Raw genomic sequence first — 56,225 nt, 5'->3', positions numbered from 1 at the left:
ATGAAGACGCCGCCAAAAAATGGATTGGCAGCGAGTTCAAACCGTCCACCCTCACGCCAGAGCAGCAGCTCGCGGAGTTGAAGTGGTTCATCAAGGCCGCCGAGCCGTTTCGCGGGATGAACATCAAGGTGGTCTCGGAAACCATCGCCACCCACGAATATGAATCCAAGGTACTGGCCAAGGCCTTTACCGAGATCACCGGGATCAAGCTGACCCACGACCTGCTTCAGGAAGGCGACGTGGTGGAAAAGCTGCAGACCCAGATGCAATCGGACAAGAACATCTATGACGGCTGGGTCAACGACTCGGACCTGATCGGCACGCACTTTCGCTACGGCAAGACCGAATCGATCACCGACCTGATGGCCAACGAAGGCAAGAACTACACCTCGCCGACCCTGGACATCAAGGACTTCATCGGCATTTCCTTCACCACCGCACCGGACGGCAAGATCTATCAGCTCCCCGACCAGCAATTCGCCAACCTCTACTGGTTCCGCGCCGACTGGTTCGAGCGGGCGGACCTGAAGGCGAAATTCAAGGAAAAGTACGGCTACGAATTGGGTGTACCGGTGAACTGGTCGGCCTATGAAGACATCGCCAAATTCTTCAGCGAGGACGTCAAGGAAATCGACGGCAAACGCATCTACGGGCACATGGACTATGGCAAGAAAGACCCGTCCCTGGGCTGGCGTTTCACCGATGCCTGGTTCTCCATGGCCGGCGCTGGCGACAAGGGCATCCCCAACGGCTTGCCGGTGGACGAGTGGGGCATCCGCGTCGAGGACTGTCATCCGGTCGGCTCCAGCATTACCCGGGGCGGCGACACCAACGGCCCGGCGGCGGTCTATGCCACCACCAAATACGTCGACTGGCTGAAGAAATATGCCCCGCCGGAAGCGGCGGGCATGACCTTCTCCGAGTCCGGCCCGGTGCCCTCCCAGGGCAACATCGCCCAACAGATCTTCTGGTACACCGCGTTTACCGCCGACATGACCAAACCGGGCCTGCCGGTGATGAACACCGACGGCACGCCGAAGTGGCGCATGGCTCCATCGCCGAAAGGTCCGTATTGGGAAGAGGGCATGAAACTCGGTTATCAGGACGCCGGTTCCTGGACCTTCCTCAAGTCCACGCCCGAGAAGCAACGACTGGCGGCCTGGCTGTACGCGCAGTTCGTGACCTCGAAAACCGTCTCGCTGAAGAAAACCATCGTCGGCCTGACCCCGATCCGCGAATCGGACATCAACTCCCAGGCCATGACCGACCTGGCACCGAAACTCGGCGGCCTGGTCGAGTTCTACCGCAGCCCGGCCCGCGTGCAATGGACCCCGACCGGAACCAACGTGCCGGACTATCCGCGGCTGGCGCAACTGTGGTGGAGCCACATCGCCGAAGCCGCCAGTGGCGAGAAGACCCCGCAACAGGCGCTGGATGGCCTGGCCAAGGATCAGGACGCGATCATGACCCGTCTGGAACGTTCGAAGGCACAAGCGACCTGCGCACCGAAAATGAATCCTGAGCGGGATGCGCAGTACTGGTTCGATCAGCCAGGCGCACCGAAGCCGAAACTGGCGAACGAGAAGCCTAAAGGGGAAACCGTGAGTTATGCCGAACTGCTGAAATCGTGGGAGGCGGCGCGTAAGTAACCGGCTGGACCTTGAAATACGAACGGCACCGGAAGGTGCCGTTTTTGTTTGTGCCTGTGCCACCGCTTTCGCCAGCAAGCCGGCTCCTACAGGTTTTGCGTCTGTCACACTGGGTGCGAACACCACAGATCCCTGTGGGAGCTGGCTTGCCAGCGAAGAGGCCATCCCGGACAACAAAGCTCTCCAGCCTGAAACACTCACGATGACGACAGACCACCTGCGCCTGCTCCACCGCCATCGCGGGCAAGCCCGCTCCCACAAGTTTTGATCGACTGTGCGTTGGGTACTTGAGGAAAGGATGCTCTTCAGGCTTGAGGCTTATTAAGCCGACCATCCAGGCCAAAAGGCTCTTGCATCACCAGCTCGTACAAGCCATTAGCCTTTTGCGGGTTCATCAGCAAATTCCAGCTATGCGGCGACACGCTGGAAGGCACCAATACAAAGGGATGCCGGTTCAGCAGGTCAGCACCGAACTGCTGCTGGCTGCGGCTAGGCGTGCCGGGTACCAACCAATGAGGGTTTGCAATACCGTCGGGCTGCACCACGTAAATCCTCGACGGGTCCAGCACACGGGCCTGCGTCAGGCGATGGGGCTTGCAATCCAGCGCATCGAAATCCTTGTGTACGGCCACCTCAAGAATGGCCGTGGAGGCATCCAGGCTGGCATAAACCGTGGCCATGCCTTTAGGGTTCCAGCGTCCACCCACCTTTTCTGCTCCCACACCCAAATGCCAGGTGGGGGCATACTCAGCAGCGTCAAGGCGCCAGAAGTGAATCTCACTGCCTAAAGGGTCTTTAGCCATCAATAGACCCCGTACTCGATGCGCGTCAGAAAGTCAGTCACCAGCTCATAACCCACCGAGTTGGAAATCAAATCAATGGGCATCTCACCATCCAGGCCGCGAGCAGGTTTGACCATCCATTGCTCGGCCAGCTCACGCGAGCCCAACACATCGGTGGCCTTCTCCAACACCTCGGCATAATAGAGTGCGCGCGTGCTTTGCTCGCAGGTCAAGACTTCTTCCGGGGATTTCAACCGTCGGGCCAGGGTGCGATCAGAAGCGCCCACGATCCTCGACAGCACGCCATACCGTTTGTAAACGTCACTGTGTTCAATCATGTCAATCACCGACTGAAGCGGGAAACCGTTTCTTACGGCCCTGTAAATCTCCATACGATCATCACTCACGTCGCCGTGGAGCAATATCGCAACCATGTGTGTGGCGCGAGGTGTATCAGTCCATGCCACCGCAGGCTGGTTGTTTTTCAAAAGCGCCAAGGCCGCTTCAGCGTTGCGCGATTTAGCTGTACCGACCCGATCAACCCTTACGTGGGCTCCATCGGTTGGTTCTATTTTCTTCTTGGCACTCATGGTAGCCTCCGGCGCTAAGACATCTGGCATTGACTATAATGCCAAATGGCAGAGAGCACCTAGCACTTCATTGCAAGCATTGAGAACCCCAATGCCTTGCCAATGAAGTGCTACAACAAATACTGAACAAAGTTTTGCGTCGTCACCATGGGTGCGAACACCACTGATCCCTGTAGGAGCTGGCTTGCCAGCGAAGAGGCCATCCCGGACAACAAAGCTCTCCAGCCCTTGGCACTGACTAGTCCGCCAATGGAGCGCTGCGACCGACAGTCAGCCGAAGCCACTGCGGCCGGGACTATTCAATCGGGTCAAGCCGATCCAGCGCCCGGTTCACCGCCAGCTCACCCAGCATGATGACTTGCGCGATGCCTAATAGGGTATTGCGCCTGGGCCCATCCGTGTGGTCCGCCAAATCCATCGTCATGACATTGGCCGAGGCCAGCGACTCGCAAGCATGGGCCAGCAGGGTTTCGGTATCGAGTTCCGGGTTGACGATGAACATGGTGCCGGGAGTGCGCGGTTTTTCCATGATGGGGACGTCCGGCTTTAGGTGATAGTCGACGGTGCGCTCGGCGGTGTCGTGAGGTTTTTTTGATTCGAGGGTTTCGTACGGGGATGCCGGATCGCTGTCCGGCGGATTGGGTGTGACCTTGAACATAGATGGAACTCCGATGCTATTTAAAAGGAATCACATCCTCGCTACCAAACGAAGGCGGTGACCATACGAAGGTTGGTAGACCGGGCATCGTAACCGGCGCCCCCGAAGGAGCCCTGCGCATGGCCACCATAAAAACACCGCCCAAACATTGGACAGTAAAGGGTGACGCTATGCGTCGATGCTACGGGTCTACCAAACCCGATCACTGTTTTTCAGTGACCGGCAAACGATAGAACCCATACCCAAGACACACAAGCCGGCGGATTCTGTCTTACCTGTAGGTAACGCCGCAAGGTGTTGTGGCTTTTCACGAAGTAATTTTCGAAGCGATTAAACATGAGTGTTTAAATTTCTTTGAGCGCCGCTCAGGTCAGTAGGGTTTTCACACAGTCCAGGAAGATGTCGTTGTTTAGTCTATCCATCGGGCTGCGCTCGCTCGTGAAAGAAACAACACAGACACCGCGCTTACATTTTAAAGAAAAGTTACATTTTGAAACTTCCGCTGTAGGAAATTGGTTGTTTGTTATTACGAAAATTCCTATTCGTTCATTTGACTATGCCATTGGATTGCTTTCAGCACGCATTCCACCGTCTTATTCGTCGTCGCGCAATATTCTCAATCTACGGTCGAAACCACCGTGGGCTAAGTCGCATGAAAATGGAGAAGTACATCAATGAAAGAAGGTTATTTCATTGGCTTGAATGACAAGACCACCTGCGGTGGCAAAGTCCTGGATGGCGATACCAGAGTCATGATGTATGGCCTGGCTCATGCTCGCGAAGGCGATCGAGTCACCTGTGGAGAGGACGGCGAGACTTATCGAATCGTCGGTGGCGTTTCGCACATAATCAGTCATGGCAAGCACGTGGCTGGCACGCTGGACAGCTACAGCAGTGAGCTTGGTGGTAAGGGGGGCGAATTTGCAGGTGAGAAAATTTATGAAGTTCAACTGCCATGACCAGTATCGATACCTGGTCTCATTGGGTCGCAATCATTGTTACTGGCGGCCCAATCTTACTGGCCTGTGTAAGCATTGTATTCAATCTTTATCTGAGCCGCCGTCATCTTGATGCCATGATGGAAGCCATGAAAAACAGTCGCTACACGTATATTTGGGGGGCCGCATGGCGAAGGCAAGGCTGGTTTGGAGGCTTCGTATTGATCAATAAAATTGCGGGGATGGTGTTGTGGCCAAAGGCGTACATCCGTTATGGTGAGGTGACACATATGGATATCGAAAACTTTCCGCCTCGCCTAAAACGTCTTCTGACAGTTTATATAGTGATCTTGTTTGGTTCTCTATCTTGGATGGCGATCGTAGCCATGCTGTTAAAGTTTAGGTGACTCGATGCGCGCCGATTCTCCCGGCATTTCCAGTCGAAGCCTGGTGCACCACTAGGACAAAGTGGGTGGGCCGGGTCAGATACTGGGCTATCACCCCCTGTATTGTGCCGTCCAAGTACATACAGGCACGTTGTTACATCGGGATTGGTATTTCTCCTTTTTTCAAAACTCCTACCTGATAGGTGGTTGCTCGCTCAGCTAACGATCACTAAAGTCGCTAACCAATCGGACAATTTTCATGGATAAGAGGCATGGCACAGATGCCGAGGGATTCATTAAAACCATGCCAGCTGTCAATCTCCAACCAGAGTTTGAGAGTGTTGTCGGAGATGTCTGCTTGACCTTGGTCGAGGCGCTCGGGACGGCAGTAGATAGCATCTACCTGTATGGCAGCGTTGCCTACGGACAAGCGAAACCAGGTGAGTCAGACCTGGATGTGACACTGCTGATCAATGGTCAACTTGAACTCTATAACAGCCAGCTAGCGCGTATAAAGGATGAGTTACAGGAACGACATCCAGAAGTCACCAAGATTGATTTCGATGTAGGAACTCGCACTGAAGCTCTGGCTCCTGAGAACCATTTTAGCTGGGGCTACTGGCTAAAACATCATTGCCGATGTGTTTGGGGGAATGACCTTAGCAGCGAATTTCAACGTTTTAAGCCCTCACGCGAGATCGCAATGGCAGTCAATGGAGATTTCGCTCTGGCGCTAGGGAAGTACGCCACGTCGATTGAGTGTACGACTGATACCGAGCAACTACGTCGCTTGCAGCGCGAGGCGTCGCGAAAACTCATCAGGTCGACGAACATCCTGCGTCTGGATCAGGAGCAATCGTGGCCTCTGACATTTGAGGATTATGTAGAACTCTTTTTACGAGTCGCTCCGAAAATGAGACATGAAATTGATTATTTTCTGAGGCAGGCGAGGGTGCCGGACTCCACAGCAGATACGTTTTCGGCAGCCCTCAGATCTTTTACGGACTGGATGCTCGAACAGCAAGTACGTCGCGGTATCCTACCTAAAGGGTGAGCAAGGCGGTAAGCTGCGGACGGCGCCGTTTTCCTCGGTGTCTGTGCGGACGTCTTCGCGGCCAAACCCGCCACACAGTGATTTGTGGTGCACACACCCATTGCGACCGCCGCAACCTGCGGGCTTGCCCGCGAAGAGATCATCCCTCACGACAGAGATCCCCCGCCTGAAACCTCAGTGCATCGCACCCTCAATCGCAGGAAACCCCAGCCGAAACTCCTTCATCGTCCCCGGGGGACATTGTTGCAATCTGCGGATAACGCCAAGGTGATGGGATAATTACAATTTCGTCATGTGCGTGTGGTGCAGCCTCTACCAATCAGGTCAGGGCGGCGAGCTGTTCGATGGTTTGTGGAAAGCGTTCAACCAGGCGGATCAGTGTCGTGGCTTGGGCATTTGGCGTTGCCCGTCCCTGTTCCCAGTTTTCGAGGGTTCGGGTGTTGGTACGCAGATACATGGCGAACACCGACCGGGAAAGGTTGAGTTGTAGGCGGATGGCTACCACTTCCTCGGCAGTGATGGGTACCAGTTTTGGCAGCTGAACCTTGTGGGTCCGCAGCGTAATCTTGCCTTGGCGCTCGTCGGCCAAGGCTTCGAGGCCTTCCATCAGTTCGGAAAAAATGTCACGTTTCATTGTGGGTTCTCGTGTTGATTTCTCTATTCAGCGTTTGGTCTCCAAGGTAGTACCAAGTGCTTGATTCTGGCTGTAGGACGAAACGGACAATTCGGCGAGAGCTTTCGGGGATTGCAGAAGGAGGGCAGGGCAGCGGTAACAAATCCTACAAACGCAAAAACGGCACCCGAAGGTGCCGTTTCTATTTACTACCGAGTTCCGCCTAAACGATCAACCCGCCAACCCCGCCTGCTGAACCAGGTTCAGCAACGGCTGTGGATAGAGCCCAAGGAAGAACGCCAGTGCGGCGATAGCCAGCAACATCACGCCGCCCGCACGTTGCTCCCAATGCAGTTGCGCATCGTGACGACGCAGGTTCGGTTCGATCAGGTACAAAGTGACCATCACACGCAGGTAGTAGAACACGCCGATGGCGCTGCCCAGTACCAGGGAGCCGACCAGCCACCATTGGTGGGACTCGACGCCGGTGGCGATGATGTAGAACTTGCCGATGAAACCCGCAGTCAGCGGGATGCCGGCCAGGGACAGCATCATCACAGTCAGCACGGCGGTCAGGTACGGACGGCGCCAGAACAGGCCGCGGTATTCGTACAGGGCATCGGCGTCACGGCCGTTGTACGGCGAGGACATCAGGGTGATCACGCCGAAGGCGCCGAGGCTGGTGATCACGTAGGTGACCAGGTACACGCCGATGGCTTCCACGGCCAGGCCTTTGCTCGCCACCAGGGCGATCAGCAGGTAACCGAAGTGGGCGATGGACGAGTAACCCAGCAGACGCTTGAGATTGCTCTGGGTCAGCGCCAGCAGGTTACCGAACAGGATCGACGCGATGGCGATGATGGTCAGCACGTCGCTCAGCACACCGCTGCTCGCCGCCGGCGAGATCTGGAACAGACGCACCATCACCGCGAACACCGCGACTTTCGACGCAGTAGCCAGGAACGCGGCCACCGGTGCCGGAGCACCTTCGTAGACGTCCGGGGTCCAGAGGTGGAACGGCACCAGCGACAGTTTGAACGCCAGGCCGATCAGCATCATGCCCAGGCCCAGTTGCGCCAGCGAGCTTGGCAGGCCGGTGGCCGCCAGGGCCTGACCGATGCCGTTGAAGCTCAGGCTGCCGGAGTCGGCATACAGCAGCGCCATACCGAACAACAGGAACGCGGAACCGGCGGCCGACAGCACCATGTACTTGATACCAGCTTCCAGCGAACGCTTGTTGAAGAAGGCATAGGCCACCAGACCGTAGACCGGTACCGACAGCAGTTCCAGACCGATGAACAACCCGGCCAGGTGCTGCGCGCTGACCAGCACCAGGCCGCCGGCGGCGGCCATCAGGATCAGCAGGTACAGTTCTTCGCGGTTGCCCGGGTAGCCCGAACCGCCATCGCCGAGGTAGGCGTGGGCGAGGGTCACACAAGCGAGGGTGGCGACCAGGATCAGCGCCATGTACAGACACGCGAAGCTATCGATTTGCAGCAGTGGGGTCACGGCCAGAGGCGCGACTTTCAAGGCTGGCAGGATCGACAGCAGCGCCAGGTTCAGACCTGCCACGGAAATCAGGAAGGTCTGCGAGTGGTTGCGGCGCCAGGCAATCGCCAGCATCACCACGATGATCGTGGCGCTGGTGATCAACAACGGCGCTAGCGCGATAAAGTGTTGAGTCGTGAATTCCATAGCGCTCTTACCGGGCCGAAGCGAGTTGAGTGAAGGCGGTACCGAGCCATTGCTGCACGCCATGCATCGTCGCGGCAGAGGTATCGAGGAACGGTTGCGGGTACACGCCGATGTAGATCAGCAGCGCCGCAAGCCCGACCACCATGATCATTTCGCGACCGTCCATGCCATGCAGTACCGCGTCCGATTTGGCCGGGCCGAAGTACGCGCGGTGGATCATGATCAGCGAGTAGACCGAACCGAACACCAGGCCCGACGTCGCGATGATGGTAACCACAGGCGCCGAGGGGAAGGTGCCGAGCAGGATCAGGAACTCACCGACGAAGTTACCGGTACCCGGCAAGCCCAGGGACGCCGCGGCAAAGAACAGGCTGAGGGCCGGCAGGTAGGCGATCTTCGACCACAGGCCACCCATCTCACGCATGTCGCGGGTGTGGGTGCGCTCGTACAACTGGCCACTGAGGATAAAGAGTGCCGCGGCCGACAGACCGTGCGCCAGCATCTGCATGACCGCGCCCTGCAGCGCCAGTTGGCTGCCGGAGTAGATGCCGATCAGTACGAAGCCCATGTGGGAAACGGACGAGAAGGCGATCAGACGCTTGATGTCGGTTTGCGCGAAGGCCAGGAACGCACCGTAGAAGATCCCGATCAGACCGAGGGTCATGGCGATCGGCGCAAACTCCGCCGAAGCGTTCGGGAACAGCGGCAGGGCGAAACGCAGCAGACCATAGGCCGCTGTCTTCAACAAGATACCGGCCAGGTCGACCGAACCCGCGGTCGGTGCCTGGGCGTGAGCGTCAGGCAACCAGGAGTGGAACGGCACGACGGGCAGCTTCACCGCGAAGGCGATGAAGAAGCCGAGCATCAGGATGTACTCGGTGCTCAGCGACATCTTGGTTTTCAACAGGTCGGCGTAGTTGAAGGTAATCACGCCGGTGTCGTTGAAGTTGACCAGAACCAGACCGAGGATCGCCACCAGCATGATCAGGCCGGAAGCCTGAGTGAAGATGAAGAACTTGGTCGCCGCGTAGATCCGGGTTTTCTTGCCGTCCGAAGAACTGTGACCCCAGAGCGCGATGAGGAAGTACATCGGCACCAGCATCATTTCCCAGAAGAAGAAGAACATGAACAGGTCGAGGGCGAGGAACACGCCGACGACACCGCCCAGGATCCACATCAGGTTCAGGTGGAAGAAGCCAACGTGACGCTGGATTTCTTTCCACGAGCAGAGCACCGAGAGCACGCCCAGCAGACCGGTCAGCATGATCATCAGCAGCGACAGGCCGTCGAGGGCCAGGTGCACGCTGATGCCGAAGCGCTCGATCCAGATGTGCTTGAACTCAAGCGCCCAGGTCGGGTCGGCGCCAGGCGCCGGAGCAAATGAATAGTCACCGGTGGCCCACAGCCAGAGGCCGAGGCAGAGCAACAGGGACATGGTGATCAGCGCAATCCAGCGGGGGAGGGTGGCGCCGAAGCGCTCACCCATCCAGCACAGCAGGCCGCCGATGAAGGGGATCAGGATTAGCCAAGGCAGAATCATGACGGGCTCAATTCCTTTCGCAAGTTCGCAAGGTTCATATTCAGACCGCTACCAGCACGATGGCGCCGATGACCAGCACGGAGCCGGCTGCCATCGATGCCGCGTACCAACGCAGTTGACCGGTTTCGGTACGGCTCAGGGCGGTGTGACCGCCCTTGGCCATACGCGGGATCAGACCGATGGTCTGGTCGAGCGGGTCTTTGCGCAGTACGTGGCTGATCGCCAGGTATGGCTTGACGAACAGTTTGTCGTAGATCCAGTCGAAGCCCCAGGCAGCGAACCACCAGGCCGAAAGGAAGCGGCCGATGCCGCTGTTGGCGATTGCAGTGACGAAACGCCGCTTGCCGAGGAACAGCAAGGCGGCCAGCAGGATACCGGCCAGGGCGATGGCGCCCGAAGCGATTTCCAGGCTGTGCTTGGCTTCGCCGCCGGCATGGCCGACGCTTTGCGGCAGCACGCCGTGCAGCGGCGGAACGATCATCGCGCCGATGGCGGTGGACAATACGATCAGCACCGACAGTGGCAGCCAGTGAGCGATGCCGTGACCGGCGTGCGCTTCGGTCTTCGCTTCACCGTGGAACGCGATGAAGATCAGGCGGAAGGTGTACAGCGAGGTCATGAAGGCGCCGACCAGACCTGCATACAGCAGACCCTGGTTGCCGCTGGCGAACGCTTCCCAGAGGATTTCGTCCTTGGAGTAGAAGCCTGCGGTCACCAGTGGCAGGGCCGCGAGGGCCGCGCCGCCGACGATGAAGCTGGCGTAGGCCAGTGGCAGTTTCTTCCACAGGCCGCCCATCTTGAAGATGTTCTGCTCGTGGTGGCAGGCCACGATCACCGCACCGGATGCAAGGAACAGCAGCGCCTTGAAGAAGGCGTGGGTCATCAGGTGGAAGATCGCGCCATCCCAGGCACCGACGCCCAGGGCCAGGAACATGTAGCCGATCTGGCTCATGGTCGAGTAGGCGAGGATACGTTTGATGTCGGTCTGCACCAGTGCGGCAAAACCGGCGAGGACCAGGGTCACACCGCCGACAACGCCAACCAGGTGCAGGATATCCGGCGCCAGGGAAAACAGGCCGTGGGTACGGGCGATCAGGTAGACACCGGCGGTCACCATGGTTGCAGCGTGGATCAGTGCCGAAACCGGGGTAGGGCCGGCCATCGCGTCCGCCAGCCAGGTTTGCAGCGGCAGTTGCGCGGATTTACCCACAGCGCCGCCCAGCAGCATCAGGGTGGCCATGACCATCCAGAAGTCGCCGGCCTGGAATTTCTGCGGTGCCAGCACCAGCAGTTCCTGGATGTTCAGCGTACCCAACTGTTGGAACAGGATGAACAGGCCGATCGCCATGAACACGTCGCCGATCCGGGTGACGATGAAGGCCTTGAGTGCGGCGTTACCGTTGTTGCGGTTGCTGTAGTAGAAACCGATCAACAGGTACGAGCACAGGCCCACGCCTTCCCAGCCGAAGTACAGGAACAACAGGTTATCGCCCAGCACCAGGAACAGCATGCTGGCGATAAACAGGTTGGTGTAGGCGAAGAAGCGCGAGTAACCGGCTTCACCGCGCATGTACCAGGACGCGAACAGGTGGATCAGGAAGCCGACGCCGACCACTACACCGAGCATGGTCAGGGACAGGCCATCCAGGTACAGGGCGAAGTTCGGCGTAAAGCCTTCCACCGCCATCCACTGCCACAACACCAGGGTGTAGTGACCGCCTTCAGGCGGGGCGACGTTGAACTGCCAGATCACATAAGCCGTGACGATGGCAGACAGGCCAATGGAACCGACGCCGATCAGCGCGGCCAGGTTTTCCGAGATGCGTCCACGGGAGAACGACAGCAGCAGGAAACCTATGAGAGGGAATACGAAAGTCAGATAGAGAAGATTCATCCGCGCATCTCGCTGGCAGCGTCGATATCGAGAGTGTGGAAGCGGCGATACAGCTGCAACAGAATCGCCAGGCCGATACTGGCCTCGGCGGCTGCCAGGCTGATCACCAGGATGAACATGATCTGTCCATCCGGCTGACCCCAGCGGCTACCGGCAACGATGAACGCCAGGGCGGAGGCATTCATCATGATCTCCAGGCTCATCAGCACGAAAAGAATGTTGCGCCGGACCATCAGGCCGACCAGACCGAGGCAGAACAGGATGCCGGCGACCGCCAGACCATGCTCCAGAGGGATAGCAGGCATCGTCATTGCTCCTTGGCTTCGTTGCGGCCCAGGTGGAACGCCGTGACGGCTGCGGCAAGCAGCAGCATCGAGGCGAGTTCGACCACCAGCAGATAAGGACCGAACAGGCTGATGCCCACGGCCTTGGCGTCTACGGTGGTGTGGCCGATGGCCTGGCCGCTGGCGTCGCTGAACAGCACGTACAGCAGTTCAACCAGCAGCAGGGTGCCGAGGGCGACCGGGCCGAGCCAGATACCGGGCTTGAGCCAGACGCGCTCTTGCTGAACCGAGGCGGGCCCCAGGTTCAGCATCATCACCACGAACACGAACAGCACCATGATGGCGCCGGCGTAGGCGATCACTTCCAGCACACCGGCGAACGGTGCGCCGAGGGCGAAGAACGTCATCGCCACGGCAATCAGCGAAATGATCAGGTAGAGCAGGGCGTGCACGGGGTTGGTGTTGGTGATCACGCGAAGCGTGGACACCACCGCGATACCCGATGCGAAATAGAAAGCGAATTCCATCTTTCTTCCTTAAGGCAGCAAGCTCTTCACGTTGATCGGTTCGGCTTCATTTTGCGCGGCGCCTTTCGGCTTCCCGGCAATCGCCATACCTGCAACACGATAGAAGTTGTAATCAGGGTTTTTGCCGGGGCCGGAGATCAGCAGATCTTCTTTCTCGTACACCAGGTCCTGACGTTTGAACTCGGCCATCTCGAAATCCGGTGTCAGCTGGATCGCGGTGGTCGGGCAGGCTTCCTCGCAGAGGCCGCAGAAAATGCAGCGCGAGAAGTTGATACGGAAAAACTCCGGGTACCAGCGACCGTCGTCGGTTTCAGCTTTCTGCAGCGAGATGCAGCCGACCGGGCACGCCACGGCGCACAGGTTGCAGGCTACACAACGCTCTTCGCCGTCGGGGTCGCGGGTCAGCACGATACGGCCACGAAAGCGCGGCGGCAGGTACACGGCTTCTTCCGGGTACTGCAGCGTGTCGCGCTTGCGGAAGGCGTGGCCAAAAATCATCACCAGGCTGCGAAGCTGGGTGAAGAAGCCATGCACGATGTCAAATATGTACTTCATGATTCTCTATCCTCACTGAGCCGCGACGGCGGGCGTGTTGAGCAACACGATCGCAGCGGTCACCAGCATGTTGACGAGGGTCAGCGGCAGGCAGAACTTCCAGCTGAAGTCCATCACTTGGTCATACCGTGGGCGCGGAATCGAGGCGCGCAGCAGGATGAAGAGCATGATGAAGAACGCGGTTTTCAGCGCGAACCAGATGAACGGGATCTGCGGCAGAATGCCGAACGGACCGTGCCAGCCACCGAAGAACAAGGTCACCAGCAGCGCCGAAATCAACACGATGCCGATGTACTCGCCGACGAAGAACATGCCCCATTTCATGCCGGCGTATTCAATGTGGTAACCGTCGGCCAGTTCCTGTTCCGCTTCCGGCTGGTCGAACGGGTGACGGTGAGTCACGGCGACGCCAGCGATGAAGAAGGTCAGGAAACCGAAGATCTGCGGAATGATGAACCACAGGTTCTGCGCCTGGTATTCGACGATGTCGCGCATGTTGAACGAGCCGACCTGGATCACGATGCCCATCAGCGACAGGCCCATGAACACTTCGTACGACACGGTTTGTGCCGAGGCCCGCAAGCTGCCCAGCAGGGCGAACTTGTTGTTGCTCGACCAGCCGGCGAACAACACCGCGTAGACCGACAGACCGGCCATGGCAAAGAAGAACAGGATGCCGATGTTGATATCCGCCACGCCCCAGGTCGGGGTGATCGGGATGATCGCGAAGGCAATCAGCAAGGCGCTCATGGCCACGACCGGTGCCAGGGTGAAGATCATCTTGTCGGCGAACGGCGGCGTCCAGTCTTCCTTGAAAAACATCTTGATCATGTCGGCCGCGATCTGGAACGCGCCGAACGGGCCGACGCGGTTCGGACCGTAACGGTCCTGCCAGAGGGCGAGCAAACGACGCTCGACCCAGCTCAACAACGCGCCGCACACCACCACGGCGAGCAGAATCACGATGGCCTTGAGGACCGAGATGATCACGTCAATCACTTCAGGCGTGAACCAGGTCATTGAGCTGCCTCCTGCAGACCGTCAACGGTTTTGCCAAAGATTGCTGGCGGAATGCCGGCGATGCCCGCAGGCAATGCCACCAGGCCAGCGCCCAGCTCTTCATTGATGCGCAACGGCAGACGCAGGGTCTGACCGGCCACGTTCAAGCTGAGCATGGCGCCGTCGTTGACACCCAGACGGTCGGCTTCGGATCTGGCCAGAGCGACGTAAGCGGCCGGAATGCGCTCCTGAACCGGTGCGGCTTTGGAAGAGTTCTCTTCGCTGCCGAACAGGTGGAAGAACGGCACAACCTGCCAGGTGCCCGGAGCCGGGTTGAACGCACGCGGAACACTGGCGAACCAGTTCAGCGAATCACCGGTGCTTTCGATCAGGCGGGTGCCCGGGTCGCCAGCACGGATGTGACCACCGACTTCGTCCTGGAACTTGTTCCAGGCTTGCGGCGAGTTCCAGCCCGGCGACCAGGCGAATGGCACCTGTTGACGGGGTTCGACCGAGCCCGAGTAACCTTCCATCGAGAACGAAAACGCGGTGTCTTTGTCCTGGGAGGTACGGGGTTCGTGCACGCTGATGTCGGCGCGCATGGCGGTCCGGCCGCTGTAACGCAGCGGTTCGCGGGCCAGTTTCAGGCCCTTGATGCGGAACGAGGCGGACGGTGCGGCATCGACGATGCGGTTCAGTTGCGGCGTGCTTGCAGCCACGGCAGCGGTGACGTGGTCCAGCTGGGTCCAGTCGATCGGCTGGTTCAGCAGGGTGGCGCGCAGGGCATGCAGCCAGCGCCAGCCTTCGTGCACCAGGATGCTCGCATCGAGGTAAGTCGGGTCGAAGACCTGGAAGAAGCGCTGGGCGCGGCCTTCCAGGCTGACCAGCGTACCGTCGCCTTCAGCGAAGCTGGCGGCTGGCAGGACCAGGTGCGCGCGATCGCTGGTAGCGGTCTTCTGATGGTCGGCCACGATCAGCACTTTCGCGGCGTTCAGGGCAGCATCGACGCGGGCTTTATCAGTGCGGGTGTACAGATCGTTTTCCAGCACGACGATGGCGTCGGCCTTGCCATCGATCACCGCTTGCAGCGCTTCGTCGACCGAGTTGCCGCCGAGCATGGCCAGGCCGAGGCTGTTGGCCTCTGGCACGATCAGGCTGATGGAACCGTTCTTCTCGCGCAGCTTCAGGGCTTTGGCAATGTTTGCCGCGGCTTCGATCAGCGCCTTGGAACCCAACGAGGTGCCGGCAATGATCAATGGTCGCTTGGCCGCGAGCAGGGCGTCGGCAATGCGCTTGGCCAGGTCGAGTGCTTCAGTGTCCAGGCCTTCGACGGCCGGTGCGCTGGCGTCGAGGGCGTGAGCCACGGCGAAACCGATGCGGGCCAGGTCGTCTGGAGCTGCGTGTACGCATTCTTCAGCGATGTCGTCGAGCTTGGTTTCAGCCAGGCTGGCGATGAACAGCGGGTTCAGTTCGTTCTGGCCGATGTTCTTCACGGCGGCGTCGAGCCATGGCTGAACGCGCATGGCGTCGGCCATGTCTTCGGCCTTGCCCTTGACCGATTGACGCAGGGACAGCGCCATACGGGCGGCGGTCTGGGTCAGGTCTTCACCGAGGACGAAGATCGCATCGTGGTCTTCGATGTCGCGCATGTTCGGGATCGGCAGCGGGCTGTCTTTCAACACCTGCATCACCAGACGGATGCGTTCCAGTTCGGACGCTTCGATACCCGAGTAGAAGTGCTCGGCGCCGACCAGTTCGCGCAACGCGTAGTTGCTTTCGAGGCTGGCACGGGGCGAACCGATACCGACGATGTTGCGCCCGCGCAGCAGGTCGGCGGCTTTATCCAGCGCCTCGTCGAGGGTCAGCTTGGCGCCGTTGGCCAGCAGCGGCTGACGCGGGCGATCGGTGCGGTTGACGTAGCCATAGCCGAAACGGCCACGGTCGCACAGGAAGTACTGGTTCACCGAACCGTTGAAACGGTTCTCGATGCGACGCAGTTCACCGTAGCGCTCGCCCGGGGAAATGTTGCAACCGCTGGAGCAGCCGTGGCAGATGCTCGGCGAGAACTGCATGTCCCACTTGCGGTTGTAACGCTCGGAGTGAGTCTTGTCGGTGAACACACCGGTCGGGCAGACCTCGGTGAGGTTGCCGGAGAACTCGCTTTCCAGGGTGCCGTCTTCAACGCGACCGAAGTACACGTTGTCGTGGGCGCCGAATACGCCGAGGTCGGTGCCGCCGGCGTAGTCCTTATAGAAGCGCACGCAGCGGTAGCAAGCGATGCAGCGGTTCATTTCGTGGGAAATGAACGGGCCCAGTTGCTGGTTCTGGTGAGTACGCTTGGTGAAGCGGTAACGGCGCTCGTTGTGGCCGGTCATCACCGTCATGTCTTGCAGGTGGCAGTGACCGCCTTCCTCACAGACCGGGCAGTCGTGGGGGTGGTTGGTCATCAGCCATTCAACGACGCTGGCGCGAAACACTTTCGCTTCTTCGTCGTCGATGGAGATCCAGCTGCCGTCGGTCGCTGGCGTCATGCAGGACATGACGATCCGACCACGCTTGTCGTTCTCGTCGGTGTACTGCTTGACCGCGCACTGGCGGCAAGCGCCAATGCTGCCTAGGGCGGGGTGCCAGCAGAAATAAGGGATATCGAGGCCTAGCGACAGACACGCCTGTAACAGGTTGTCCGCCCCATCGACTTCGAGCTCTTTGCCGTCTACGTGGATAGTGGCCATGGTTCAAAGTTCTTCGTTGGCCCGGTGTCAGCGGGCGTGGCTAATGGAATCTTGTTATCCGCGCGAATCAACACAGCCGCTTGCGGCGTCATCGCACGAAAAGCGAAGGGCACGGACCCTTCGCCTTTTTTAAAGCGTTAAGCGCCGACTACGATCGGCCTTGCCAGAGGCGGGACGACGGCGCTGGTGGGCGCGATGCCGGCTTCGAACTCATGGCGGAAGTATTTGATTGCGCTGCCCAACGGCTCCACGGCGCCCGGTGCGTGAGCACAGAAGGTCTTGCCCGGGCCGAGGAAACCGACCAGACCCAGCAGGGTCTCGATATCGCCGGCTTGCCCTTCACCGTTCTCGATCGCGCGCAGTAGCTTGACGCTCCACGGCAGACCGTCACGGCACGGGGTGCAGAAACCGCACGACTCACGGGAGAAGAACTCTTCCATGTTGCGCAGCAGGGACACCATGTTGACGCTGTCGTCCACCGCCATGGCCAGGCCGGTACCCATGCGGGTGCCCACCTTGGCGATGCCGCCGGCGTACATTTGTGCGTCCAGGTGTTCCGGCAACAGGAAACCGGTACCGGCGCCGCCTGGCTGCCAGCACTTGAGCTTGTAACCGTCGCGCATGCCGCCGGCGTAGTCTTCGAACAACTCGCGACCGGTGACGCCGAACGGCAATTCCCACAGGCCCGGGTTCTTGACCTTGCCGGAGAAGCCCATGAGCTTGGTGCCCATGTCTTCGCTGCCTTCGCGGGCCAACGATTTGTACCAGTCGACGCCGTCGGCAATGATCGCCGGCACGTTGCACAGGGTCTCGACGTTGTTCACGCAAGTCGGCTTGCCCCACACGCCAACGGCGGCAGGGAAGGGCGGCTTGGAGCGCGGGTTGGCGCGACGGCCTTCGAGGGAGTTGATCAGTGCGGTTTCTTCACCGCAGATGTAACGCCCGGCGCCGGTGTGGACGAACAGCTCGAAATCGAAGCCGCTGCCCAGAATGTTTTTACCCAAAAGCCCCGCTGCCTTGGCTTCTTCCACTGCACGGTTCAGGTGCTTGGCGGCGGTGGTGTATTCGCCACGCAGGAAGATGTAGCCACGGTAGGTTTTCAGCGCGCGAGCACTGATCAGCATGCCTTCGATCAGCAGATGGGGCAGTTGCTCCATCAGCATCCGGTCTTTCCAGGTGTTCGGCTCCATCTCGTCCGCGTTGCACAGCAGGTAGCGGATGTTGATGGATTCGTCTTTCGGCATCAGGCCCCACTTCACGCCAGTGGGAAAGCCTGCACCGCCGCGGCCTTTCAAGCCGGCGTCTTTCACGGTCTGGACGATGTCGTCCTGGGCCATGTCGGCGAAAGCCTTGCGCGCAGCGGCATAACCGTTCTTGGCCTGGTACTCGTCGAGCCACACGGCTTCGCCGTCGTCACGCAGACGCCAGGTGAGCGGGTGAGTCTCGGCCGACCGCTTGATGCGGTTGGCAGGTCCGAAGGAAGTCAGGGTCATACGTAGCCCTCGAGCAATTTGGCAACGCCGGCAGGCTGCACATCACCGAACGTGTCGTCGTCGATCATCAACGCCGGCGCCTTGTCACAGTTGCCGAGGCAGCAGACCGGCAGCAGGGTGAAACGACCGTCGGCGGTGGTCTGACCCAGGCCGATCCCCAGTTTGCTCTGGAGTTCGCTGACCACGGATTCATGGCCGCCGATGTAGCAGACCATGCTGTCGCAGACGCGAATGATGTGACGGCCGACCGGCTGACGGAAGATCTGGCTGTAGAACGTCGCCACCCCTTCAACGTCGCTGGCCGGGATGCCGAGGATCTCGCCGATGGCGTACAGAGCGCCATCAGGCACCCAGCCACGTTCCTTCTGGACGATCTTCAGGGCTTCGATCGACGCCGCGCGCGGGTCTTCGTAGTGATGCAACTCGTGCTCGATGGCCGAGCGCTCGGTTTCGCTCAGGGCGAAACGGTCTGTCTGGATAAGCGTGCTGTTCATGCTTAGCGGTCCACGTCGGCCATAACGAAATCGATACTACCCAGGTACGCGATCAAGTCCGCGACCATGCTGCCTTTGATCACCGAAGGGATCTGCTGCAGATGCGGGAAGCTTGGGGTACGAATCCGGGTGCGGTAGCTCATGGTGCCGCCATCGCTCGTCAGGTAATAACTGTTGATGCCCTTGGTCGCTTCGATCATCTGGAAGGATTCGTTGGCCGGCATGACCGGGCCCCACGAAACTTGCAGGAAGTGCGTGATCAGGGTCTCGATGTGCTGCAGGGTGCGCTCTTTGGGTGGCGGCGTGGTCAGCGGGTGATCCGCCTTGTACGGGCCTTCCGGCATGTTGCGCATGCACTGCTCGATGATCTTCAGGCTCTGGCGCATTTCTTCGACACGCACGATGCAACGGTCGTAGGCATCGCCATTGGCCGCCAGCGGCACTTCGAATTCGAAGTTTTCGTAACCGGAGTATGGGCGAGCCTTGCGCAGGTCGAAGTCGCAACCGGTCGAACGCAGGCCGGAACCGGTGACGCCCCATTCCAGGGCTTCTTTGGTGTTGTAGGCCGCGACGCCGATGGTCCGGCCACGCAGGATGCTGTTGTCCAGTGCGGCTTTCTGGTATTCGTCCAGACGCCGTGGCATCCACTCGATGAAGTCTTTCACCAGTTTTTCCCAGCCCCGCGGCAGGTCGTGAGCGACGCCACCGATGCGGTACCAGGCCGGGTGCAGACGGAAGCCGGTAATGGCTTCGATCACCGTGTACGCCTTCTGACGGTCGGTGAACGTGAAGAACACCGGGGTCATGGCGCCGACGTCCTGGATGTACGTCCCGAGGAACAGCAGGTGGCTGGTGATCCGGAAGAACTCGGCCATCATGATGCGGATGACGTCGACCTTCTCGGGCACCTTGATGCCGGCCAGCTTCTCGACCGAGAGCACGTACGGCAGGTTGTTCATCACGCCGCCGAGGTAGTCGATACGGTCGGTGTACGGGATGAAGCTGTGCCACGACTGACGCTCGGCCATCTTCTCGGCACCACGGTGGTGGTAACCGACGTCCGGCACGCAGTCGACGATCTCTTCACCGTCCAGCTGCAGGATGATGCGGAACGCACCGTGCGCGGAAGGGTGGTTCGGGCCGAGGTTGAGGAACATGTAGTCCTCGTTCGCCCCGGAACGCTTCATGCCCCAGTCTTCAGGCTTGAAGCGCGCGGCTTCTTCCTCGAGCTGTTGCTTGGCGAGGGTCAGGGTGAACGGATCGAACTCGGTGGCACGGGCCGGGAAGTCCTTGCGCAGCGGGTGACCTTCCCAGGTCGGCGGCATCATGATGCGGGTCAGGTGCGGGTGACCTTTGAAGTCGATGCCGTACATGTCCCAGACTTCACGCTCGTACCAGTTGGCGTTCGGCCAGATGCCGGTCACGGTCGGTACGCTGAGGTCGCTCTCGGACAAGGCGACCTTGATCATCACGTCACTATTACGTTCGATCGACATCAAGTGGTAGAACACAGTGAAGTCGGCGCCGCTTGGCAGCCCTTGACGCTTGGTGCGCAGACGCTCGTCCACGCCGTGCAGGTCATAGAGCATGACGTACGGCTTGGGCAGGTTGCGCAGGAAGGTCAGGACTTCGACGAGTTTGGCCCGGGCAACCCAAAGCACCGGCATGCCGGTACGGGTAGGCTGGGCGGAAAACGCCTCGGGGCCAAAACGGTTGTTCAGTTCGACGACCACATCCTGGTCGTCTGCCTTATAAGGCGGGATGTACAGAGCACTGCCTGTAGTCATGGTTATTTTATCGCTTTCGGTCAACGTAAAGAATGAAGCCAGGTTCTCGTTCTATAAAAGAAGCAGGTCTGGATCAGACTTCGTCGGGGCTGCGCAGGTTGGTGACTGCGATTCGCTGTTCGCGGCGCTGTTCCTTTTGCGAAGGCATCTCGGCGCGGTACACGCCTTGATCGCCGACGACCCAGGAAAGCGGACGACGCTCCTGTCCAATCGACTCTTGCAACAGCATCAAGCCTTGCAGGAAAGCTTCAGGACGGGGCGGGCAGCCAGGCACGTAGACGTCCACGGGCAGGAACTTGTCCACCCCTTGAACGACGGAGTAGATGTCGTACATGCCACCGGAGTTGGCGCACGAACCCATGGAGATGACCCATTTAGGCTCGAGCATTTGCTCGTAGAGACGCTGGATGATCGGCGCCATCTTGATGAAGCAGGTACCGGCGATAACCATGAAATCCGCCTGGCGCGGCGATGCCCGGATAACCTCGGCGCCAAAGCGCGCGATGTCGTGGGGCGCCGTGAAGGCGGTGGTCATTTCCACATAGCAGCACGAAAGACCGAAGTTGTACGGCCACAGGGAGTTCTTGCGCCCCCAGTTGATCGTGCCGTTAAGCACGTCTTCGAGCTTGCCCATGAAAATGTTTTTGTGGACTTGATCTTCTAACGGATCGGAAACGGTTTCCCGCTCGCCGATCGGATACTGCTCGTTAGGAGCATCGGGGTCGATCCTGGTGAGATTGTATTGCATTGCCAAAGCCTCATTGTTTCAGCTTCGCCTGCCGCTTGCGACGAGCTTCCGGAGCCCAGTCAAGGGCGCCCACTCGGAACAGGTAGACAAGACCTGCCAACAGAATTGCTATGAAAACGAGAGCTTCGACGAATCCGGTCCAGCCGCTTTCGCGGACGGACACAGACCAGGCAAAGAGAAAAAGGGCTTCGATATCGAAGATCACGAAGAGCATCGCGACCAGATAGAATTTGGCTGAGAGCCGCAAGCGGGCGCCACCTGTAGGTAGCATGCCGGACTCGAACGGTTCGTTTTTGCTGCGGCCCCAGGCTTTTGACCCGAGGAGGCTTGAGACGCCGAGCATGAAGGCGCACAGGCCGACGACGCCCAGAAGGAAAATGGCAAAGCCCCAGTTGTGGGCCATGAGTCCTGTCGCTTCGGGCATGCTGGAAATCCTTAACAGAGAGCAAAGGTCTCTGAGCTTGAAAAAGAAACAACGCAGTGACGATATGTCGCAGCAATCGATCCCGCTGATTTTATGGCTAAACACCGAGCAAGTAAAATTCAGATAGCGAAATTATTGGGTGAAATAAGGACATCGCGCCCCTCCGGGGCCCTGTAGCCCATGCGTGGCGGGCATTAGGCGGGTTTTCGTTAAATATGTTTTGTAAGGAATGTAACGAACATATTTCGAGCTAAATGATAATCAATACTGTTTGTGGTAGTTTTTAAACTGTTTGGCGGATGGGTGAGTGGGAAGTTGTCTTATATGCGCGTTACTACATGTAGTGGGCGGGGTCGTTTTACCTTGTTTTCCTGAGCAAGAAACTGCTCCGGATCAATGTTTTTTTCCTCGTGATCATGGCTGCAACACGACCCCCTGTAGGAGCTGGCTTGCCAGCGAAGAGGCCCGAAAGTCATGGGGTGAATGAGTGAACGCCTTCGCTGGCAAGCCAGCTCCTGCATGATCACCGGCGTGCTGATGAATTGTGGTCAGGTCAGGCGGGGAAATCCCGGGCAAAAAAACGCCCCGAACCAGTCGGGGCGTCAGATATGCGGCGTTGCGGTTAGCTGTCTATTCGATCCGCAACGGCCGTTGGTTCAGGTGCCGCCTATCAATGGAACTGTTCTTCTTCAGTCGAGCCGGTCAGCGCGGTCACCGAGGACGAGCCGCCCTGGATCACGGTGGTCATGTCGTCGAAGTAGCCGGTGCCCACTTCCTGCTGGTGAGCCACGAAGGTGTAACCCTTGGCAGCGTCGGCGAACTCTTGCTCCTGCAGCTTCACGTAGGCAGTCATGTCGTTGCGGGCGTAGTCGTGCGCCAGGTTGAACATGCTGTGCCACATGTTGTGAATGCCGGCCAGGGTGATGAACTGGTGCTTGTAACCCATGGCGGACAATTCGCGCTGGAACTTGGCGATGGTCGCGTCGTCCAGGTTTTTCTTCCAGTTGAAGGAAGGCGAGCAGTTGTACGACAGCAGTTGGTCCGGGTATTCCTTTTTGATCGCTTCAGCGAAGCGACGAGCTTCGTCCAGGTCCGGCTTGGCGGTTTCGCACCAGATCAGGTCGGCGTACGGCGCATAGGCCAGGCCGCGAGCGATGGCTTGGTCGAGACCGGCGCGTACTTTGTAGAAGCCTTCCTGGGTACGTTCGCCAGTCACGAATGGCTGGTCGTACGGGTCGCAATCGGAAGTCAGCAGGTCCGCCGCGTTAGCGTCGGTACGGGCCAGGATGATGGTCGGCGTGCCGGCCACGTCAGCTGCCAGACGAGCGGCGGTCAGCTTCTGTACAGCTTCCTGGGTCGGTACCAGTACCTTGCCGCCCATGTGGCCGCATTTTTTCACGGAAGCCAGCTGGTCTTCGAAGTGAACGCCGGCGGCGCCTGCTTCGATCATGCTTTTCATCAGCTCGTAGGCGTTCAGTACGCCGCCGAAACCGGCTTCAGCGTCAGCCACGATCGGCGCGAAGTAGTCGATGTAACCTTCGTCGCCCGGGCCTTTGCCGGCTTTCCACTGGATCTGGTCAGCGCGACGGAACGAGTTGTTGATGCGCTTGACCACGGTTGGAACCGAATCCACCGGGTACAGCGACTGGTCCGGGTACATCGATTCGGCGGAGTTGTTGTCCGCAGCGACTTGCCAGCCCGACAGGTAGATCGCCTGGATACCGGCTTTGACTTGTTGTACGGCCTGGCCGCCGGTCAGGGCGCCCATGCAGTTGACGAAATCTTTCTCGGGGCGGAAGGACGGCTTGGCACCCTGGGTCACCAGGTTCCACAGCTTCTCGGCGCCGAGTCTTGCAAAGGTGTGCTCAGGTTGAACCGAGCCACGCAGGCGGACGACGTCAGCAGCGGAGTAAGCGCGTGTCACGCCTTTCCAGCGTGGGTTTTCAGCCCAGTCTTTTTCGAGGGCTGCAATTTGCTGTTCGCGTGTCAGTGCCATGGAGATAAACCTCGTCGCGTCTTTTACGGAAAGTTGTTCTGCGGTGAAAAATTCATGCTCGCTGACCAGAAGCTTAGGTGGTCAAGCCGGATTCGACGGGGATGGCGACGGGATGAACGATGGGCTCGAGGGGAAGTGAGCAGGTAAGGGCGAACTGGCGAGCGCATTCGGGCGTCGTGGGCCTTTATACGAACTACAGTGTGGTGCCGGGTTACCTAATTACGCTTCCGTCCCTCGGGACAACTTCGTTCCAGTCGGCAACCTCGTCAAACACACCTTGTGGGCGGTACAGACACGAAGCGGCTCGCGGGGTAGGTGCGAACATCGCTTCGAAGGCCCTTGCCAGGGCCCCTGATTAGCGGGAGCGAGGCCATCATGCCTTTGCTTTTTTGTATCGTCAAACGTTTTGTAGTGCTTTTTTTGAGCCACTACATCTTTGGTCTAATACGACTAATCAGTCAGTTTTCGGTGATTCAGTCCAAAGTATCGACTTTCACTCGCAGGGTCATGTCATCCCGGCCCTGGGTCGAGTAGCTGCGGGTCAGGGCCTGTTTGTCGGCCTGGGTCTGGCGGTTCACGCCGGCCAGGGTGATCCACTCGCCGAGGCGTCCCGTGACGGTTGTGTCGGTACTTTGCACATTCACTACATCGGGACGTTCCTGGCTGATGCGATCACGATTGGTGCTGATCGCCAGGTGAACGGTTTCGCCGGTGACACGGGCGGTGACGTAGAAACCCTGGGTGACGTTGCGGTACTCGGTCTGGCTGCGCAGGTCACCGTAGGAATCGGTCTGGGTGCTGGTCAGCGGCACACTCTGGCCGACCTGGATCAGCGCCGGCGCGCCTTCGCTGGCCTGGATTTGCTGAATCCCGCCGTCGCGGCTGTCGGTGCTGCGGCTGATGATGCGAGTCTGGCTTGGCCTGGCGCCGTTCACCGAATAACCCTGGTCGTTCTGGACGTTGTTTTCGGAGGTGTCGACGGTGATCAGCAGGCGTTTTGGCGCAGTATCGAGTTGGGCAACAAGGGCCTTAAGTTCGTCGATCTTGCGTTGATCGGCGTTGACGATCAGCTGATTGCCGTAAGCGCTGACCTGGCCTTCCTGGCCGATGAAGTCTTGCGCCATCGGCAGCATGTCGGCGCTGGTGTGGTAGTTCAGGGGCACGATTTCGGTGGCGGCCATGACTGAGACACTGCAGGTCAGTAGCAGCGCGGTGAGCAGGGTGCGTGGGTACATGTCCGTTATCTCCGGCCTTCTGATTTGTTTTTATGTGGGAGCGAGCTTGCTCGCGATGGACGTTAACGATGATGCGTGCTGTCTGGAAAAATTCGGCGTCTTTGAATTTTTCGCGAGCAAGCTCGCTCCTACAGGGTTTGATATTGCCAGTTTGTCGGCCTGGCAGGGGGGAAGTTGAATCGTAGACAGCAAAACGCCCCGGCATTGGACAATGGCGGGGCGTTTTTGGGTGTTCTTCGGGCCTCTTCGCGGGCAAGCCTCGCTCCTACAGGTTAGCGTAATCCCTGTAGGAGCGAGGCTTGCCCGCGAAGGGCGCGACTCGGTATCAGACCGAGTGACGCACCATGTCCACATGCGGAATTCCTGCTTCCAGGAACTCCTCGCTGACCATGTGAAAGCCCAGGCGCTCGTAGAACGCCGTGGCCTGCACTTGCGCGCTCAGCATTTGCTGCTTCAACCCGCGTTTCTCGGCTTCGCCGATCACCGCATGCATCAGCGTATCGCCGACTTTCAAGCCGCGCCAGTCCCTGAGTACCGACACCCGGCCGACGTGACCGTCGGGCAGCAGGCGGGCGTGCCGACCGGAAAGTCGCCTTCGAGGGCGAGGAAATGCACGGCCGTCACATCATCGGCATCCCATTCCAGTTCTGGCGGAACGGATTGCTCGGCGACAAACACCGTCTCACGAATGCGCCGGATCTCGGCGTTGTCCTTTTGCCAGTCTGCGACACGTACGTGAATCTTATTCATCGGCAAACCCCAGGCTTCCTTGCTTGATCAGTTCACACAACAAGCCGCGACCGTCTTCGTCGCTCAGCCAGTCGACCAGGTTGTCGGCGTGCAGGGAGTCGGCAGCGCAGATCATTTTCAGCAGCTCGCGCAGCTTGCCCGGCAGATACCGGCTCTGGCCGCTGGCAAACAGCAACAGGTCGTCATCGACTTCGGACCAGGCCAGGCGTGCGCTCGGGTTGCGGATCAGTATCGCGCCTTGCTCCAGGCTCGCGAGCAGGTCGTCTTCCTCGATCTCTTCCGGACCCACCACCAGTTCCGGGTAGCGCGGTTCTGTCATGTACTGGCCAAACCAAGTCAGCAGCAGACGCTCGTCGCTCATGTGCTCGGCCAGCAGGCTTTTGAGGCGATCAAGGGCGTCATGCTGGATCTGGTGTGGATCAACCGCAGGCAGGGCGTCAGCATCGGTGTAACGCTCTTCGTCCGACAGGAACTGGCTGAGGAAGTCGGTGAAGTGGGTCAGCACTTCAGAGGCGCTTGGCGCGCGGAAACCGACCGAGTACGTCAGGCAGTCATCGACGGCCACGCCGCAGTGGGCCAGGCGCGGCGGCAGGTAGAGCATGTCGCCCGGTTCCAGGACCCACTCATCGGTGGCTTCGAAATCAGCGAGGATGCGCAGGTCCGCGTGCTGCAACAACTTGCTTTCGGAATCGCACATCTGGCCGATTTTCCAGTTGCGCTTGCCGTGACCCTGCAGCAGGAACACGTCGTAGTTGTCGAAGTGCGGACCGACGCTGCCACCTGGGGCGGCAAAGCTGATCATAACGTCGTCGACGCGCCAGCTCGGCAAGAAGCGGAAGTTCTCCAGCAGTTCAGCGACTTCCGGAACGAACTGGTCAACCGCTTGAACCAGCAGGGTCCAGTCGCGCTCCGGCAGTTTGCTGAATTCGTCTTCGGCGAACGGGCCGCGACGCAACTCCCAGGGACGCTCGCCGTTTTCAATCACCAGGCGCGATTCAACTTCTTCTTCCAGCGCCAGGCCGGCCAGTTCGTCGGCGTCGATCGGGCTTTCGAATTGAGGAATCGCCTGACGGATCAGCAGGGGTTTTTTCTGCCAGTAGTCGCGCAGGAATTCGCGCGCCGTGATGCCGCCCAGAAGTTGAAGAGGAATATCAGGATTCATGTGTAACCTATTGAAAAAATGCACTTTTCAGACGGGAATAAAAACGCCCGGCGCTGCCGGGCGTCTCAAAAGGGTAATGCGGTCGATCAGATGCGTTTGGCTTGCTCTACAGCGTTACCGATGTAGTTCGCCGGGGTGAGCAGTTTCAGCTCGGCCTTGGCGGCGGCTGGCATGTCCAGACCGTCGATGAAAGTTTGCAGTGCTTCAGGGCTGATGCCCTTGCCACGGGTCAACTCTTTCAGCTTCTCGTACGGGTTTTCGATGTTGTAGCGGCGCATTACGGTCTGGATCGGCTCGGCCAATACTTCCCAGCAAGCGTCCAGGTCGGCAGCGATCTTCTGAGCGTTGAGCTCGAGCTTGCTGATGCCTTTGAGGCTGGCTTCGTACGCGATCACGCTGTGGGCGAAGCCGACACCGAGGTTGCGCAGCACGGTGGAGTCGGTCAGGTCGCGCTGCCAGCGGGAAATCGGCAGCTTGCTCGCCAGGTGCTGGAACAGTGCGTTGGCGATACCCAGGTTGCCTTCGGAGTTCTCGAAGTCGATCGGGTTGACCTTGTGCGGCATGGTCGACGAACCGATTTCGCCAGCGATGGTGCGCTGCTTGAAGTAACCCAGGGAAATGTAGCCCCAGATGTCGCGATCGAAGTCGATCAGGATCGTGTTGAAACGGGCGATCGCGTCGAACAGCTCGGCAATGTAGTCGTGCGGTTCGATCTGCGTGGTGTACGGGTTGAAACCCAGGCCCAGCTCGTCTTCGATGAAGGCGCGGGCATTTTCTTCCCAGTCGATTTCAGGGTAGGCCGACAGGTGAGCGTTGTAGTTGCCGACAGCGCCGTTGATCTTGCCCAGCAGCGGAACGGCCGCGACCTGGGCGATCTGACGCTCCAGACGGTAAACCACGTTCGCCAGCTCTTTGCCCAGGGTGGTCGGCGAAGCCGGTTGACCGTGGGTGCGCGACAGCATTGGCACGTCAGCGAAACGGATCGCCAGTTCGCGGATGGCGTCGCAGGTTTGGCGCATCAGCGGCAACATCACGTCATCACGGCCTTCGCGCAGCATCAGGGCGTGGGACAGGTTGTTGATGTCCTCGCTGGTGCAGGCAAAGTGGATGAATTCGCTGACAGCAGCCAGTTCCGGCAGCTTGGCCGCTTGCTCTTTGAGCAGGTATTCGATGGCCTTGACGTCGTGGTTGGTGGTGCGCTCGATCTCTTTGACGCGCTCGGCGTGCTCCAGGGCGAAGTTCTCCGCCAGGGTGTTCAGCACCGCGTTGGCTTCGGCGGAGAACGCCGGCACTTCGCTGATGCCTGGGTGAGCGGCCAGGCGCTGGAGCCAGCGCACTTCAACCAGAACGCGCGCACGGATCAGGCCGTATTCGCTGAAAATCGGGCGCAGGGCCTGGGTTTTGCCGGCGTAGCGGCCGTCAACAGGGGAAACCGCAGTGAGCGAAGAAAGCTGCATGGGGTGTTCTCGGACAGTCGGGCAACGAAATGGGGCGCGTATCATACATGAAAAAATTCGCCGGTCCGTTGCCAACTGACCAGCGTCTTACGCGTTACAAATTACTCAAGGTGTTGCGGGCGCGGTTCAGCTGCTGCGCATCAGCGGGTAAAGCTCTTTCAACAACTTGCGACGGCTGATCACCAGCTGCCAGCGATGGCCGCCCAGCTGCCGCCACAGGCGTGCCGAGCGAATCCCGGCCAGCAGCAGGGCGCGGATTTTCGAGGCGTTGCTCGGTTGCTGCAGGTTGCGCATGTCGCCGTGCACCTGAATCCGCTGGCGCAGGGTGCTCAAGGTGTCCTGGTACAGCGCGCCGCAGGCCGCGATCACGTTTTCGTGGGCCGCGCCGAAGTGTTCGACCTGGGACTGGATCTGCGGCAGGCGCTTGCCGATTTCGTCCAGCATGTCGCCACGTTTGGCCAGCTGGCGTTCCAGGCCCAGCATGGCCAGCGCATACCGCAGCGGTTCGCGCTGAAGGGTGCTGGGGTCGCGCTCCAGGGCGCCAATCAGTGCCCGGTAGCCTTCACGCAGATTGAGGTCGTCGCCGCCGTAGACTTCCAGGGTGTCCTTGGGGTCGCGAATCAGCAGGCTGCCGAGCATGCAGGTCAAGCCGGCTTCGGTGGTCTGGCCGGTCTTGGCGATCTTGTCGACCAGGACCGCGGCGAGAAACACCCCGCCCAGTGCCGTCAATTGCTCCTGGGTCGGGTTCATTGGGCTTGGCCCTTGCTGGTGGTCTTGCTTGTCCAGGGCTCGGCCATTTCGATCACGCCGCCGCCGAGGCAGATTTCACCGTCATAGAACACCACCGATTGTCCCGGGGTCACCGCGCGTTGCGGGTCGTCGAAGATCGCGCGGTAGCCGCTGGCAGTCTTTTCCAGGGTGCAGGGCTGGTCGCTCTGGCGATACCGGACCTTGGCGGTCAGCTTGCGTGGCTCGGTCAGGTCGATCGGGTTGACCCAATAGATCTCCGAGGCGAGCAGGGCGCGGGAAAACAGATAAGGGTGGTCATTGCCCTGGCCAACGATCAGCTCGTTGTGCTCCAGGTCCTTGATCAGCACGTACCAGGGCTCGTCGCCGGCGTCTTTAAGGCCGCCGATGCCGAGGCCCTGGCGCTGGCCGATGGTGTGATACATCAAGCCGTGGTGACGGCCGATGACTTCACCTTCGGTGGTCTTGATCTCGCCCGGCTGGGCGGGCAGGTATTGCTTGAGGAAGTCGCTGAAGCGGCGTTCGCCGATGAAGCAGATCCCGGTGGAATCCTTTTTCTTCGCGGTGGCCAGCTGGTGTTTCTCGGCGATCGCGCGCACTTCGGGTTTTTCCAGCTCGCCGACCGGGAACAGGGTCTTGGCGATCTGTTCACCGCCGACGGCGTGCAGGAAGTAGCTCTGGTCCTTGTTCGGGTCCAGGCCCTTGAGCAGCTCGGTGCGACCGTCGATGTCGCGGCGGCGCACGTAGTGACCGGTGGCGATCAGGTCGGCGCCCAGCATCATGGCGTAGTCGAGGAACGCCTTGAACTTGATTTCGCGGTTGCAGAGGATGTCCGGATTCGGCGTGCGACCGGCCTTGTATTCGGCCAGGAAGTGCTCGAACACGTTGTCCCAGTACTCGGCGGCGAAGTTGGCGGTGTGCAGCTTGATGCCAATCCTGTCGCACACGGCCTGGGCGTCCGCCAGGTCATCCATGGCGGTGCAATATTCCGTTCCATCGTCTTCTTCCCAGTTCTTCATGAACAGGCCTTCCACCTCATAACCCTGCTCGATCAGCAGGAGAGCGGAAACGGAAGAGTCCACGCCGCCGGACATGCCGACAATGACGCGCTTCTTTTGTGTGTCAGAAGGGGCTGGATCACGCATAGGGATTCAATGAGTGTCTTGAAAAAGGACGCGATTCTAACAGGCCGAAGCCCGCAAGGCTAAAGAGAAGGGCGGATCAGTTCGAGATCGAAGTGAAAGCCTGCCAGATAATCATCGATGCAGCGGATGATCAGCTCACTGCGCCAGTTTGCGCGCTGTGCCAGCAATTCGTCACGCGTCAGCCACTTGGCGCCGACGATGCCGTCGTCCAGTGGGTAGTCCGGGTGATGTTTGAGCGGTTTGGCGCTGAAGCAGACCCGCTGGTAGGTCACGCCGTTGCTTGGGGCGGTGTAGAGGTAAATGCCCACCACGCCGGTCGGTTCGACGTCCCAGCCGGTTTCCTCGAGGGTTTCGCGAATGGCGGCGTCAATCAGGGTTTCGTCCGGGTCGAGGTGACCGGCGGGCTGATTGAGTACCGTTCGTCCTTGCCTGGTTTCTTCGACCATCAGGAAGCGGCCGCTGTCTTCGACGATGGTGGCGACGGTGATGTGGGGTTTCCAGTCCATAGAGCTTCCTCAAATGTTGAAGGTTGAAGCGCGGGCCCCCTGTAGGAGCTGGCTTGCCAGCGAAAGCGGTGGGTCAGTCGATGAAGATGTTGAATGATAGACCGCCTTCGCTGGCAAGCCAGCTCCTACAGGGGATCTGGTTCGGCAGATAAATATGTGTGAACGCCACAAACACAAACCCCGGCACATGGCCGGGGTTTGTGATGTTCCCTTACAACCTTAAACCAACGCAGCAATCGCCGCGTTGAAAGTATTGCTCGGACGCATCGCCTTGCTGATCAGCTCGGCATTGGCGTGGTAGTAACCGCCGATGTCCACTGGCTTGCCCTGAACGGCGTTGAGCTCGGCGACGATGGTCGCTTCGTTCTCGGTCAGGGTCTTGGCCAACTCGCCGAACTGCGCTTGCAGTGCAGTGTCTTCGGTCTGGGCGGCCAGGGCCTGGGCCCAGTACAGCGCCAGGTAGAAGTGGCTGCCGCGGTTGTCGATGTTGCCGACTTTGCGCGATGGCGACTTGTTGTTGTCCAGGAACTGGCCGGTGGCCTGATCCAGGGTCTTGGCCAGAACCAGCGCCTTGGGGTTGTCGTAGGTGACACCCAGGTGCTCGAGGGACGCGGCCAGGGCCAGGAACTCGCCCAGGGAATCCCAGCGCAGGAAGTTTTCTTCCAGCAGCTGCTGCACGTGCTTCGGTGCCGAACCGCCGGCGCCGGTTTCGAACAGGCCGCCGCCATTCATCAGCGGAACGATCGACAGCATCTTGGCGCTGGTGCCCAGTTCCATGATCGGGAACAGGTCAGTCAGGTAGTCGCGCAGTACGTTGCCGGTCACCGAGATGGTGTCCTTGCCTTCGCGAGTGCGACCCAGGGTGAACGCCATCGCGTCGACTGGCGACATGATGCGGATGTCCAGGCCTGCGGTGTCGTGATCCTTCAGGTAAGCCTGAACTTTCTCGATCACTACGCCGTCGTGGGCGCGCATTGGGTCCAGCCAGAAAATCGCTGGCGTGGCGCTGGCGCGAGCACGGTTGACGGCCAGTTTGACCCAATCCTGGATCGGCGCGTCTTTGGTCTGGCACATGCGGAAGATGTCGCCGGCTTCAACCGACTGCTCCAGCAACAGGCCGCCTTTGCTGTCGGAAACGCGGACAACACCGTTGGTCTTGATCTGGAACGTCTTGTCGTGCGAGCCGTACTCTTCGGCTTTTTTCGCCATCAGGCCAACGTTCGGCACGCTGCCCATGGTGGTCGGATCAAAAGCGCCGTGCAGCTTGCAGTCTTCGATCACCGCCTGGTAGATGGTGGCGTAGCAGCGATCCGGGATCACCGCCTTGGTGTCGTGCAGCTGGCCGTCGGTGCCCCACATCTTGCCGGAGTCACGGATCATCGCCGGCATCGAGGCGTCGACGATAACGTCGCTCGGCACGTGCAGGTTGGTGATGCCTTTGTCGGAGTTGACCATGGCCAACGACGGACGAACGGCGTAGACCGCCTGGATGTCCGCTTCGATCTGCGCTTGTTGATCGCTAGGCAAAGCCTTGATGCGAGCGTACAGGTCGCCGATGCCGTTGTTCAGGTTGAAGCCGATCTGTGCCAGCACGTCAGCGTGCTTGGCCAAGGCGTCTTTGTAGAACTCGGCAACGATCTGGCCGAACATGATCGGGTCGGAGACCTTCATCATGGTCGCTTTCAGGTGGACCGACAGCAGTACGCCCTTGGCTTTGGCGTCTTCGATTTCAGCGGCGATGAAGCTGCGCAGCGCGTTTTTGCTCATGACCGCGCAATCGAGGATCTCACCGGCTTGCACGGTGGTCTTTTCTTTCAGGACGGTGGTGGTGCCGTCTTGAGCGATCAGTTCGATTTTGACGGCGTCAGCGGCGTCGATCAGGGCGGCTTTTTCGCTGCCGTAGAAGTCGCCGGTGCTCATGTGTGCCACGTGGGACTTGGAGTCCGCAGCCCAGGCGCCCATTTTATGCGGGTGCTTGCGCGCGTAGTTCTTGACCGACAGCGGCGCACGACGATCGGAGTTGCCTTCGCGCAGGACCGGGTTCACGGCACTGCCCTTGATCTTGTCGTAGCGCGACTTGGCGAGCTTGTCGGCGTCGCTGGTCACGGTTTCCGGGTAGTCCGGCACTGCGAAGCCCTGGGCTTGCAGTTCCTTGATCGCGGCTTGCAGTTGCGGAACCGAGGCGCTGATGTTCGGCAGCTTGATGATGTTGGCTTCAGGCGTGACGGCCAGGTCGCCCAGTTCGGCGAGGTGGTCGGCGACGGCTTTGTCACCCAGTTGCTCGGGGAAGCTGGCCAGGATGCGCCCTGCAAGAGAGATATCGCGGGTTTCCACGGCGATATCAGCGGAGGCGGTGAAAGCCTCTACGATAGGCAACAGTGAATAGGTGGCGAGGGCGGGAGCTTCGTCGGTGAAGGTATAGATGATCTTCGAGCGGGTGGGCATATTCGGATTAACTCTCTCTTCTTTGCTAAAGCATGCGCAGAAAAACTCGAGGGGCGCCGGGTAAGCGCGTTCGTTCAAAGTCATCCATGAGCCGAATGTCGAGATTTGTGCGCGGTGATGTTGGGTGCATCAGTCGAGCGTCAAGCGGGTGGACCGCGGTAACGGTCCTGCTTTTTCGGGTCCGAAGTCTCGGCTACAGTCCAGTTGCAGAGAGGTCGGCCGTCGTGACTCTGTGGTCAGCGGGCGGCATTATACATAGGTAGCTGGCAATCTGCCGATGGTTCATACACAACGATTGACGTCCATTGGTCTAAAGGTCGCAGGGGAGTGCGGGGCGTAGAGTCTTGCACCGTGCTTGAGTTTGGCGCTTTTCCCTTTGCTTTCAGGCTTGTAGGCCCCGAACCGCACAGCTTTGCGGCAGATGGGTGGAACATAGGGTTTGCGCGCCGAATTAACTGGGTTACGCTCGAACCAAGCCAGATGTTCAATCCAATCAATGGAGTTCAGCATGGGTTACAAGAAGATTCAGGTTCCAGCCGTCGGCGACAAAATCACCGTCAATGCAGACCATTCTCTCAATGTTCCTAATAACCCGATCATCCCCTTCATCGAAGGCGACGGCATTGGGGTTGATATCAGCCCGTCATGATCAAGGTTGTCGATGCTGCTGTTAAGAAGGCTTACGGCGGCGAGCGCAAAATTTCCTGGATGGAAGTCTACGCCGGGGAGAAAGCGACTCAGGTTTACGATCAGGACACCTGGCTGCCCCAGGAAACCCTGGACGCGGTCAAGGATTACGTGGTTTCCATCAAGGGCCCCCTGACCACCCCGGTCGGCGGCGGCATCCGTTCGCTGAACGTGGCCCTGCGCCAGCAACTCGACCTGTATGTCTGCCTGCGCCCGGTGCGCTGGTTCGAAGGCGTGCCGAGCCCGGTCAAGAAGCCAGGCGACGTCGACATGACGATCTTCCGCGAGAACTCGGAAGACATTTATGCCGGTATCGAGTGGAAGGCCGGCTCGCCGGAAGCGACCAAGGTCATCAAGTTCCTCAAAGATGAAATGGGCGTCACCAAGATCCGTTTCGACGAAAACTGCGGTATCGGCATCAAGCCGGTTTCGCTGCAAGGCACCAAGCGCCTGGCGCGCAAGGCGTTGCAATACGTGGTCGACAACGATCGCGATTCGCTGACCATCGTGCACAAAGGCAACATCATGAAGTTCACCGAAGGTGCCTTCAAGGAATGGGCCTACGAAGTGGCGGCTGAAGAGTTTGGCGCAACCCTGCTCGACGGCGGTCCGTGGATGCAGTTCAAGAACCCGAAGACCGGCAAGAACGTCATCGTCAAGGACGCCATCGCTGACGCCATGCTCCAGCAGATCCTGCTGCGCCCGGCCGAATACGATGTGATCGCGACCCTGAACCTGAACGGCGACTACCTCTCCGACGCCCTGGCGGCCGAAGTGGGCGGTATCGGTATCGCGCCGGGTGCCAACCTGTCCGACACCATCGCCATGTTCGAAGCGACCCACGGTACCGCGCCGAAATACGCCGGCAAGGACCAGGTCAACCCGGGTTCGCTGATCCTGTCTGCAGAAATGATGCTGCGTCACATGGGCTGGACCGAAGCGGCCGACCTGATCATCAAGGGCACCAATGGCGCGATTTCCGCCAAGACCGTGACCTATGACTTCCACCGTCTGATGGAAGGCGCGAAGCTGCTGTCTTCTTCGGCGTTTGGTGATGCACTGATTTCGCACATGTAAGCGAATCAAGGTGTAACAAAAACCGCCCGGCTCAAGTGATTGAGTCGGGCGGTTTTTTTATGACTGGATGTTTGGTTGCGTCAGCCCGAGACCGTTTCTTGTTGCGTGGCAGGCAGCGCCTGTCCTGCCGAAGCCTCGGCAGCGGCGATATCGACGGCATGCAACCCCTTCGGCCCCTGGATGATGTTGAAGGTCACGGGTTGCCCGGCTTTCAGGGTTTTGTAACCGTCCATTTTGATCGCCGAGTAATGGGCAAACAGATCTTCATCCTTGCCGTCCTCGTTGATAAAACCGTAGCCCTTGGCGTTGTTGAACCATTTCACCTTGCCGACCGCCATTCTCATATCCCTCTGCAACAGACTCCATCACTGGAGTATCATCCAGTACATGCGCAGTCATTTCTTAGAAATAAGGTTGACTCCGCGGACCTTTTTTACCCACTGTGGGCTCTATTGGTTGTAACACCGTTTTGCCGATAGTCAAGGTGACCAGGCAGTCGGAGTTGAAATCGACGATGGCCGCCCCCACCACTGTATTCGCACAACTGACGAACCTTTCTTTCCATGCATGCAATCAGCCAGATTCGACTAACATTCAATCAGGATCGCCCGACTCTCCAAAAGGATCGCCCGGAGGAACACGACGACGATTCAGCGGGCATTGCTGTTCAGGAAGCAAAGCCTGCATTACAGGCGCCGCCGATGTACAAGGTGGTTTTGTTCAACGATGACTACACACCGATGGATTTCGTCGTCGAAGTGCTCGAGGTGTTTTTTAACCTGAATCGCGAGCTGGCGACCAAGGTCATGCTGGCCGTTCACACAGAAGGACGGGCAGTATGTGGAGTGTTTACCCGCGACATCGCCGAGACGAAGGCCATGCAGGTCAACCAGTACGCCAGGGAAAGCCAGCATCCGCTACTCTGTGAAATCGAGAAGGACGGTTAATCGCCGACCACTTGGGTATGAGGTGAAGCTATGTTAAACCGCGAGCTCGAAGTCACCCTCAATCTTGCCTTCAAGGAGGCCCGATCGAAGCGTCATGAATTCATGACCGTCGAACACCTCCTGCTGGCCCTATTGGACAATGAGGCTGCCGCCACCGTTTTGCGTGCCTGCGGCGCAAACCTCGACAAACTCAAGCATGACCTGCAGGAGTTCATCGACTCAACCACGCCATTGATCCCCGTCCATGACGAGGACCGTGAAACCCAGCCAACCCTGGGCTTCCAGCGTGTCCTGCAGCGTGCTGTCTTTCACGTACAGAGCTCGGGCAAACGCGAAGTGACCGGCGCCAACGTGCTGGTTGCGATCTTCAGCGAACAAGAGAGTCAGGCGGTGTTCCTGCTGAAACAGCAGAGCGTCGCGCGCATCGATGTCGTCAACTACATCGCCCATGGCATTTCCAAAGTGCCGGGGCACGGCGATCACTCTGAAGGTGAGCAAGATATGCAGGACGACGAGGGCGGCGAGTCTTCTTCTTCAGGCAATCCCCTGGATGCTTACGCCAGCAACCTCAACGAACTCGCGCGCCAGGGTCGTATCGACCCGTTGGTAGGCCGTGAGCTGGAAGTCGAGCGTGTCGCGCAGATCCTGGCGCGTCGGCGCAAGAACAATCCGCTGCTGGTGGGCGAGGCGGGCGTGGGTAAAACCGCGATTGCCGAAGGCCTGGCCAAGCGCATTGTCGACAACCAGGTGCCGGACCTGCTGGCCAACAGCGTGGTGTATTCCCTCGACCTGGGCGCCTTGCTGGCCGGGACCAAATACCGCGGCGATTTCGAGAAGCGCTTCAAGGCGCTGCTCAATGAGCTGAAAAAACGTCCGCAGGCGATCCTGTTCATCGACGAGATCCACACCATCATCGGTGCGGGTGCCGCGTCCGGTGGCGTCATGGATGCCTCGAACCTGCTCAAGCCGCTGCTGTCGTCGGGTGATATCCGTTGCATCGGTTCGACCACGTTCCAGGAATTCCGCGGGATCTTCGAGAAGGACCGTGCCTTGGCCCGGCGCTTCCAGAAGGTCGACGTGTCGGAGCCGTCGGTGGAAGACACCATCGGTATCCTGCGCGGCCTGAAAGGGCGTTTCGAAGCGCACCACAACATCGAATACAGCGATGAAGCGTTGCGTGCGGCGGCTGAGCTGGCCTCGCGCTACATCAACGACCGGCACATGCCGGACAAGGCCATCGACGTCATCGACGAGGCGGGCGCCTATCAGCGTCTGCAGCCGATCGAGAAACGCGTGAAACGCATCGAAGTGCCTCAGGTCGAGGACATCGTCGCGAAAATCGCGCGGATTCCGCCAAAACACGTCACCAGCTCCGACAAAGAGCTGCTGCGTAACCTGGAGCGTGACCTGAAGCTGACGGTATTTGGCCAGGATGCCGCGATCGACTCGCTGTCGACCGCGATCAAGCTGTCCCGTGCCGGCCTCAAGTCGCCTGACAAGCCAGTCGGTTCGTTCCTGTTCGCAGGGCCGACCGGTGTCGGTAAAACCGAAGCGGCGCGTCAGCTGGCCAAGGCGTTGGGGATCGAACTGGTGCGTTTCGACATGTCCGAGTACATGGAGCGCCACACCGTATCGCGTCTGATCGGTGCGCCTCCAGGCTATGTCGGGTTCGACCAGGGCGGTCTGCTGACCGAAGCCATCACCAAGCAGCCTCACTGCGTGCTGTTGCTCGATGAGATCGAGAAGGCGCATCCGGAAGTCTTCAACCTGCTGCTGCAGGTGATGGACCACGGTACGCTGACCGATAACAACGGGCGCAAGGCGGACTTCCGTAACGTGATCGTCATCATGACGACCAACGCCGGTGCCGAAACCGCAGCCCGTGCTTCGATCGGTTTCACCCATCAGGACCACTCGTCCGATGCGATGGAAGTGATCAAGAAGAGCTTCACGCCGGAATTCCGCAACCGTCTGGACACCATTATCCAGTTTGGTCGCCTCAGCCATGAGGTTATCAAGAGCGTGGTGGACAAGTTCCTTACCGAGCTTCAGGCGCAGTTGGAAGACAAGCGTGTGCAGCTGGAAGTGACGGACGCGGCGCGCAGCTGGCTGGCAGCCGGTGGCTACGACTCGGCAATGGGCGCTCGACCTATGGCGCGTTTGATCCAGGACAAGATCAAGCGTCCGCTGGCGGAAGAGATTCTGTTTGGCGAACTGGCCGACCATGGAGGCGTGGTGCACATCGACCTGAAGGACGGCGAGCTGACCTTCGAGTTCGAAACCACGGCTGAAATGGCCTGACGTTAACCGCTACACAGCAAAAGGCGCCGCGAGGCGCCTTTTTGCTGTCTGGGGAACACCCGAGATCAATTGTAGGCGCTGGCTTGCCAGCGATAGCTATGGATCAGGCAGCACTAATACAAGACATGCCGACGCCTTCGCTGGCAAGCCAGCTCCTACATGGGGTCGGCGTGCTGCATCAAATCCCGCGCACACAAAAACGCCCGGCATAAACCGGGCGTCTTGTATTGACCTGATTAGCGAGCGCGGTAAGTGATGCGCCCTTTGCTCAAGTCATAGGGCGTCAGCTCGACGCGCACTTTGTCACCGGTAAGAATACGAATGTAGTTCTTGCGCATCTTGCCGGAGATATGCGCGGTTACGACGTGCCCATTTTCCAACTCCACGCGAAACATGGTGTTGGGCAGGGTGTCGACGACAGTGCCTTCCATTTCGAAGCTGTCTTCTTTCGACATGCAGTAAAGCCCTCGGTGTCCAATGAATGGCCCGGTGCAACTGCGCCAGGCAAAAGCGGCGTGCATTGTGCCCGAAAAATGGGGTTTAAGCCAAGGGGTTTAGGGCTTGCTCTAGTTCAGGATCACCCAGCGCTGATTAATCAGCAGTTCGATCGGGCGATATTGCGTCTTGTAGCTCATTTTTTTGCAGTTCTTGATCCAGTAGCCGAGGTAGACCGCTTCCAGGCCCAGTCGCCGGGCCTCGGTGATCTGCCAGAGGATCGCGTAGCGCCCCAGGCTGCGACGTTCTTCATCGGGCTCGTAGAAGGTGTAGACCGCGGACAGACCGTTGGGCAGCAGGTCGGTGACCGCCACTGCCACCAATCGGCCTTCTAGGCGAAATTCATAGAACCGGGAAAATGGCAGGTCCCGCACCAGGAAGGTCGAAAACTGATCGCGGCTCGGCGGGTACATGTCGCCATCGGCATGGCGCTGCTCGATGTAGCGCTGATAGAGGTCGAAATACTCTTCGCTGAACTGGGGCCTGGCCGGACGTACCTGCACATCGGCATTGCGCTTGAAAATGCGTTTCTGCTGACGGTTGGGGGAAAACTGCGCCACAGGAATGCGCGCCGGTACGCACGCATTGCAATTCTGGCAATGGGGCCGGTACAGATGATCGCCGCTGCGACGAAAACCCATTTCCGACAGGTCTGCGTAGACATGCACATCCATGGGCTGGCTAGGGTCGAGGAACAGGGTCGTGGCCTGCTCCTCGGGCAGATAACTGCAAGAGTGGGGCTGAGTGGCATAAAACTTCAAGCGCGCCAACTCGGTCATGATCAACCCTCAATAAGCTTTTGAGTAAGTGTAAGCGCTTTTGGATAAGTGTAAGCCACGTGGGCCAAAGTCGCTCAGCAAACCCAGCTGGCGCGGCTGGGTTGGTCCAGATGCCGCGCCAGGTAACCGGCGAACTCGCGGCGGGGAATCGCCCGGGCGCCGAGGCTGTGCAGATGGTCGGTCGGCATCTGGCAGTCGATCAGCACAAAGCCTGAGTCTTCCAGATGTCGCACCAGGGTGGCAAAACCATACTTGGAGGCATTGTCGGCGCGGCTGAACATCGACTCGCCGAAAAACAGCTGCCCCATGGCCAGGCCATACAGCCCGCCGACCAGCTCGCCCTGGTCCCAGACTTCCACCGAGTGCGCGTAACCGCGCTTGTGCAGCTCGAGGTAGGCCTTCTGCATGGCGTCAGTGATCCAGGTGCCGTCGGCGTATTCCCGTGGCGCGGCGCACGCGCGGATAACCGCGGCGAAATCCCTGTCGAAGGTCACTTGGTAGCGTTGCTGGCGCAGCAATTTGTTCAGGCTGCGAGAGACATGCAATTCGTCGGGAAACAACACTGTGCGCGGGTCCGGCGACCACCAGAGAATCGGCTGGCCTTCCGAAAACCAGGGAAAGCAGCCATGGCGATAAGCCTTGATCAGCCGATCGGCGGACAGGTCGCCACCCGCTGCCAGCAGCCCGTTGGGGTCGCGCATGGCCTTTTCCAGTGGCGGGAAGGTCAGGGTGTTGCGTTGTAACCAAGTCAGCATGGCATCCGGGCTTTACAGAAGGGGAGGGCAGTGGCGGGCTGTCAGGCCCGCCGTGAAGTGTGCCGTCAAACGGTGGGAATGTCGTCGAGGTATTTCTCTGCGTCCAGTGCGGCCATGCAGCCGGCCCCGGCGGAGGTGACGGCCTGGCGATAAACGTGATCGGCCACGTCGCCGGCGGCAAATACGCCTGGGATCGCGGTGGCGGTGGCGTCGCCCTCGCTGCCACCCTTGACCAGCAGATAGCCGTCACGCATTTCCAGTTGGCCCTGGAACAGGTCGGTGTTGGGCTTGTGGCCGATGGCGATGAAGACCCCGGTCAGCGGCAATTCGCGGGTTTCGCCGCTGTGGCTGTCCCGCAGGCGGGCGCCGGTCACGCCGCTGGCATCCCCCAGCACTTCTTCCAGATGCTGGTTCCAGTGCAGGCGAATATTGCCGTTGGCGGCTTTTTCAAAGAGTTTGTCCTGCAGAATCTTCTCGGCGCGCAACTTGTCGCGCCGGTGGATCAGATGGACTTCACTGGCGATGTTCGACAAGTACAGGGCTTCCTCGACCGCGGTGTTGCCGCCGCCGATCACCGCGACCACCTGTTTGCGGTAGAAAAAGCCGTCGCACGTGGCGCAGGCCGAGACCCCTTTGCCGGCAAAGGCTTCTTCCGAGGGCAGCCCCAGGTATTGCGCCGAGGCGCCGGTGGCGATAATCAGTGCATCGCAGGTGTACGTACCGCTGTCGCCGGTGAGCTGGAACGGGCGCTGTTGCAACTTGGCCGTGTGGATGTGGTCGTAAACAATCTCTGTGTCAAAGCGCTCGGCGTGTTTTTGCATGCGTTCCATCAGCACCGGGCCGGTGAGTCCTTCGACGTCGCCGGGCCAGTTGTCGACTTCGACAGTGGTGGTGAGCTGGCCACCTGCCTGTATGCCGGTAATGACCACGGGTTTGAGGTTGGCGCGAGCGGCATAAACGGCTGCGCTGTAACCGGCAGGGCCGGAACCCAGAATGATCAGGCGGGAATGCTTCGCTTCGCTCATAAAAACACCTCATAAGCCTTTGTCACGAAAGAGAATGCATGCTCAAATTGAACTGCATGCAAGTCCCGTTGACTATGCTACACCCGGGACTGCAAGCATGGCATCGGACGAACAAACCCGTACAATGCCTGCTGTCGGCGTGCTTGTAACAAAATAAGCATTGCGCGCCGTGTTTATAAAAACCGGGGCGCAGTGTTAAAAGTAGTCCCAGTTGCGCCTGTTAACTTTTTTACCTGCCTGGATCGGGCAGTTTTTTATAGTCATTCAGCAGATGGACGCGCCACGGGCGCAGGAAAAGAAGCGTTTTGAAGAAATCCACCGCAGCACCTAAACCAGCCGTCGTTCCGCTCTGGCGCCAGCAATTGCACTACCGACTCAAGGAAGGTGCGTTGATCGCCGTCGGTGCCCTGTGCCTGTTCCTGATGATGGCCTTGCTGACCTATGGCAAGGACGATCCGGGCTGGAGCCACAACAGCAAGATCGACGACGTGCAGAACTTCGGCGGCCCGGCCGGTTCCTACAGCGCCGACATCCTGTTCATGGTGCTGGGTTACTTCGCCTACATCTTCCCGCTGCTGCTGGCGGTCAAGGCCTGGCAGATCTTCCGTCAGCGCCACGAACCCTGGGAATGGAGCGGCTGGCTGTTCTCCTGGCGCCTGATCGGCCTGGTGTTCCTGGTATTGTCGGGGGCAGCCCTGGCGCATATCCATTTCCACGCGGCGACCGGTCTGCCGGCCGGCGCTGGCGGCGCCTTGGGGGAAAGCCTCGGCGATCTGGCCAGGAACGCCCTGAACATCCAGGGCAGCACCTTGCTGTTCATCGCGCTGTTCCTGTTCGGCCTGACGGTGTTCACCGACCTGTCGTGGTTCAAGGTGATGGACGTCACCGGCAAGATCACGCTGGACCTGCTCGAGCTGGTCCAGGGCGCGGCCAATCGCTGGTGGGCCGCCCGTGTCGAACGCAAGCAGCTGGTTGCGCAATTGCGTGAAGTCGATGAACGCGTGCATGACGTGGTGGCGCCGAGCGTCACCGACAAGCGCGAGCAGGCCAAGGTCAAGGAGCGCCTGATCGAGCGCGAGCAAGCCTTGAGCAAGCACATGTCGGACCGCGAGAAGCAGGTGCCGCCAGTGATCGCGCCGGCGCCGCCGAAACCCGCGGCGCCGAGCAAACGCGTGGAGAAAGAGAAGCAGGCGCCGTTGTTCGTCGACAGCGCCGTCGAGGGCACCTTGCCGCCAATCTCGATTCTCGACCCCGCGGAAAAGAAACAACTCAATTACTCCCCCGAATCCCTGGCTGCGGTAGGCCACTTGCTGGAAATCAAGCTCAAGGAATTCGGCGTCGAAGTCTCGGTGGATTCGATTCACCCGGGCCCGGTCATTACCCGTTACGAGATCCAGCCCGCGGCAGGCGTCAAGGTCAGCCGCATCTCCAACCTGGCGAAAGACCTGGCCCGTTCCCTGGCCGTGACCAGCGTGCGCGTGGTGGAAGTGATCCCGGGCAAGACCACGGTCGGTATCGAGATCCCGAACGAAGACCGGCAGATCGTGCGCTTCTCCGAAGTGCTGTCGACCCCCGAGTACGACAACTTCAAGTCGCCGGTCACCCTGGCCCTGGGTCACGATATCGGCGGCAAGCCGGTCATCACCGACCTGGCGAAAATGCCGCACTTGCTGGTGGCCGGTACCACCGGTTCCGGTAAGTCGGTGGGTGTGAACGCGATGATCCTGTCGATCCTGTTCAAGTCCGGCCCGGAAGACGCCAAGCTGATCATGATCGACCCGAAAATGCTCGAACTGTCGATCTACGAAGGCATTCCGCACCTGCTGTGCCCGGTGGTGACCGACATGAAAGACGCGGCCAACGCCCTGCGCTGGAGCGTGGCGGAGATGGAACGTCGCTACAAACTGATGGCGAAGATGGGCGTGCGTAACCTGTCGGGCTTCAATGCCAAGGTCAAGGAAGCCCAGGACGCCGGCGAGCCCCTGACCGATCCGTTGTACAAGCGCGAAAGCATCCACGACGAAGCGCCGCTGCTGGTCAAGCTGCCGACCATTGTCGTGGTCGTCGACGAATTCGCCGACATGATGATGATCGTCGGCAAGAAGGTCGAAGAACTGATCGCCCGTATCGCCCAGAAAGCCCGAGCGGCCGGTATCCACCTGATCCTCGCGACCCAGCGTCCGTCGGTCGACGTGATCACCGGCCTGATCAAGGCGAACATCCCGACGCGCATGGCGTTCCAGGTGTCGAGCAAGATCGACTCGCGGACCATCATCGACCAGGGTGGCGCCGAACAACTGCTGGGTCACGGTGACATGCTGTACATGCCGCCCGGCACCAGCCTGCCGATCCGCGTCCACGGTGCCTTCGTCTCCGATGACGAGGTGCACCGGGTGGTTGAAGCCTGGAAACTGCGCGGCGCGCCGGAATACAACGACGAGATCCTCGCCGGTGTCGAAGAGCCGGGCAGCGGTTTCGACGGCGGCAGCAGCGGTGGCGACGATGATCCGGAAACCGATGCGCTGTATGACGAAGCCGTGCAATTCGTCCTGGAAAGCCGTCGCGCCTCCATCTCCGCGGTTCAGCGCAAGTTGAAAATTGGCTACAACCGCGCCGCGCGCATGATCGAAGCCATGGAAATGGCCGGGGTCGTGACGTCGATGAACACCAACGGTTCCCGTGAAGTCCTGGCCCCCGGCCCGGTGCGTGACTGATTTGATTTGAAGGGATGGCGCAACGAGGCGCCACCCGCACTCCCACGAATATCAAGAGGACTCCCATGCGTCTTATCCGCATGCTGTTGCTGCCGGTTCTGGCTTTGACCACGCTCTCGGCCCACGCCGACGACAAGGACGTGGCGCGCCTGACCCAACTGCTGGAAAAATCCCAGACCCTGACCGCGCGTTTCTCCCAGCTGACCCTCGACGGTGGCGGCACCCAGTTGCAGGAAACGGCCGGCGAAATGTCGTTGCAGCGCCCGGGCCTGTTCTACTGGCACACCGATGCGCCGGCCGAGCAGACCATGGTCTCCGACGGCAAGAAAGTCACGCTGTGGGACCCGGACCTGGAACAGGTCACCATCAAGACCCTCGACCTGCGCCTGACCCAGACGCCGGCATTGCTGCTGTCCGGTGATGTGTCCAAGATCAGCCAGAGCTTCGATATCAGCGCCAAGGAAGCCGGCGGCGTGATCGACTTCACCCTCAAGCCGAAAACCAAGGACACGCTGTTCGACAGCCTGCGTCTGTCGTTCCGCAATGGTCTGGTCAATGATATGCAACTGATCGACAGCGTCGGCCAGCGCACCAATATCCTGTTCACCGGGGTGAAGGCGAACGAGCCGATTGCGGCGTCCAAGTTCAAGTTCGTCATCCCCAAGGGTGCCGACGTGATCCAGGAATAAAGATCAGACGCTAACCTGTGGGAGCGGGCTTGCTCGCGAAAGCGGCGTATCAGGCAACCATGATGTCGACTGACACTGCGCATTCGCGAGAGCCGCTCCACAGGGATTGTGGTGTTAGCACGTTGGATGATCGGCCCCAGGACCCAGTGAGGTTTCATAAGTAGTGATGGACCTGTTTCGCAGTGCCCCGATTGCTCAACCCCTGGCCGCCCGTTTGCGCGCGGCCAATCTGGACGAGTACGTCGGTCAGGAACACCTGCTCGCTCGCGGCAAGCCTTTGCGCGAAGCCCTGGAGCAGGGTGCCCTGCACTCGATGATTTTCTGGGGGCCGCCGGGGGTGGGCAAGACCACCCTGGCGCGGCTGCTGGCGGAAGTCTCGGATGCGCACTTCGAGACGGTGTCGGCGGTACTGGCCGGGGTCAAGGAAATCCGCCAGGCGGTGGAAATCGCCAAACAGCAGGCCGGGCAATACGGCAAACGCACCATCCTGTTCGTCGACGAAGTGCACCGCTTCAACAAGTCCCAGCAGGATGCGTTCCTGCCCTATGTCGAAGACGGCACGCTGATTTTCATCGGCGCGACCACGGAAAACCCCTCGTTCGAACTCAATAACGCATTGCTGTCCCGAGCGCGCGTCTACGTGCTCAAAAGCCTCGACGAAGCGGCCCTGCGCAAACTGGTGCAGCGCGCCCTGACCGAAGAGCGTGGCCTGGGCAAACGCCAACTGACCCTCAGTGATGAAGGCTTCCAGATGCTGCTGTCGGCGGCCGACGGCGATGGCCGGCGCCTGCTCAACCTGCTGGAAAATGCCTCGGACCTGGCCGAAGACCACAGCGAGATCGGCGTCGATCTGCTGCAAAGCCTGTTGGGCGATACCCGGCGGCGCTTCGACAAGGGCGGGGAGGCGTTCTACGACCAGATTTCCGCGCTGCATAAGTCGGTGCGCGGCTCCAACCCCGACGGTGCGTTGTACTGGTTCGCGCGGATGATCGACGGCGGTTGCGATCCGTTGTACCTGGCCCGGCGCGTGGTGCGCATGGCCAGCGAAGACATCGGCAACGCCGACCCGCGGGCCCTGAGCCTGTGCCTGGCGGCGTGGGAAGTGCAGGAGCGACTCGGCAGCCCCGAAGGCGAATTGGCCGTGGCCCAGGCCATCACGTACCTGGCTTGCGCGCCGAAAAGCAACGCGGTGTACATGGGCTTCAAGGCGCGATGCGCAGCGCCACCGAACACGGCTCGCTGGAAGTGCCACTGCACCTGCGCAACGCGCCGACCAAGCTGATGAAGCAGCTGGGGTACGGTGATGAATACCGTTACGCCCACGACGAGCCGGATGCCTACGCCGCGGGCGAAGACTACTTCCCCGAAGAACTCGAGCCGCAACCCTTCTATCAGCCGGTGCCGCGGGGCCTGGAGTTGAAGATCGGCGAAAAGCTCAACCACCTGGCGCAACTTGACCGTCTCAGCCCCCGGCAGCGGAGAAAATAGTGATTGCACTGGTCGTTGCGGTTTCCATTGGCGGCGTCGCCGGCACGCTGTTGCGCTTCGCCACCGGCAATTGGATCAACGCTAATTGGCCGCGGCACTTCTATACCGCGACGCTGGCCGTTAATATCGTGGGCTGTCTGCTGATCGGCGTTCTATACGGTCTGTTTTTGATTCGCCCGGAGGTGCCTTTCGAAGTGCGCGCCGGGTTGATTGTCGGCTTCCTCGGGGGGCTGACGACTTTTTCATCCTTTTCACTGGATACGGTGCGCTTGCTGGAAAGCGGGCAAGTGCCGCTGGCCCTGGGCTATGCGGCGATCAGCGTATTCGGCGGGCTGCTTGCCACCTGGGCCGGCCTGTCCTTGACCAAACTTTGATAAACGAGAAACCGACATGCTCGATTCCAAACTGTTACGTAGCAACCTTCAGGACGTAGCGGACCGCCTGGCATCCCGTGGCTATAAGCTGGATGTTGCGCGCATCGAAGCGCTGGAAGAACAGCGCAAGACCGTCCAGACCCGCACCGAAGCACTGCAGGCTGAGCGTAATGCGCGTTCAAAATCCATCGGCCAGGCCAAGCAACGCGGTGAAGACATCGCGCCGCTGATGGCGGATGTCGAGCGCATGGCGAACGAATTGAGTGCCGGTAAAGTCGAGCTGGACGCGATCCAGACCGATCTGGACTCGATCCTGCTGGGCATCCCCAACCTGCCCCACGAATCGGTGCCGATCGGCGACGACGAAGAAGGCAACGTGGAAGTGCGCCGCTGGGGCACGCCGAAAGCGTTCGATTTCCCGGTTCAGGACCACGTGGCCCTGGGCGAGAAATTCGGCTGGCTGGATTTCGAAACCGCCGCCAAGCTGTCCGGTGCCCGTTTCGCCCTGTTGCGTGGCCCGATTGCGCGCCTGCACCGTGCCCTGGCGCAGTTCATGATCAACCTGCACACCAGCGAACACGGTTACGAAGAGGCCTACACCCCGTACCTGGTTCAAGCCCCGGCGCTGCAAGGCACCGGTCAGTTGCCGAAGTTCGAGGAAGACCTGTTCAAGATCACTCGCGAAGGCGAAGCCGACCTGTACCTGATCCCGACTGCCGAAGTGTCGCTGACCAACATCGTCGCGGGCGAAATCGTCGATTCGAAACTGCTGCCGATCAAGTTCGTCGCCCACACCCCATGCTTCCGCAGCGAAGCCGGTGCGTCGGGGCGTGACACCCGCGGCATGATTCGCCAGCACCAGTTCGACAAGGTCGAGATGGTGCAGATCGTCGAGCCGTCGACTTCGATGGAAGCGCTGGAAGGCCTGACCGCCAACGCCGAGAAAGTCCTGCAACTGCTCGAGCTGCCTTACCGCACCCTGGCGCTGTGCACCGGCGACATGGGCTTCAGCGCCGTCAAGACCTACGACCTGGAAGTGTGGATCCCGAGCCAGGACAAATACCGCGAGATTTCTTCGTGCTCCAACTGCGGCGACTTCCAGGCCCGTCGGATGCAAGCGCGTTTCCGCAACCCGGAAACCGGCAAGCCGGAGCTGGTTCACACCTTGAACGGTTCCGGCCTGGCGGTTGGTCGTACCCTGGTGGCGGTGCTGGAAAACTACCAGCAGGCCGACGGTTCGATCCGTGTGCCTGAGGTGCTGAAACCGTATATGGGTGGCATCGAGGTCATCGGCTAAATGGACTATCTGCCGCTGTTTCATAACCTTCGCGGCAGTCGTGTATTGGTCGTCGGCGGCGGGGAAATTGCCTTGCGCAAATCCCGCCTGCTGGCCGAAGCCGGTGCACTGCTGCGGGTGGTCGCACCGGAGATCGAACCGCAACTGCGGGAACTGGTGACCGGCAGCGGTGGCGAGTGCCGGGTGCGCGGTTACGTCGAGGCCGATCTGGACGGTTGCGGGCTGATCATTGCCGCCACCGACGACGAACCACTCAATGCACAAGTCTCCGCCGATGCCCATCGGCGTTGCGTGCCGGTGAACGTGGTGGATGCGCCTGCGCTGTGCAGTGTGATCTTCCCGGCGATCGTCGACCGTTCGCCGCTGATCATCGCGTTTCCAGCGGCGGCGATGCGCCGGTGCTGGCACGCTTGATCCGCGCCAAACTGGAAACCTGGATTCCTTCCACCTACGGGCAACTGGCCGGTCTGGCGGCGCGTTTTCGCAGCCAGGTCAAAAGCCTGTTCCCGGATGTGCAGCAGCGCCGGGCATTCTGGGAAGACGTGTTCCAGGGCCCGATTGCCGACCGGCAACTGGCCGGGCAGGGTGCCGAAGCCGAGCGCTTGATGCTGGCGAAAATCAACGGCGAAGCGCCCGTTGCCACTGGCGAAGTCTATTTGGTGGGTGCAGGGCCGGGCGATCCCGACCTGCTGACCTTCCGTGCCTTGCGCCTGATGCAGCAAGCCGACGTGGTGCTGTATGACCGCCTGGTGGCGCCGGCGATTCTCGATTTGTGCCGTCGCGATGCCGAGCGCGTTTACGTCGGCAAGCGCCGCGCCGATCACGCCGTGCCCCAGGATCAGATCAACCAGCAATTGGTGGACCTGGCCAAGGCCGGCAAGCGCGTGGTGCGCCTGAAGGGCGGCGATCCGTTTATCTTCGGCCGTGGCGGTGAAGAGATCGAAGAACTGGCGGCCCATGGCATCCCGTTCCAGGTCGTACCGGGGATCACGGCAGCCAGCGGTTGCGCGGCCTATGCCGGGATCCCGCTGACCCACCGCGATTACGCGCAGTCGGTGCGGTTCGTTACCGGGCACCTCAAGGACGGCTCCACCGATCTGCCGTGGGCCGACCTGGTCGCGCCGGCGCAGACCCTGGTGTTTTACATGGGGTTGGTGGGGTTGCCGATCATCTGCGAGCAGTTGATCAAGCACGGTCGCGCGGCGGATACCCCGGCGGCGTTGATCCAGCAGGGCACTACGGTCAATCAGCGGGTGTTTACCGGCACCTTGGCCGATTTACCCCGTCTGGTGGCGGAGCATGAAGTGCATGCGCCGACGCTGGTGATTGTGGGTGAAGTGGTGCAACTGCGGGAGAAACTGTCGTGGTTCGAGGGCGCTCAGGCGCAAGTCTAGAAAACGAGTCGCGCCCCTTCGCGAGCAAGCCCGCTCCCACATTTAATCGCGTTCTAACTGAAGAACACGGTCAAATGTGGGAGCGGGCTTGCTCGCGAAGGGGGCCTCAAAACCACCCCCATGCTTCAGGTCAGACCTCGGCCTTGCGCCAAACCCCTTTCACGCTCAACCGCTCCCGATCATGGGGCGCCGTGAAATCCTGCGCCGGCCCTTTCGGCACGATGCTGGTTGGATTGATGGTCTTGTGGCTGCCGTAGTAGTGATTCTTGATGTGCTCGAAGTTCACCGTCTCGGCAATCCCCGGCCACTGATAAATCTCCCGTAGCCAGTTCGACAGATTCGGATAATCGGCGATCCGCCGCAGGTTGCACTTGAAGTGCCCGTAATACACCGCGTCGAAGCGAATCATCGTGGTAAACAGCCGAATGTCGGCTTCAGTCAGGTACTCACCGGCGAGGTAACGATTGGCGCCCAGCAACTGCTCCAGCCGATCCAGCTCGGCAAACAACTCATCGAACGCCTCTTCATAAGCCGTCTGCGAGGTGGCGAAGCCGGCGCGATACACACCATTGTTCACCGCCGGATAAATCCGCTCGTTCAACGCGTCGATCTCGCTGCGCAACGGCGCCGGATACAGGTCCAGATCATTGCCGGTCAAGTCATCAAACGCACTGTTGAACATGCGGATGATCTCCGCCGACTCATTATTGACGATGCGCTGCTGGTGGTTGTCCCACAGCACCGGCACCGTGACGCGGCCGGTGTAGTCGGCGGTATCGGCGGTGTAGCGCTGGTGCATGAACTGGAAGTGATCGAGCTTGTCGCCAGTCGAACCCAGGTGCTGGTCGAAGGTCCAGCCGTTTTCCAGCATCAGCCAGCTGACCACAGACACATCGATCAGGCTTTCCAGGCCTTTGAGTTGGCGCAGGATCAGCGTGCGGTGGGCCCACGGACAGGCGAGGGACACGTAGAGATGATAGCGACCGGCCTCGGCCGCAAAGCCGCCGATACCGCTCGGGCCCGGCTTGCCATCGGCGGTCACCCAGTTGCGACGCTGCGCCTGTTCACGCTGAAACGCGCCGCCCTTGCTGCTTTCGTACCACTGGTCCTGCCAGCGACCTTCGACTAACAAACCCATGTTCCAGACTCCTCAACCGATAAGCGTTGGAGAGGAGTCTATTCGCATAGGTTCGAACTAAAAGCGCAAAGGTTGGGCAGTTATGATCGGTTAAATCGATCTGTCCCGCGCGTCCCAATACTGCTGGGCGGTATCGAAGGCTTGTTCGCGGCTCTGGCCGAGGCCGCGCAAGGCCAAGGCCATGGTCGAGATCAGCGCCATCTGCGGGTAGCTGTCGACCACGTCGCCGCGCCAGACGGCTTTCAAATGCTCGGGATCGAGGCTGGCCGGTTTGACGTGACGCTGGGTCGACAGTTGCGGCCATTCCTCGTCCCAGCTCTCGCCACCGGTGGTGCCGTACAGGTGGCTGTCGGCATCCGGGTTGATCTCGATTTCGCCGCCGTCGCCTTTCACCACGATCGCGGTGTCGCCGAGCAAGCCGCTGGCGTCGCGATGCACCGCCTGGTAGCCGGGGTGGAAGATGCTTTGCAGGCCACAGCGAGCGCCCAACGGATTGAGGATCCGGGCCAGGGAGTGGATCGGCGAACGCAGGCCCAGGGTGTTGCGCAGGTCGATCATCCGCTGCAATTGCGGCGCCCAATCCATCAGCGGCATGAACGCCAGGCCGCCGTTATCGAGTGCCGAACCGACTTGCTGCCAGTTGCGGCACAACGGGATCTGCAAGGTGTCGAGCAACTGTTCGCTGTACAGCCGGCCCGCCGTGTGCGCGCCACCACCGTGCATGAAGATCCGCACACCGTTCTGCGCCAGGCACTTGGCCGCCAGCAGGTACCACGGCAGATGACGTTTCTTGCCGGCATAGGTCGGCCAGTCCAGATCGACCTGCAACGCCGGTGCCTGCAAGCGTTCACGCAAGGCTTCGGTGAACCCGGCCATCTCCTGTGCGCTTTCTTCCTTGTGCCGCAGCAGCATCAGGAACGCGCCGAGCTGGGTGTCCTCGACCTTGTCGTCGAGCACCATGCCCATGGCTTCACGCGCTTCGACCCGGGTCAGGTCGCGGGCGCCACGTTTGCCTTTGCCGAGGATGCGCACGAACTGGGCGAACGGGTGCTCGGCGGGTGTTTCGAGGGTCAGCGCAGGGTAGTCGGTCATAAACAATTCGTCGGTTTGGGCAGGCCCGCCAGTTTCGCGGCGAGTTTGGCAGGGGTGCCTTTGAACAGTCGGTTCAGGTGCAGGCTGTTGCCTTTTTCCGGGCCGAGCTTCAATGCGGTGTACTTGATCAGCGGGCGCGTGGCGGGGGACAGCTGGAACTCGCTGTAGAAACTGCGCAGCAATTCGAGGATCTCCCGGTGTTCGGGGCTCAGCTCGATGTCTTCGGCGGCGGCGAGGGCGCTGGCGACCTCAAGGGACCAGTCGCTCAGGTCGACCAGAAAACCGTCCTTGTCCAGCTCGATGGCGCGGGCGCCCACGGTCAGGACATTCATAGCCAACTGTTGACCTTGTCATAGTGGATCGACAGTTCGACGAAGGCCGGGTAGTCGATGGCCTTGGCCCAGTCCGGCGTTTGCAGGTCGCGAGCCTGGGCGTCTTCGGCCAGCACAAACAGTTTCAGGCCGCGGCTGCCCAGGGTATTGAACGGCGCGGTGCCCGGTTGCAAGGCATAGGCCGCGTCGCCAGACAGCAGCAGCGCATCCGCGGCGCCGATCACGCGCAGGCAGCTGGTCAGGCGGTCGTCGCCGAACGGGGAATGAGACAACACGTGCAAAGTCGACATCAGAGGGTGATCACCTGGTGGTAACGGTCAATGAGTGCGCTGATTTCGCCGGCGGTCAGCACCTGGGCCTCTTCGAGCGATAACGCCCTGGGGTCCAGGCCGCGTTCGGCCGCGCTGTCGCCGCAGACGAACAGGTCTTCGACGCCGAACATCGGCAGCGCCTGCAGGTTGGCACTCAGGTCTTTTTGCTGCAGAGCCCTGGCGTCCTGGTTTGCGGCGAGCTGAAACACGCCGTCATCGAGAAACAGCAGGCCGATCGGCAAATCGAAAGCGCCGCCGGCCAGGACGATGTCCAGTGCTTCGCGCGCACTCGGCCCGGACCAGGGCGACTGACGGCTGATAATCAGCAAGGATCTGGGCATTTCACGCGCCTCCGAAACAGATCAGGCGGTCAGCGTCCTGCACCGCGTCATGCAACTGGCCCAGCCCGGACAATTCCCACGGCGCGGCCACGGCAACCGCTTCGCGCTGGTAGCGCCCTGCTTCTTCTGCGTTCAACACGCCACGGCGCAGGGCGGCGGCGATGCACACCACGCCATCGAGCTGATGTTCAGTGACGAAGTTGCGCCATTGTCTGGGCAAGTCCTGCTCATCCTGCGGCGTGACCACGCTGCCGGAGGCGTTGTAGACCCCGTCCTGGTAGAAAAACAGCCGGACAATCTCATGCCCGCCGGCCAGCGCAGCCTGGGCGAACAGCAAGGCACGGCGCGAGGAGGGCGCATGGGCGGCGGAAAACAGCGCGATGGCGAACTTCATGACGGACTCGATCAGCGGAACTGCGGTCATGATAAAGCTTTATCGGCGGGGCGGCGAAGGGGGTTTTGTTGAGACCGAGGCGTCCCCTTCGCTGGCAAGCCAGCTCCTACAGGGGATTTGTGCCGTACATATCATTGAAATCCACCACAGACCCCCTGTAGGAGCTGGCTTGCCAGCGAAAGCGGCCTGTCAGACAACATCAATACTGCAGGTAATCACCCACTCAGCGGGGCATATACCCCAACTGCCACCGCCGCGGAATCTTCAACGCCAGCAACCCGATCCCCCCCGCCAGCAACCCGCTGACAAACAGCGCCCTGAGCCCGAGATGATGCTCCAGCACCGCACCGAGCACCGCGCCGGCAAACATCCCGGCCCAGGGAATCAACTGCACCCGCCAGCCGTTGCGCCGTTCGCCGAGCATCCAGCGCCCCAGGCCGCGGCCGAAGCGCGACAGGGCGCCGGTGACGTAAGTCAGCCGACCGGCAGGCCATTCACTTCCTCTACTGCGGCATTGAGCATGCCCATGGCGATGATCGCCGCCAGCAACGCCGGCAATTGTTCCTCATACGGCCAGGCAGCGGCACCGCAGAGCAGGGTGGCGATGCACAGCAGCAAGGGCAGCGCCCGCCGGCCGCCGAGACGGCTGACGACGATGCCCAGGGCGTTGCCGATGACGAACGTGGCCACCAGGATCGTCAGGCGCAGGGTCAGGCCCATGTCGCCGTCGCTGATGGCCACGGCGAGACGGGTGGTGTTGCCGCTCATGAACGAAACGAAGTCGCCGCTGGCCATGAAGCCGATGGCGTCGGTCATGCCGGCCAGTACCGAGAGTGCGGCCACCAGCGACAGGCCGATGCGTCCGCGCCATTTCTGGATATGCAGATGCCCCGGACTGGCGTGGGTGCTGGAGGTCGAAGGCAGCATCGTTAGATAAATCCTTGAGCGGCGAGGGTTACTGGCCTAAGCCATATAACTCGCAATACTCCAGCCAGTCCATACCGGCCATTTCGGCCACTTCCTTGTGCACTTCCATGCGCTGGGCCTGATAGTCCTCAGGCGTTGCGGCGGTCAACTGCAGGGTCAGTTCCCAGGCAAACAGCCCGAGACGCTCGGCTTCGGCCTCGAAGGCTTCGTGCAGGCGCTCGTCGCGGTACTGCGCCTGGGTCTCGCCTTTGGCCTGGGCCAGCAGCGGGTTGAGGTTGTCGAGTTCGGCGCGCAGTTCAGGGCGCTCATCGAGAAACCTCTTCAGTGCCTGCTCGTGTTGCTGTTCGGTTGCCGCCATGGTCGCTCCTTGAAAATGGATTACACAGACTGCTTCTTGCTGGCTTTAGCCGCTGCGGCCAGGCACTCGAGGGCAAACTGCTCGGGGTAGGTCATCTGGATCGGCGTGGTTTCACCTTTGACGGTACGTTCGCCGTCGAGGATGTAACGAATCCGCTTGTCGGTGACGCCGATGCGCTTGGCGATCCAGGAAGGCGTCTGACCGATCTGGCTGATCAGCTTGTCGGCGTATTCAGCGGTTGGTTTGTAGTATTCGGCGTTGGGTGTCATGGGTCGTTCCAGAAAAATGTGCGATGCAGCGTTAATGGCGCGACAGGGTGCGCGAATCGGCACCCGGTGTCGCGGTATAAATGAAGTAAAGCAGAACGATACGCCGTGCCACGGTGATACAGTCCGCTTTTTCTTGATGAGCGAACGCAATGCGAATTCTGATGGTGGCGCTGGCTGTAACCTTGCTGGCGGGATGTGCGGGCTCGGCAATGAACGATGCCCGCACTGGAACCCCGTACAAGACCCTGACCTCGAACAAGCCGGAGAAAGTCGTCGCCCAGTGCGTGCAGTTTTCCTGGCAGGACGAGGCGGTGTTCGGCGTCGATGCCAGTGCGTATCTGCAGCCGGGCAAGAAGGGCGGGTCCACGGTGTACACGCGCTCGGCGGAAGCCTTTGTCGACGTGACCACCGATGCCTCGGGAACACAGTTGAACTACTACGCGCAGAAGGATGACTTTGTCGCCAAGCGCCGGCTGGCGGCGTTGGCGACCTGCCTCTGACCTGACGGGCAACGCCCATTCCCTGTAGGAGCTGGCTTGCCAGCGAAGAGGCCATCACCGGCGACATCAACGTCGCCTGACACACCGCCGTCGCCAGCAAGCCGGCTCCTACAAGGGCTAAGCGAAGCGCTTCTGGAAAAAGTAGCGCTTGTGCCCCGGCGGATAGTCAGCGATCTGCCCCAACTCGCTGTAACCCAGCTTCCTGTAGAACGCCGGCGCCTGGAAGTCGAAGGTGTCGAGCCAGACCCCGATACAGGCCTTCTCCCGCGCCAGGTCTTCGGCCATCTGCATCAGCGTCGAACCGATGCCCTGTCCCCGGGCCTGTTCCGGTACCGACAGCAGGTCGATGTACAACCATTGGTAAAACACTCGTCCGTGGAGCCCGCCAAGAATCTCGCCGCTTTCATCGCGCAGCAGCAAGGCAACGGGCTCTGGCGTCGAGACCCCGGCCTGTTGCGCGTTATAGGCGCGCAACGGCAACAGGATGGCCTGGCGCTCTTCATCCGTGGGGTTTTGCGACTGTTCGATTCGCAGTTTCATGAGCTATTTCCTTATGGCTGGGGCGGACAACATTCCCAAGCCTAGCGCGGCACGAGGTCGGTGTTCCAGTCCTTGGGTGGAACCCTCGTTCCCGCGCAGATGTCTAGCCTAGACAGCGTCATTCCAGAGCGCAGCCGATGAGGACAACCCGTGAATATTTTTGAAGCCTTGCGCGAAAGCCACGACCGCCAACGCGCCTACGCCGATGCGCTGGTCCGGACCAGCGGCGACACCCCGGAACGGGTCGAGGCCTACAAGCAGCTCAAGTCGGAGCTCCAGGCCCACGAAACCGCTGAAGAGCGGCACTTCTACATCCCGCTGATGGAGTTCGACAACGGCGTCGACCTCAGCCGCCATGCGATCGCCGAGCATCACGAGATGGATGAAATGATGGAAGCGCTGGATGAGACCGAGATGTCCAGCCCGGCCTGGCTGGCGACCGCGAAGAAGCTGTGCGAAAAGGTGCATCACCACCTGAAGGAAGAAGAGCAGAAGTTTTTCCAGATGGCCGGCAAGCTGCTCGACGACAAACAGAAAGAGACCCTGGCCGGACAATACGTGAAGGAGTACAAGGCCCAGCTTTCTTGAAGGCGTTTTCGTCCGACAGGGGCGCCTTCTGACGAAAAAGAACAGGTGTACACGATCTCCTGTAGGAGCTGGCTTGCCAGCGAAGGCGGCCTCAAGCCTTGTATCGGCCATGAAAACGCCTTCGCTGG

At 60.2% G+C, this 56,225-nt stretch carries 52 protein-coding genes and 5 pseudogenes (1 of these 57 running past the window's edge); 16 read left to right on the top strand and 41 right to left on the bottom strand.

The genetic code is table 11. The features are described 5' to 3' along the window. A protein-coding gene (locus BZ163_RS13510) for an ABC transporter substrate-binding protein (RefSeq protein ID WP_128871324.1) crosses the window boundary here: on the top strand, window positions 1-1,649 show its 3' portion. The gene continues 94 nt to the left of window position 1, outside the view; 1,649 of the gene's 1,743 nt are visible here — the last part of the coding sequence; the start codon falls outside the window, past its left edge; it ends in the stop codon at window positions 1,647-1,649. Between the two features lie 305 nt (window positions 1,650-1,954). Here the strand turns inward: BZ163_RS13510 and BZ163_RS13505 are convergent, their stop codons facing one another. The 3 genes from BZ163_RS13505 to BZ163_RS13495 form a co-directional block, all read right to left on the bottom strand. After that, entirely contained in the window at window positions 1,955-2,452 is a 498-nt protein-coding gene (locus BZ163_RS13505; protein ID WP_128871323.1) for an RES family NAD+ phosphorylase, read from the bottom strand. After that, window positions 2,452-3,021, bottom strand: a complete 570-nt coding sequence (locus BZ163_RS13500; protein ID WP_128871322.1) for an antitoxin Xre/MbcA/ParS toxin-binding domain-containing protein — start codon at window positions 3,019-3,021, stop codon at window positions 2,452-2,454. The genes BZ163_RS13505 and BZ163_RS13500 overlap by 1 nt, the downstream gene beginning before the upstream one ends. A gap of 295 nt (window positions 3,022-3,316) precedes the next feature. After that, complete coding sequence (locus BZ163_RS13495) at window positions 3,317-3,679, bottom strand: DUF6124 family protein (RefSeq protein ID WP_128871321.1); 363 nt, start codon at window positions 3,677-3,679, stop codon at window positions 3,317-3,319. Between the two features lie 674 nt (window positions 3,680-4,353). On the opposite strand from BZ163_RS13495, the gene BZ163_RS13490 reads away from it, so the two are divergent. From BZ163_RS13490 to BZ163_RS13480, 3 genes are all read left to right on the top strand, one after another. Then, a complete protein-coding gene (locus BZ163_RS13490) occupies window positions 4,354-4,638 on the top strand; it encodes a PAAR domain-containing protein (RefSeq protein ID WP_128871320.1) in 285 nt (94 codons plus the stop codon). Then, entirely contained in the window at window positions 4,635-5,024 is a 390-nt protein-coding gene (locus BZ163_RS13485; protein WP_128871319.1) for a hypothetical protein, read from the top strand. The genes BZ163_RS13490 and BZ163_RS13485 overlap by 4 nt, the downstream gene beginning before the upstream one ends. 238 nt (window positions 5,025-5,262) lie before the next feature. Then, on the top strand, window positions 5,263-6,057 hold the full coding sequence (locus BZ163_RS13480) for a nucleotidyltransferase domain-containing protein (RefSeq protein ID WP_128871318.1): 795 nt from the start codon (window positions 5,263-5,265) through the stop codon (window positions 6,055-6,057). Window positions 6,058-6,376: 319 nt separating this feature from the next. Here BZ163_RS13480 and BZ163_RS13475 read toward each other — a convergent pair whose 3' ends face one another. The 16 genes from BZ163_RS13475 to BZ163_RS13400 all read right to left on the bottom strand — a co-directional run bounded on the left by BZ163_RS13475 (window position 6,377) and on the right by BZ163_RS13400 (window position 25,073). Further along, window positions 6,377-6,691, bottom strand: a complete 315-nt coding sequence (locus BZ163_RS13475) for a DNA-binding transcriptional regulator (protein WP_128871317.1) — start codon at window positions 6,689-6,691, stop codon at window positions 6,377-6,379. A 210-nt stretch (window positions 6,692-6,901) separates the two neighbouring features. Continuing rightward, complete coding sequence (nuoN, locus tag BZ163_RS13470; RefSeq protein WP_128871316.1) at window positions 6,902-8,365, bottom strand: NADH-quinone oxidoreductase subunit NuoN; 1,464 nt, start codon at window positions 8,363-8,365, stop codon at window positions 6,902-6,904. Window positions 8,366-8,372: 7 nt separating this feature from the next. After that, entirely contained in the window at window positions 8,373-9,905 is a 1,533-nt protein-coding gene (nuoM, locus tag BZ163_RS13465) for an NADH-quinone oxidoreductase subunit M (RefSeq protein WP_128871315.1), read from the bottom strand. Window positions 9,906-9,945: 40 nt separating this feature from the next. After that, window positions 9,946-11,799: an NADH-quinone oxidoreductase subunit L gene (nuoL, locus tag BZ163_RS13460; protein WP_128871314.1), complete on the bottom strand. Its 1,854-nt coding sequence runs from the start codon at window positions 11,797-11,799 to the stop codon at window positions 9,946-9,948. Further along, complete coding sequence (gene nuoK / locus BZ163_RS13455) at window positions 11,796-12,104, bottom strand: NADH-quinone oxidoreductase subunit NuoK (protein WP_010458852.1); 309 nt, start codon at window positions 12,102-12,104, stop codon at window positions 11,796-11,798. The genes nuoL and nuoK overlap by 4 nt, the downstream gene beginning before the upstream one ends. Before the next feature lie 2 nt (window positions 12,105-12,106). After that, window positions 12,107-12,610, bottom strand: coding sequence for an NADH-quinone oxidoreductase subunit J (gene nuoJ / locus BZ163_RS13450; RefSeq protein ID WP_007905076.1), 504 nt, complete (start codon window positions 12,608-12,610; stop codon window positions 12,107-12,109). A 9-nt stretch (window positions 12,611-12,619) separates the two neighbouring features. Beyond that, entirely contained in the window at window positions 12,620-13,165 is a 546-nt protein-coding gene (gene nuoI / locus BZ163_RS13445) for an NADH-quinone oxidoreductase subunit NuoI (RefSeq protein WP_019648466.1), read from the bottom strand. Window positions 13,166-13,177: 12 nt separating this feature from the next. After that, the gene (gene nuoH / locus BZ163_RS13440; protein WP_128871313.1) at window positions 13,178-14,185 is read right to left on the bottom strand and encodes an NADH-quinone oxidoreductase subunit NuoH; all 1,008 of its coding nucleotides are present in this window, start codon (window positions 14,183-14,185) and stop codon (window positions 13,178-13,180) included. Beyond that, complete coding sequence (nuoG, locus tag BZ163_RS13435; protein WP_128871312.1) at window positions 14,182-16,896, bottom strand: NADH-quinone oxidoreductase subunit NuoG; 2,715 nt, start codon at window positions 16,894-16,896, stop codon at window positions 14,182-14,184. The genes nuoH and nuoG overlap by 4 nt, the downstream gene beginning before the upstream one ends. Window positions 16,897-17,033: 137 nt before the next feature. Beyond that, window positions 17,034-18,389, bottom strand: coding sequence for an NADH-quinone oxidoreductase subunit NuoF (nuoF, locus tag BZ163_RS13430; protein WP_017339604.1), 1,356 nt, complete (start codon window positions 18,387-18,389; stop codon window positions 17,034-17,036). Further along, entirely contained in the window at window positions 18,386-18,883 is a 498-nt protein-coding gene (gene nuoE, locus BZ163_RS13425) for an NADH-quinone oxidoreductase subunit NuoE (protein ID WP_128871311.1), read from the bottom strand. Before nuoE ends, nuoF begins: the two co-directional genes overlap by 4 nt. Window positions 18,884-18,885: 2 nt before the next feature. Then, complete coding sequence (nuoC, locus tag BZ163_RS13420; RefSeq protein ID WP_128871310.1) at window positions 18,886-20,670, bottom strand: NADH-quinone oxidoreductase subunit C/D; 1,785 nt, start codon at window positions 20,668-20,670, stop codon at window positions 18,886-18,888. Window positions 20,671-20,743: 73 nt separating this feature from the next. After that, complete coding sequence (locus BZ163_RS13415) at window positions 20,744-21,418, bottom strand: NADH-quinone oxidoreductase subunit B family protein (RefSeq protein ID WP_008146035.1); 675 nt, start codon at window positions 21,416-21,418, stop codon at window positions 20,744-20,746. Between the two features lie 10 nt (window positions 21,419-21,428). Beyond that, the gene (locus BZ163_RS13410; RefSeq protein WP_003223812.1) at window positions 21,429-21,842 is read right to left on the bottom strand and encodes an NADH-quinone oxidoreductase subunit A; all 414 of its coding nucleotides are present in this window, start codon (window positions 21,840-21,842) and stop codon (window positions 21,429-21,431) included. 670 nt (window positions 21,843-22,512) lie between these two features. Next, window positions 22,513-23,838: an isocitrate lyase gene (gene aceA / locus BZ163_RS13405; protein ID WP_045062291.1), complete on the bottom strand. Its 1,326-nt coding sequence runs from the start codon at window positions 23,836-23,838 to the stop codon at window positions 22,513-22,515. Between the two features lie 473 nt (window positions 23,839-24,311). Then, window positions 24,312-25,073: a secretin N-terminal domain-containing protein gene (locus BZ163_RS13400; RefSeq protein ID WP_128871309.1), complete on the bottom strand. Its 762-nt coding sequence runs from the start codon at window positions 25,071-25,073 to the stop codon at window positions 24,312-24,314. Here BZ163_RS13400 and BZ163_RS13395 point away from each other — a divergent pair. After that, window positions 25,072-25,251 (top strand): hypothetical protein, encoded by a 180-nt coding sequence (locus BZ163_RS13395; protein WP_128871308.1) that lies wholly within the window; start codon window positions 25,072-25,074, stop codon window positions 25,249-25,251. The genes BZ163_RS13400 and BZ163_RS13395 overlap by 2 nt on opposite strands. Before the next feature lie 147 nt (window positions 25,252-25,398). Here BZ163_RS13395 and BZ163_RS13390 read toward each other — a convergent pair. The 7 genes and pseudogenes from BZ163_RS13390 to BZ163_RS13360 form a co-directional block, all read right to left on the bottom strand. Then, window positions 25,399-25,823, bottom strand: a pseudogene (locus BZ163_RS13390) (GNAT family N-acetyltransferase). Next, on the bottom strand, window positions 25,816-26,985 hold the full coding sequence (locus BZ163_RS13385) for a cupin domain-containing protein (RefSeq protein ID WP_128871307.1): 1,170 nt from the start codon (window positions 26,983-26,985) through the stop codon (window positions 25,816-25,818). Before BZ163_RS13385 ends, BZ163_RS13390 begins: the two are co-directional and overlap by 8 nt. Window positions 26,986-27,071: 86 nt before the next feature. Next, complete coding sequence (gene purB / locus BZ163_RS13380; protein WP_008146027.1) at window positions 27,072-28,442, bottom strand: adenylosuccinate lyase; 1,371 nt, start codon at window positions 28,440-28,442, stop codon at window positions 27,072-27,074. A 126-nt stretch (window positions 28,443-28,568) separates the two neighbouring features. Beyond that, window positions 28,569-29,192, bottom strand: coding sequence for a high frequency lysogenization protein HflD (gene hflD / locus BZ163_RS13375; RefSeq protein ID WP_064678738.1), 624 nt, complete (start codon window positions 29,190-29,192; stop codon window positions 28,569-28,571). Beyond that, a complete protein-coding gene (gene mnmA, locus BZ163_RS13370) occupies window positions 29,189-30,334 on the bottom strand; it encodes a tRNA 2-thiouridine(34) synthase MnmA (protein WP_128871306.1) in 1,146 nt (381 codons plus the stop codon). Before mnmA ends, hflD begins: the two co-directional genes overlap by 4 nt. A 59-nt stretch (window positions 30,335-30,393) precedes the next feature. Next, window positions 30,394-30,840: an NUDIX hydrolase gene (locus BZ163_RS13365; RefSeq protein ID WP_128871305.1), complete on the bottom strand. Its 447-nt coding sequence runs from the start codon at window positions 30,838-30,840 to the stop codon at window positions 30,394-30,396. A 219-nt stretch (window positions 30,841-31,059) separates the two neighbouring features. Then, window positions 31,060-33,285, bottom strand: coding sequence for an NADP-dependent isocitrate dehydrogenase (locus BZ163_RS13360; protein WP_128871304.1), 2,226 nt, complete (start codon window positions 33,283-33,285; stop codon window positions 31,060-31,062). 508 nt (window positions 33,286-33,793) lie between these two features. Between BZ163_RS13360 and icd the strand changes: the two are divergent. Beyond that, window positions 33,794-35,049: pseudogene (gene icd, locus BZ163_RS13350) on the top strand (NADP-dependent isocitrate dehydrogenase). A gap of 80 nt (window positions 35,050-35,129) precedes the next feature. On the opposite strand, the gene cspD reads toward icd, so the two are convergent. Continuing rightward, window positions 35,130-35,387 carry a cold shock domain-containing protein CspD gene (cspD, locus tag BZ163_RS13345; protein ID WP_128871303.1) on the bottom strand — a complete coding sequence of 86 codons (258 nt, stop codon included), beginning with the start codon at window positions 35,385-35,387 and terminating at the stop codon, window positions 35,130-35,132. Window positions 35,388-35,612: 225 nt separating this feature from the next. Here cspD and clpS point away from each other — a divergent pair, with 225 nt between their 5' ends. After that, window positions 35,613-35,996 carry an ATP-dependent Clp protease adapter ClpS gene (gene clpS / locus BZ163_RS13340; protein WP_020799529.1) on the top strand — a complete coding sequence of 128 codons (384 nt, stop codon included), beginning with the start codon at window positions 35,613-35,615 and terminating at the stop codon, window positions 35,994-35,996. Window positions 35,997-36,026: 30 nt separating this feature from the next. Continuing rightward, window positions 36,027-38,297 (top strand): ATP-dependent Clp protease ATP-binding subunit ClpA, encoded by a 2,271-nt coding sequence (clpA, locus tag BZ163_RS13335; protein WP_007946437.1) that lies wholly within the window; start codon window positions 36,027-36,029, stop codon window positions 38,295-38,297. A gap of 236 nt (window positions 38,298-38,533) precedes the next feature. Here the strand turns inward: clpA and infA are convergent, their stop codons facing one another. From infA to trxB, 4 genes are all read right to left on the bottom strand, one after another. Next, window positions 38,534-38,752 (bottom strand): translation initiation factor IF-1, encoded by a 219-nt coding sequence (gene infA / locus BZ163_RS13330; RefSeq protein ID WP_002553999.1) that lies wholly within the window; start codon window positions 38,750-38,752, stop codon window positions 38,534-38,536. A gap of 111 nt (window positions 38,753-38,863) precedes the next feature. Then, on the bottom strand, window positions 38,864-39,571 hold the full coding sequence (locus BZ163_RS13325; protein WP_128871302.1) for an arginyltransferase: 708 nt from the start codon (window positions 39,569-39,571) through the stop codon (window positions 38,864-38,866). Between the two features lie 74 nt (window positions 39,572-39,645). Then, window positions 39,646-40,326 carry a leucyl/phenylalanyl-tRNA--protein transferase gene (aat, locus tag BZ163_RS13320; protein ID WP_128871301.1) on the bottom strand — a complete coding sequence of 227 codons (681 nt, stop codon included), beginning with the start codon at window positions 40,324-40,326 and terminating at the stop codon, window positions 39,646-39,648. Between the two features lie 65 nt (window positions 40,327-40,391). Continuing rightward, the gene (gene trxB, locus BZ163_RS13315; RefSeq protein WP_128871300.1) at window positions 40,392-41,351 is read right to left on the bottom strand and encodes a thioredoxin-disulfide reductase; all 960 of its coding nucleotides are present in this window, start codon (window positions 41,349-41,351) and stop codon (window positions 40,392-40,394) included. Window positions 41,352-41,656: 305 nt separating this feature from the next. Here trxB and BZ163_RS13310 point away from each other — a divergent pair, with 305 nt between their 5' ends. The 6 genes and pseudogenes from BZ163_RS13310 (at window position 41,657) to cysG (ending at window position 49,307) form a co-directional block, all read left to right on the top strand. Continuing rightward, window positions 41,657-44,065, top strand: a complete 2,409-nt coding sequence (locus BZ163_RS13310) for a DNA translocase FtsK (protein WP_128871299.1) — start codon at window positions 41,657-41,659, stop codon at window positions 44,063-44,065. 65 nt (window positions 44,066-44,130) lie between these two features. Further along, window positions 44,131-44,754, top strand: a complete 624-nt coding sequence (gene lolA / locus BZ163_RS13305) for an outer membrane lipoprotein chaperone LolA (protein ID WP_128871298.1) — start codon at window positions 44,131-44,133, stop codon at window positions 44,752-44,754. Window positions 44,755-44,920: 166 nt separating this feature from the next. Next, a pseudogene (locus BZ163_RS13300) lies at window positions 44,921-46,242 on the top strand (replication-associated recombination protein A). Then, a complete protein-coding gene (gene crcB, locus BZ163_RS13295; protein WP_128871297.1) occupies window positions 46,242-46,616 on the top strand; it encodes a fluoride efflux transporter CrcB in 375 nt (124 codons plus the stop codon). The pseudogene BZ163_RS13300 and the gene crcB overlap by 1 nt, the downstream one beginning before the upstream one ends. A gap of 16 nt (window positions 46,617-46,632) precedes the next feature. Further along, on the top strand, window positions 46,633-47,913 hold the full coding sequence (gene serS, locus BZ163_RS13290; protein ID WP_128871296.1) for a serine--tRNA ligase: 1,281 nt from the start codon (window positions 46,633-46,635) through the stop codon (window positions 47,911-47,913). Further along, window positions 47,914-49,307 (top strand): annotated as a pseudogene (gene cysG / locus BZ163_RS13285) (siroheme synthase CysG). A 130-nt stretch (window positions 49,308-49,437) separates the two neighbouring features. On the opposite strand, the gene BZ163_RS13280 reads toward cysG, so the two are convergent. The 9 genes and pseudogenes from BZ163_RS13280 to BZ163_RS13240 all read right to left on the bottom strand — a co-directional run bounded on the left by BZ163_RS13280 (window position 49,438) and on the right by BZ163_RS13240 (window position 54,469). After that, window positions 49,438-50,445, bottom strand: coding sequence for a glutathione S-transferase family protein (locus BZ163_RS13280; RefSeq protein ID WP_128871295.1), 1,008 nt, complete (start codon window positions 50,443-50,445; stop codon window positions 49,438-49,440). 90 nt (window positions 50,446-50,535) lie between these two features. Then, window positions 50,536-51,537, bottom strand: coding sequence for a glycosyl transferase family protein (locus BZ163_RS13275; protein ID WP_128871294.1), 1,002 nt, complete (start codon window positions 51,535-51,537; stop codon window positions 50,536-50,538). Beyond that, a complete protein-coding gene (locus BZ163_RS13270) occupies window positions 51,534-51,869 on the bottom strand; it encodes a TusE/DsrC/DsvC family sulfur relay protein (RefSeq protein WP_128871330.1) in 336 nt (111 codons plus the stop codon). The genes BZ163_RS13275 and BZ163_RS13270 overlap by 4 nt, the downstream gene beginning before the upstream one ends. Beyond that, window positions 51,866-52,159: a sulfurtransferase complex subunit TusB gene (gene tusB, locus BZ163_RS13265; RefSeq protein ID WP_128871293.1), complete on the bottom strand. Its 294-nt coding sequence runs from the start codon at window positions 52,157-52,159 to the stop codon at window positions 51,866-51,868. The genes BZ163_RS13270 and tusB overlap by 4 nt, the downstream gene beginning before the upstream one ends. After that, window positions 52,159-52,521, bottom strand: a complete 363-nt coding sequence (gene tusC / locus BZ163_RS13260; RefSeq protein ID WP_128871292.1) for a sulfurtransferase complex subunit TusC — start codon at window positions 52,519-52,521, stop codon at window positions 52,159-52,161. Before tusC ends, tusB begins: the two co-directional genes overlap by 1 nt. Before the next feature lies 1 nt (window position 52,522). Further along, window positions 52,523-52,915 carry a sulfurtransferase complex subunit TusD gene (gene tusD, locus BZ163_RS13255; protein ID WP_128871329.1) on the bottom strand — a complete coding sequence of 131 codons (393 nt, stop codon included), beginning with the start codon at window positions 52,913-52,915 and terminating at the stop codon, window positions 52,523-52,525. A gap of 223 nt (window positions 52,916-53,138) precedes the next feature. Then, window positions 53,139-53,842: pseudogene (locus BZ163_RS13250) on the bottom strand (YoaK family protein). Between the two features lie 28 nt (window positions 53,843-53,870). Next, on the bottom strand, window positions 53,871-54,200 hold the full coding sequence (locus BZ163_RS13245; protein WP_128871291.1) for a DUF6388 family protein: 330 nt from the start codon (window positions 54,198-54,200) through the stop codon (window positions 53,871-53,873). Between the two features lie 20 nt (window positions 54,201-54,220). Continuing rightward, on the bottom strand, window positions 54,221-54,469 hold the full coding sequence (locus BZ163_RS13240; protein WP_128871290.1) for a hypothetical protein: 249 nt from the start codon (window positions 54,467-54,469) through the stop codon (window positions 54,221-54,223). Between the two features lie 149 nt (window positions 54,470-54,618). Between BZ163_RS13240 and BZ163_RS13230 the strand changes: the two genes are divergently transcribed. Further along, a complete protein-coding gene (locus tag BZ163_RS13230; RefSeq protein WP_064678715.1) occupies window positions 54,619-54,969 on the top strand; it encodes a hypothetical protein in 351 nt (116 codons plus the stop codon). A 117-nt stretch (window positions 54,970-55,086) separates the two neighbouring features. On the opposite strand, the gene BZ163_RS13225 is transcribed toward BZ163_RS13230, so the two are convergent. After that, window positions 55,087-55,509, bottom strand: coding sequence for a GNAT family N-acetyltransferase (locus BZ163_RS13225; RefSeq protein ID WP_128871288.1), 423 nt, complete (start codon window positions 55,507-55,509; stop codon window positions 55,087-55,089). Window positions 55,510-55,659: 150 nt separating this feature from the next. Here BZ163_RS13225 and BZ163_RS13220 point away from each other — a divergent pair, with 150 nt between their 5' ends. Then, a complete protein-coding gene (locus tag BZ163_RS13220) occupies window positions 55,660-56,097 on the top strand; it encodes a hemerythrin domain-containing protein (RefSeq protein ID WP_128871287.1) in 438 nt (145 codons plus the stop codon). Window positions 56,098-56,225 lie beyond the last annotated feature (128 nt).

Source organism: Pseudomonas sp. VI4.1, from assembly GCF_002029345.1.
Lineage (GTDB): Bacteria > Pseudomonadota > Gammaproteobacteria > Pseudomonadales > Pseudomonadaceae > Aquipseudomonas.
Note: the sequence above shows the minus strand (reverse complement) of the source record. Positions and strands in the feature narration are given on the sequence as shown.

Coding starts and splice junctions, on each gene's coding strand:
- BZ163_RS13275 (WP_128871294.1), bottom strand. CDS start 51,537: ATGACCGACTACCCTGCGCTGACCCTCGAAACACCCGCCGAGCACCCG.
- nuoC (WP_128871310.1), bottom strand. CDS start 20,670: ATGACTACAGGCAGTGCTCTGTACATCCCGCCTTATAAGGCAGACGAC.
- nuoJ (WP_007905076.1), bottom strand. CDS start 12,610: ATGGAATTCGCTTTCTATTTCGCATCGGGTATCGCGGTGGTGTCCACG.
- BZ163_RS13230 (WP_064678715.1), top strand. CDS start 54,619: ATGCGAATTCTGATGGTGGCGCTGGCTGTAACCTTGCTGGCGGGATGT.
- BZ163_RS13365 (WP_128871305.1), bottom strand. CDS start 30,840: ATGGACTGGAAACCCCACATCACCGTCGCCACCATCGTCGAAGACAGC.
- nuoL (WP_128871314.1), bottom strand. CDS start 11,799: ATGAATCTTCTCTATCTGACTTTCGTATTCCCTCTCATAGGTTTCCTG.
- BZ163_RS13225 (WP_128871288.1), bottom strand. CDS start 55,509: ATGAAACTGCGAATCGAACAGTCGCAAAACCCCACGGATGAAGAGCGC.
- BZ163_RS13360 (WP_128871304.1), bottom strand. CDS start 33,285: ATGCCCACCCGCTCGAAGATCATCTATACCTTCACCGACGAAGCTCCC.
- BZ163_RS13270 (WP_128871330.1), bottom strand. CDS start 51,869: ATGAATGTCCTGACCGTGGGCGCCCGCGCCATCGAGCTGGACAAGGAC.
- tusD (WP_128871329.1), bottom strand. CDS start 52,915: ATGAAGTTCGCCATCGCGCTGTTTTCCGCCGCCCATGCGCCCTCCTCG.
- aceA (WP_045062291.1), bottom strand. CDS start 23,838: ATGGCACTGACACGCGAACAGCAAATTGCAGCCCTCGAAAAAGACTGG.
- nuoI (WP_019648466.1), bottom strand. CDS start 13,165: ATGAAGTACATATTTGACATCGTGCATGGCTTCTTCACCCAGCTTCGC.
- serS (WP_128871296.1), top strand. CDS start 46,633: ATGCTCGATTCCAAACTGTTACGTAGCAACCTTCAGGACGTAGCGGAC.
- BZ163_RS13475 (WP_128871317.1), bottom strand. CDS start 6,691: ATGAAACGTGACATTTTTTCCGAACTGATGGAAGGCCTCGAAGCCTTG.
- nuoF (WP_017339604.1), bottom strand. CDS start 18,389: ATGACCCTGACTTCCTTCGGACCTGCCAACCGCATCAAGCGGTCGGCC.
- purB (WP_008146027.1), bottom strand. CDS start 28,442: ATGCAGCTTTCTTCGCTCACTGCGGTTTCCCCTGTTGACGGCCGCTAC.
- infA (WP_002553999.1), bottom strand. CDS start 38,752: ATGTCGAAAGAAGACAGCTTCGAAATGGAAGGCACTGTCGTCGACACC.
- BZ163_RS13490 (WP_128871320.1), top strand. CDS start 4,354: ATGAAAGAAGGTTATTTCATTGGCTTGAATGACAAGACCACCTGCGGT.
- nuoM (WP_128871315.1), bottom strand. CDS start 9,905: ATGATTCTGCCTTGGCTAATCCTGATCCCCTTCATCGGCGGCCTGCTG.
- tusB (WP_128871293.1), bottom strand. CDS start 52,159: ATGTCGACTTTGCACGTGTTGTCTCATTCCCCGTTCGGCGACGACCGC.
- BZ163_RS13495 (WP_128871321.1), bottom strand. CDS start 3,679: ATGTTCAAGGTCACACCCAATCCGCCGGACAGCGATCCGGCATCCCCG.
- tusC (WP_128871292.1), bottom strand. CDS start 52,521: ATGCCCAGATCCTTGCTGATTATCAGCCGTCAGTCGCCCTGGTCCGGG.
- hflD (WP_064678738.1), bottom strand. CDS start 29,192: ATGAACCCGACCCAGGAGCAATTGACGGCACTGGGCGGGGTGTTTCTC.
- BZ163_RS13240 (WP_128871290.1), bottom strand. CDS start 54,469: ATGACACCCAACGCCGAATACTACAAACCAACCGCTGAATACGCCGAC.
- BZ163_RS13505 (WP_128871323.1), bottom strand. CDS start 2,452: ATGGCTAAAGACCCTTTAGGCAGTGAGATTCACTTCTGGCGCCTTGAC.
- BZ163_RS13480 (WP_128871318.1), top strand. CDS start 5,263: ATGGATAAGAGGCATGGCACAGATGCCGAGGGATTCATTAAAACCATG.
- lolA (WP_128871298.1), top strand. CDS start 44,131: ATGCGTCTTATCCGCATGCTGTTGCTGCCGGTTCTGGCTTTGACCACG.
- BZ163_RS13485 (WP_128871319.1), top strand. CDS start 4,635: ATGACCAGTATCGATACCTGGTCTCATTGGGTCGCAATCATTGTTACT.
- BZ163_RS13400 (WP_128871309.1), bottom strand. CDS start 25,073: ATGTACCCACGCACCCTGCTCACCGCGCTGCTACTGACCTGCAGTGTC.
- BZ163_RS13395 (WP_128871308.1), top strand. CDS start 25,072: ATGTCCGTTATCTCCGGCCTTCTGATTTGTTTTTATGTGGGAGCGAGC.
- trxB (WP_128871300.1), bottom strand. CDS start 41,351: ATGAGCGAAGCGAAGCATTCCCGCCTGATCATTCTGGGTTCCGGCCCT.
- BZ163_RS13245 (WP_128871291.1), bottom strand. CDS start 54,200: ATGGCGGCAACCGAACAGCAACACGAGCAGGCACTGAAGAGGTTTCTC.
- cspD (WP_128871303.1), bottom strand. CDS start 35,387: ATGGCGGTCGGCAAGGTGAAATGGTTCAACAACGCCAAGGGCTACGGT.
- BZ163_RS13385 (WP_128871307.1), bottom strand. CDS start 26,985: ATGAATCCTGATATTCCTCTTCAACTTCTGGGCGGCATCACGGCGCGC.
- mnmA (WP_128871306.1), bottom strand. CDS start 30,334: ATGCGTGATCCAGCCCCTTCTGACACACAAAAGAAGCGCGTCATTGTC.
- nuoN (WP_128871316.1), bottom strand. CDS start 8,365: ATGGAATTCACGACTCAACACTTTATCGCGCTAGCGCCGTTGTTGATC.
- aat (WP_128871301.1), bottom strand. CDS start 40,326: ATGCTGACTTGGTTACAACGCAACACCCTGACCTTCCCGCCACTGGAA.
- BZ163_RS13500 (WP_128871322.1), bottom strand. CDS start 3,021: ATGAGTGCCAAGAAGAAAATAGAACCAACCGATGGAGCCCACGTAAGG.
- nuoK (WP_010458852.1), bottom strand. CDS start 12,104: ATGCCTGCTATCCCTCTGGAGCATGGTCTGGCGGTCGCCGGCATCCTG.
- BZ163_RS13325 (WP_128871302.1), bottom strand. CDS start 39,571: ATGACCGAGTTGGCGCGCTTGAAGTTTTATGCCACTCAGCCCCACTCT.
- clpA (WP_007946437.1), top strand. CDS start 36,027: ATGTTAAACCGCGAGCTCGAAGTCACCCTCAATCTTGCCTTCAAGGAG.
- BZ163_RS13415 (WP_008146035.1), bottom strand. CDS start 21,418: ATGCAATACAATCTCACCAGGATCGACCCCGATGCTCCTAACGAGCAG.
- nuoE (WP_128871311.1), bottom strand. CDS start 18,883: ATGAACAGCACGCTTATCCAGACAGACCGTTTCGCCCTGAGCGAAACC.
- nuoG (WP_128871312.1), bottom strand. CDS start 16,896: ATGGCCACTATCCACGTAGACGGCAAAGAGCTCGAAGTCGATGGGGCG.
- nuoH (WP_128871313.1), bottom strand. CDS start 14,185: ATGACCTGGTTCACGCCTGAAGTGATTGACGTGATCATCTCGGTCCTC.
- BZ163_RS13280 (WP_128871295.1), bottom strand. CDS start 50,445: ATGGGTTTGTTAGTCGAAGGTCGCTGGCAGGACCAGTGGTACGAAAGC.
- BZ163_RS13410 (WP_003223812.1), bottom strand. CDS start 21,842: ATGCCCGAAGCGACAGGACTCATGGCCCACAACTGGGGCTTTGCCATT.
- clpS (WP_020799529.1), top strand. CDS start 35,613: ATGCATGCAATCAGCCAGATTCGACTAACATTCAATCAGGATCGCCCG.